48 protein-coding genes and 2 pseudogenes (2 of these 50 only partly in view) are annotated in these 57,671 nt (G+C 52.2%); 31 read left to right on the plus strand and 19 right to left on the minus strand.

What is annotated here, in order from left to right; translation table 11 throughout:
• The 11 genes from Q7F15_RS00305 to ulaA all read left to right on the plus strand — a co-directional run.
• On the plus strand, window positions 1-863 hold the 3' portion of the coding sequence (locus Q7F15_RS00305) for an NAD(P)-dependent oxidoreductase (protein ID WP_304415550.1). 34 nt of this gene lie to the left of the window's left edge; only the last 863 of its 897 coding nucleotides appear in the window; its start codon lies beyond the left edge, outside the window; the stop codon is at window positions 861-863.
• Window positions 864-871: 8 nt separating this feature from the next.
• On the plus strand, window positions 872-2,095 hold the full coding sequence (locus Q7F15_RS00310; RefSeq protein WP_304414859.1) for an MFS transporter: 1,224 nt from the start codon (window positions 872-874) through the stop codon (window positions 2,093-2,095).
• Window positions 2,096-2,321: 226 nt separating this feature from the next.
• Window positions 2,322-3,944: an MFS transporter gene (locus Q7F15_RS00315; RefSeq protein WP_304415551.1), complete on the plus strand. Its 1,623-nt coding sequence runs from the start codon at window positions 2,322-2,324 to the stop codon at window positions 3,942-3,944.
• A 137-nt stretch (window positions 3,945-4,081) separates the two neighbouring features.
• Window positions 4,082-4,537 carry a ferritin-like domain-containing protein gene (locus Q7F15_RS00320; RefSeq protein WP_304414860.1) on the plus strand — a complete coding sequence of 152 codons (456 nt, stop codon included), beginning with the start codon at window positions 4,082-4,084 and terminating at the stop codon, window positions 4,535-4,537.
• Between the two features lie 168 nt (window positions 4,538-4,705).
• Complete coding sequence (locus Q7F15_RS00325; protein ID WP_171563949.1) at window positions 4,706-5,635, plus strand: AraC family transcriptional regulator; 930 nt, start codon at window positions 4,706-4,708, stop codon at window positions 5,633-5,635.
• Complete coding sequence (locus tag Q7F15_RS00330) at window positions 5,622-6,074, plus strand: VOC family protein (protein ID WP_171563950.1); 453 nt, start codon at window positions 5,622-5,624, stop codon at window positions 6,072-6,074. The genes Q7F15_RS00325 and Q7F15_RS00330 overlap by 14 nt, the downstream gene beginning before the upstream one ends.
• A 165-nt stretch (window positions 6,075-6,239) precedes the next feature.
• Window positions 6,240-7,505 (plus strand): MFS transporter, encoded by a 1,266-nt coding sequence (locus Q7F15_RS00335; RefSeq protein ID WP_171563951.1) that lies wholly within the window; start codon window positions 6,240-6,242, stop codon window positions 7,503-7,505.
• Window positions 7,506-7,923: 418 nt separating this feature from the next.
• Window positions 7,924-9,426 (plus strand): malate:quinone oxidoreductase, encoded by a 1,503-nt coding sequence (locus Q7F15_RS00340; protein ID WP_171563952.1) that lies wholly within the window; start codon window positions 7,924-7,926, stop codon window positions 9,424-9,426.
• A 260-nt stretch (window positions 9,427-9,686) separates the two neighbouring features.
• On the plus strand, window positions 9,687-11,759 hold the full coding sequence (locus Q7F15_RS00345; RefSeq protein ID WP_304414861.1) for a BglG family transcription antiterminator: 2,073 nt from the start codon (window positions 9,687-9,689) through the stop codon (window positions 11,757-11,759).
• Window positions 11,756-12,031, plus strand: coding sequence for a PTS sugar transporter subunit IIB (locus tag Q7F15_RS00350; protein WP_029100524.1), 276 nt, complete (start codon window positions 11,756-11,758; stop codon window positions 12,029-12,031). Before Q7F15_RS00345 ends, Q7F15_RS00350 begins: the two co-directional genes overlap by 4 nt.
• Window positions 12,032-12,037: 6 nt before the next feature.
• Complete coding sequence (gene ulaA, locus Q7F15_RS00355) at window positions 12,038-13,300, plus strand: PTS ascorbate transporter subunit IIC (RefSeq protein ID WP_304414862.1); 1,263 nt, start codon at window positions 12,038-12,040, stop codon at window positions 13,298-13,300.
• A gap of 102 nt (window positions 13,301-13,402) precedes the next feature.
• Here the strand turns inward: ulaA and Q7F15_RS00360 are convergent, their stop codons facing one another.
• The 5 genes from Q7F15_RS00360 to Q7F15_RS00380 all read right to left on the minus strand — a co-directional run bounded on the left by Q7F15_RS00360 (window position 13,403) and on the right by Q7F15_RS00380 (window position 17,921).
• A complete protein-coding gene (locus Q7F15_RS00360; RefSeq protein WP_143864030.1) occupies window positions 13,403-14,215 on the minus strand; it encodes a MetQ/NlpA family ABC transporter substrate-binding protein in 813 nt (270 codons plus the stop codon).
• Between the two features lie 63 nt (window positions 14,216-14,278).
• Window positions 14,279-15,040, minus strand: a complete 762-nt coding sequence (locus Q7F15_RS00365; RefSeq protein ID WP_304414863.1) for a class II aldolase/adducin family protein — start codon at window positions 15,038-15,040, stop codon at window positions 14,279-14,281.
• Between the two features lie 42 nt (window positions 15,041-15,082).
• Complete coding sequence (locus Q7F15_RS00370; protein WP_304414864.1) at window positions 15,083-16,357, minus strand: nickel pincer cofactor-dependent isomerase, group 22; 1,275 nt, start codon at window positions 16,355-16,357, stop codon at window positions 15,083-15,085.
• A 90-nt stretch (window positions 16,358-16,447) separates the two neighbouring features.
• Complete coding sequence (locus Q7F15_RS00375) at window positions 16,448-17,623, minus strand: UxaA family hydrolase (RefSeq protein WP_304414865.1); 1,176 nt, start codon at window positions 17,621-17,623, stop codon at window positions 16,448-16,450.
• Complete coding sequence (locus Q7F15_RS00380) at window positions 17,610-17,921, minus strand: UxaA family hydrolase (RefSeq protein ID WP_035296410.1); 312 nt, start codon at window positions 17,919-17,921, stop codon at window positions 17,610-17,612. The genes Q7F15_RS00375 and Q7F15_RS00380 overlap by 14 nt, the downstream gene beginning before the upstream one ends.
• Before the next feature lie 344 nt (window positions 17,922-18,265).
• Between Q7F15_RS00380 and Q7F15_RS00385 the strand changes: the two are divergent.
• A pseudogene (locus Q7F15_RS00385) lies at window positions 18,266-19,365 on the plus strand (IS256 family transposase).
• Between the two features lie 890 nt (window positions 19,366-20,255).
• Here Q7F15_RS00385 and Q7F15_RS00390 read toward each other — a convergent pair.
• On the minus strand, window positions 20,256-21,527 hold the full coding sequence (locus Q7F15_RS00390; protein WP_304414866.1) for a helix-turn-helix transcriptional regulator: 1,272 nt from the start codon (window positions 21,525-21,527) through the stop codon (window positions 20,256-20,258).
• 209 nt (window positions 21,528-21,736) lie between these two features.
• Between Q7F15_RS00390 and Q7F15_RS00395 the strand changes: the two genes are divergently transcribed.
• The 9 genes and pseudogenes from Q7F15_RS00395 (at window position 21,737) to Q7F15_RS00430 (ending at window position 29,341) form a co-directional block, all read left to right on the plus strand.
• Window positions 21,737-22,387: a hypothetical protein gene (locus Q7F15_RS00395; RefSeq protein WP_304414867.1), complete on the plus strand. Its 651-nt coding sequence runs from the start codon at window positions 21,737-21,739 to the stop codon at window positions 22,385-22,387.
• Window positions 22,388-22,400: 13 nt separating this feature from the next.
• Entirely contained in the window at window positions 22,401-23,132 is a 732-nt protein-coding gene (locus tag Q7F15_RS00400) for a hypothetical protein (RefSeq protein WP_304414868.1), read from the plus strand.
• 260 nt (window positions 23,133-23,392) lie between these two features.
• Window positions 23,393-23,476, plus strand: a complete 84-nt coding sequence (locus Q7F15_RS00405; protein ID WP_083989854.1) for a thioredoxin domain-containing protein — start codon at window positions 23,393-23,395, stop codon at window positions 23,474-23,476.
• A 407-nt stretch (window positions 23,477-23,883) separates the two neighbouring features.
• Window positions 23,884-24,135, plus strand: a pseudogene (locus Q7F15_RS20515) (PCYCGC motif-containing (lipo)protein); the annotation flags it as partial.
• Between the two features lie 30 nt (window positions 24,136-24,165).
• Window positions 24,166-24,660, plus strand: coding sequence for a hypothetical protein (locus Q7F15_RS00410; RefSeq protein ID WP_304414869.1), 495 nt, complete (start codon window positions 24,166-24,168; stop codon window positions 24,658-24,660).
• A gap of 361 nt (window positions 24,661-25,021) precedes the next feature.
• Window positions 25,022-25,924 (plus strand): sigma-E factor regulatory protein RseB domain-containing protein, encoded by a 903-nt coding sequence (locus tag Q7F15_RS00415; protein ID WP_304414870.1) that lies wholly within the window; start codon window positions 25,022-25,024, stop codon window positions 25,922-25,924.
• A gap of 511 nt (window positions 25,925-26,435) precedes the next feature.
• Window positions 26,436-27,470: a FecCD family ABC transporter permease gene (locus Q7F15_RS00420; protein ID WP_304414871.1), complete on the plus strand. Its 1,035-nt coding sequence runs from the start codon at window positions 26,436-26,438 to the stop codon at window positions 27,468-27,470.
• A gap of 5 nt (window positions 27,471-27,475) precedes the next feature.
• Window positions 27,476-28,495: a FecCD family ABC transporter permease gene (locus Q7F15_RS00425; RefSeq protein ID WP_414625781.1), complete on the plus strand. Its 1,020-nt coding sequence runs from the start codon at window positions 27,476-27,478 to the stop codon at window positions 28,493-28,495.
• Window positions 28,496-28,516: 21 nt separating this feature from the next.
• Entirely contained in the window at window positions 28,517-29,341 is an 825-nt protein-coding gene (locus Q7F15_RS00430; protein ID WP_044897668.1) for an ABC transporter ATP-binding protein, read from the plus strand.
• A gap of 167 nt (window positions 29,342-29,508) precedes the next feature.
• On the opposite strand, the gene Q7F15_RS00435 is transcribed toward Q7F15_RS00430, so the two are convergent.
• Together Q7F15_RS00435 and Q7F15_RS00440 are read right to left on the minus strand one after the other, a co-directional pair.
• Window positions 29,509-30,486 (minus strand): ABC transporter substrate-binding protein, encoded by a 978-nt coding sequence (locus tag Q7F15_RS00435; protein ID WP_304414872.1) that lies wholly within the window; start codon window positions 30,484-30,486, stop codon window positions 29,509-29,511.
• 14 nt (window positions 30,487-30,500) lie between these two features.
• Window positions 30,501-31,085: a nitroreductase family protein gene (locus Q7F15_RS00440; RefSeq protein WP_035290211.1), complete on the minus strand. Its 585-nt coding sequence runs from the start codon at window positions 31,083-31,085 to the stop codon at window positions 30,501-30,503.
• A 483-nt stretch (window positions 31,086-31,568) separates the two neighbouring features.
• On the opposite strand from Q7F15_RS00440, the gene Q7F15_RS00445 reads away from it, so the two are divergent.
• Together Q7F15_RS00445 and Q7F15_RS00450 are read left to right on the plus strand one after the other, a co-directional pair.
• Window positions 31,569-33,320 (plus strand): ABC transporter ATP-binding protein, encoded by a 1,752-nt coding sequence (locus Q7F15_RS00445; protein ID WP_304414873.1) that lies wholly within the window; start codon window positions 31,569-31,571, stop codon window positions 33,318-33,320.
• A 13-nt stretch (window positions 33,321-33,333) separates the two neighbouring features.
• Window positions 33,334-35,442 (plus strand): ABC transporter ATP-binding protein, encoded by a 2,109-nt coding sequence (locus Q7F15_RS00450; protein WP_304415552.1) that lies wholly within the window; start codon window positions 33,334-33,336, stop codon window positions 35,440-35,442.
• A 42-nt stretch (window positions 35,443-35,484) separates the two neighbouring features.
• On the opposite strand, the gene Q7F15_RS00455 is transcribed toward Q7F15_RS00450, so the two are convergent.
• Window positions 35,485-35,664, minus strand: a complete 180-nt coding sequence (locus Q7F15_RS00455) for a small acid-soluble spore protein H (RefSeq protein ID WP_171563961.1) — start codon at window positions 35,662-35,664, stop codon at window positions 35,485-35,487.
• Window positions 35,665-35,832: 168 nt separating this feature from the next.
• Here Q7F15_RS00455 and Q7F15_RS00460 point away from each other — a divergent pair, with 168 nt between their 5' ends.
• The gene (locus Q7F15_RS00460; protein ID WP_304414874.1) at window positions 35,833-37,194 is read left to right on the plus strand and encodes an MATE family efflux transporter; all 1,362 of its coding nucleotides are present in this window, start codon (window positions 35,833-35,835) and stop codon (window positions 37,192-37,194) included.
• Between the two features lie 62 nt (window positions 37,195-37,256).
• Here Q7F15_RS00460 and lplT read toward each other — a convergent pair whose 3' ends face one another.
• The 4 genes from lplT to Q7F15_RS00480 form a co-directional block, all read right to left on the minus strand.
• Window positions 37,257-38,474 (minus strand): lysophospholipid transporter LplT, encoded by a 1,218-nt coding sequence (gene lplT, locus Q7F15_RS00465; protein WP_304414875.1) that lies wholly within the window; start codon window positions 38,472-38,474, stop codon window positions 37,257-37,259.
• Window positions 38,471-40,585, minus strand: coding sequence for an AMP-binding protein (locus Q7F15_RS00470; protein ID WP_304414876.1), 2,115 nt, complete (start codon window positions 40,583-40,585; stop codon window positions 38,471-38,473). The genes lplT and Q7F15_RS00470 overlap by 4 nt, the downstream gene beginning before the upstream one ends.
• A 128-nt stretch (window positions 40,586-40,713) precedes the next feature.
• The gene (locus Q7F15_RS00475) at window positions 40,714-41,352 is read right to left on the minus strand and encodes a response regulator (RefSeq protein ID WP_171563965.1); all 639 of its coding nucleotides are present in this window, start codon (window positions 41,350-41,352) and stop codon (window positions 40,714-40,716) included.
• 13 nt (window positions 41,353-41,365) lie between these two features.
• On the minus strand, window positions 41,366-42,754 hold the full coding sequence (locus tag Q7F15_RS00480; protein ID WP_304414877.1) for a sensor histidine kinase: 1,389 nt from the start codon (window positions 42,752-42,754) through the stop codon (window positions 41,366-41,368).
• A gap of 155 nt (window positions 42,755-42,909) precedes the next feature.
• On the opposite strand from Q7F15_RS00480, the gene fumC reads away from it, so the two are divergent.
• On the plus strand, window positions 42,910-44,298 hold the full coding sequence (fumC, locus tag Q7F15_RS00485; RefSeq protein WP_171563967.1) for a class II fumarate hydratase: 1,389 nt from the start codon (window positions 42,910-42,912) through the stop codon (window positions 44,296-44,298).
• Between the two features lie 31 nt (window positions 44,299-44,329).
• Here fumC and Q7F15_RS00490 read toward each other — a convergent pair whose 3' ends face one another.
• Window positions 44,330-46,510, minus strand: a complete 2,181-nt coding sequence (locus Q7F15_RS00490; protein WP_304414878.1) for a histidine kinase dimerization/phospho-acceptor domain-containing protein — start codon at window positions 46,508-46,510, stop codon at window positions 44,330-44,332.
• On the minus strand, window positions 46,488-47,180 hold the full coding sequence (locus Q7F15_RS00495) for a response regulator transcription factor (protein ID WP_171563969.1): 693 nt from the start codon (window positions 47,178-47,180) through the stop codon (window positions 46,488-46,490). Before Q7F15_RS00495 ends, Q7F15_RS00490 begins: the two co-directional genes overlap by 23 nt.
• 299 nt (window positions 47,181-47,479) lie before the next feature.
• Here Q7F15_RS00495 and Q7F15_RS00500 point away from each other — a divergent pair, with 299 nt between their 5' ends.
• Window positions 47,480-48,346 carry a transporter substrate-binding domain-containing protein gene (locus Q7F15_RS00500; protein WP_304414879.1) on the plus strand — a complete coding sequence of 289 codons (867 nt, stop codon included), beginning with the start codon at window positions 47,480-47,482 and terminating at the stop codon, window positions 48,344-48,346.
• Between the two features lie 132 nt (window positions 48,347-48,478).
• Here Q7F15_RS00500 and Q7F15_RS00505 read toward each other — a convergent pair whose 3' ends face one another.
• The 4 genes from Q7F15_RS00505 to glpQ all read right to left on the minus strand — a co-directional run bounded on the left by Q7F15_RS00505 (window position 48,479) and on the right by glpQ (window position 51,629).
• A complete protein-coding gene (locus Q7F15_RS00505) occupies window positions 48,479-48,883 on the minus strand; it encodes a class I SAM-dependent methyltransferase (RefSeq protein WP_304414880.1) in 405 nt (134 codons plus the stop codon).
• Window positions 48,841-49,341 carry a putative RNA methyltransferase gene (locus Q7F15_RS00510; RefSeq protein WP_304414881.1) on the minus strand — a complete coding sequence of 167 codons (501 nt, stop codon included), beginning with the start codon at window positions 49,339-49,341 and terminating at the stop codon, window positions 48,841-48,843. Before Q7F15_RS00510 ends, Q7F15_RS00505 begins: the two co-directional genes overlap by 43 nt.
• On the minus strand, window positions 49,338-50,213 hold the full coding sequence (gene erm / locus Q7F15_RS00515; RefSeq protein WP_304414882.1) for a 23S ribosomal RNA methyltransferase Erm: 876 nt from the start codon (window positions 50,211-50,213) through the stop codon (window positions 49,338-49,340). Before erm ends, Q7F15_RS00510 begins: the two co-directional genes overlap by 4 nt.
• A 309-nt stretch (window positions 50,214-50,522) precedes the next feature.
• Window positions 50,523-51,629 carry a glycerophosphodiester phosphodiesterase gene (gene glpQ, locus Q7F15_RS00520; RefSeq protein WP_171563973.1) on the minus strand — a complete coding sequence of 369 codons (1,107 nt, stop codon included), beginning with the start codon at window positions 51,627-51,629 and terminating at the stop codon, window positions 50,523-50,525.
• Between the two features lie 337 nt (window positions 51,630-51,966).
• Here glpQ and Q7F15_RS00525 point away from each other — a divergent pair, with 337 nt between their 5' ends.
• The 5 genes in view from Q7F15_RS00525 to ptsP are tightly spaced (at most 60 nt apart) and all read left to right on the plus strand, a layout consistent with a single transcriptional unit that may run on beyond the window.
• A complete protein-coding gene (locus Q7F15_RS00525) occupies window positions 51,967-53,361 on the plus strand; it encodes a PTS mannitol transporter subunit IIBC (RefSeq protein WP_304414883.1) in 1,395 nt (464 codons plus the stop codon).
• 60 nt (window positions 53,362-53,421) lie between these two features.
• Window positions 53,422-55,530 (plus strand): BglG family transcription antiterminator, encoded by a 2,109-nt coding sequence (locus Q7F15_RS00530; RefSeq protein ID WP_212133134.1) that lies wholly within the window; start codon window positions 53,422-53,424, stop codon window positions 55,528-55,530.
• A 2-nt stretch (window positions 55,531-55,532) separates the two neighbouring features.
• Window positions 55,533-55,970 carry a PTS mannitol transporter subunit IIA gene (locus tag Q7F15_RS00535; RefSeq protein ID WP_171564192.1) on the plus strand — a complete coding sequence of 146 codons (438 nt, stop codon included), beginning with the start codon at window positions 55,533-55,535 and terminating at the stop codon, window positions 55,968-55,970.
• A 2-nt stretch (window positions 55,971-55,972) separates the two neighbouring features.
• Window positions 55,973-57,133, plus strand: a complete 1,161-nt coding sequence (locus tag Q7F15_RS00540) for a mannitol-1-phosphate 5-dehydrogenase (protein ID WP_171563976.1) — start codon at window positions 55,973-55,975, stop codon at window positions 57,131-57,133.
• An 18-nt stretch (window positions 57,134-57,151) separates the two neighbouring features.
• Window positions 57,152-57,671 carry the start of a phosphoenolpyruvate--protein phosphotransferase gene (gene ptsP, locus Q7F15_RS00545; protein ID WP_304414884.1) on the plus strand. It continues 1,208 nt past the right edge of the window, so only the first 520 of its 1,728 coding nucleotides appear in the window; it begins with the start codon at window positions 57,152-57,154; its stop codon lies beyond the right edge, outside the window.

Raw genomic sequence — 57,671 nt, forward strand, 5'->3', positions numbered from 1 at the left:
AAATGAAATTACATCGAAAAACGATCACCGTACTTGGCACCGGCATCATTGGTGCACCAGTGGCTCGTAATTTACAGAAGCATGGTTTTTCCGTGCGTGTATGGAATCGGACACGTGGCAAGGCAGAGGCGCTTGCATCAGCCGGTGTGGATGTATTTGAATCGCCACGGGAAGCTGTGCAGGATGCGGATATTATCATTACGCTGCTTAAGGATGGAGCGTCCGTGCTGGATGTGATGGAAAGCGCTGCTTCCGGTTTGTCCAAAGGAGCTATCTGGATTCAGATGAGTACGGTCGGCATCAAAGCGATCGATGAATTGGCGGTCTTCGCCGAGCAGCGCGGGCTCAGGTTGTTTGACGCCCCCATTCAGGGCACCCGTCAACCAGCGGAACAGGGACAACTTGTCATCATGGCATCCGGACCAACTGAAGATCGGGATACCGTACAGCCGGTGTTTGACGCGATCGGCAAACGGACAGTGTGGGTGTCAGAGCGGATTGGAGCGGCCAGCCGTCTCAAGCTGGCATTGAACAGCTGGGCGTTTGCGTTGACGCATGGTGTCGCTGAAAGCTTGGCAATAGCCAAGGGGCTTGGCGTCGATCCGGCGTTGGTAGTGGATGTCGTGAAAGGCGGACCTATGGACAGCGCATTTTTTCAGTCTAAAGCTGCTTTAATACTTGCAGATGATTACCCTGTCAGTTTTTCGATTGCGAATGCGCTCAAAGACGCCCAACTGGTTATGGAAGCTGTTGAGCAGGCTGGCATCACTGCGGATGTTGCCGCTGCCTGGCTAGAGAGATTCCGACGCGCGTTCGAAGCGGGCCATTCAGAGAAGGATATGGCTGCATCCGGATTGGTGTGAGTAGAGCTATGAACAATGTCAAAAATAATGAATGTACTGGCATTGACTTTCAGGATGCACCTGCTGCAGATCAGCTTCCCGTTTTGCGACTTCTGGCGTTTACAATGGCCGGTTTTATCGCCATATTGACCGAAACGATGCCGGCGGGGTTGCTGCCGCAAATCGGCAGGGACTTTGGCATCTCAGAGGCGTTGTCGGGTCAACTCGTGTCGCTCTATGCTTTTGGCTCGGTGGTGGCGGCAATTCCGATTATAGCCGCGACACGCAGCTGGCGCAGAAAACATGCATTGTTACTGGCAGTCGGAGGCTTGTTTCTTTTCAACGCTGTAACTGCATTGGCCACTGACTATTTCGTGACATTAGGAGCTCGATTCGTTACGGGCATGGCCGCAGCGTTGACCTGGGGACTGCTTGCCGGTTACGCGCGAAGAATGGTGCCGTATCATCTACAGGGGCGTGCATTGGCGATTGTGGGAGTCGGTCAGCCTATCGCCTTATCTCTAGGCGTGCCGCTTGGTACCTGGCTTGGAACGTTACTCGATTGGCGGGTTATCTTTGGAATGATTTCAATGCTTACGCTTGCCCTGTTCGTATGGATACTTGCTGCAGTGCCCGATTATCCAGGGCAAGCGTACCAACAACGGCAGCCCATTCGCAAAGTTTTCATGCTTCCTGGGATCCGCTCGGTATTGTTTGTCGTTTTTGTATGGATTTTGGCTCACAACATCCTCTATACCTACATTGCGCCATTTATGGCTCACGTCGGGCTCGTGGATCGTTTGGACCTCATCCTGCTAATCTTTGGCTGCTCATCTATAATCGGGATTTGGATTATCGGCCTGCTTATAGACGTACGGCTTCGTTTCCTGACACTTATTAGCCTTGCTGGGTTCGCATTGGTATCAACCATAATGGGGATTGCTGGCGAAGCACATGCGATAACCTATCTAGGCGTATCTATTTGGGGCTTGACTTTCGGGGGCGCACCGACGTTACTGCAGACGGCCATAGCGGATGCAGCAGGGGAGGGAGCTGATGTGGCGCAATCCATGCTGGTGACCATCTTTAACCTTGCAGTGGCCGGAGGTGGCGTCATTGGCGGTCTCCTGCTGGATCACACAGGAGCGGGATCAATTCCTTGGGCCGTTGCACTGCTTAGCCTGATCACCTTGTTCACGGTATGGAAAGGCAAGACTTACGCTTTTAAGCCTGAACGCCGTTCATTCGGATAGCTTCAAATTGATGAATGTTTCCCTTCTCGCCAAGGGGTTAGAGGGCAAGGGATTTGAGGGCTGCGACAGGTTTAGCCGCAAGCAACCTGTGGCAGCCATTGTTTTTATCGTTTCACGGTAATGTGATATGGATGGAAAGAAATAGAATAAATATCAGCCTTTCCGGACAAGCTGAATGTAGTCTGTCACCAAAATCAAAACAACATGAAATCATTAGTAGGTGATCCTGTTGGCAAAACAATCCTCCCAATATTGGGCGCTGATTTTATTTTCAATCGGCGTATTTATGGCACAGCTTGATAACGGGATTATCAGTTCAGCGCTTACCACCATTAATCGTCATTTCGATGTGAGCGATAACTGGGGCGCCTGGGGGATTACCATTTACACGCTGGGTTTAGCGATCAGCTTGCCGATTGTGGGCAAACTTTCCGACAGGTATGGCAGAAAAAAACTATTTATTATCGAAATCGCCTTGTTCGGCATTGGTTCGTTGTTGGTAGCGCTTAGCCCCTCGTTTAGCTTTTATTTGGCTGCACGCTTCATTCAAGCTCTTGGCGGCGGCGGCATCTTCATTATCGGCAACTCGCATATTTTAAGCACGGTTGAGCCGGCGAAGCAGGCCAAATATTTGGGACTGTTAGGCGCGATGAACGGGGTGGCCGCTATATTGGGACCGAACATCGGTTCATTCTTGCTTGACGTAACAGGGAATTGGCATATTTTATTTCTCATTAACGTGCCGATTGCCATTGGATTGTTCATTTTGGCAATCATGCGGCTGGTGGAATCGTCTGATCCCAGTCCTGGTCGTTTGGATCTGGTGGGAACCGTCATTTTATCGTTTGCCATCTTGTCGCTTATGTATGGCTTGACAAACATCGAAATCGATTTCTGGACAAGCCTTGCCCAACCGGAAGTGTTCGGTTTTCTCGGTGCCGGAATCGGATTGTTTGTCGTTTTGTTCATGTATGAGGCCACATTCGCGCGCAAGCAAAATGGCGATCCGATCTTACCCTTGTATTTGATCAGACAGCCTCGTTTCTTGCTGGTCCTTGTCATTGGTGCATTATCTGGCGGGATTTTGGCAGCGATGATTTTCATCCCTGGTTTCACAGAAAATGTACTGGGCATTCCGGCGGAAAAATCGGGTTACTGGATGACGCCCCTGGCGCTGGCATCAGGTGTAGGTGCCGGATTGGGGGGTGCACTCGTATCGAAACGAGGTCCTGTATTTACGGTGATCATCTCTGGACTCCTCGCATCGGTCGGGTTTGCCTTGTTTCCTTTCTGGATTGAAACGAAATGGCAGTTTGTCATATCCAGCATGGTTGCCGGTATCGGAATCGGTGTCATCTTAGGCGCACCGTTAAACATTCTGGCGACAGAAGGGTTACGATCCAATAAAGGTTCGGCCCTTGCGTCCTTATCACTGCTTCGCCAGGTTGGCATGACCATAGCGCCAACCGTTTACGCAGGCTTTATTGCCCGCGGCTACAACAATATGGGGGAACTGTTCAAGACGGATTTTCCCGATATCCTGCAAGACAACATCGCCAAGGCCAACTTGTCACAGCAGGCACTTGGCGAGTTGGCGCAAATTGGACAGCGGATGGCTTCCGAAGCGGATTCATTCGACGCCAATCAATTGAATGAAATCATTCGCTCCATCCAAGATCCAGCATTAAAGGAAGTGATCCTGGCCAGTGTGTCGGAAGTGACAAAAAGGGCTGCAGAAATCGGTTACGGTGGGCTGTACGGGTCTGCGGCAGTGTTAAGTGTGCTCGTCATCCTCGTTTCGCTTATCTTGGCACCCTTGCGCAAAAAGGTTTCCGCATCAAGTCAATAAAACTACGATGGTACGCAGGCACTGCATATCAGCCTGAAAAGAGGCACCGCGATTGGATGCCTCTTCTTTTTTGTTTCTTTTCGAGGAGGCAGTTGAGCAGCTGTTGGACATACTATTCCCAAAAAGGGGGATAACGTATGGACGAGAAACAGCGACAACGCGTCATCCGGGAATTGAACAGGTTTTTGCGAGGAAGGTATATGGGCATCCATCAATACGAGTACCTGATTTCACATGCCAAGGAGCCGAAAGTAAGGGAGCTGCTGCAAGAGTTCCAGCAACATGCCAAACTGGGCGCGCAGAAAATTGCCAAACGCATTCAGGATTTGGGCGGTCAGGCAGTAGATGGTGTGGGCGTTATGGGCGAGTTGAGGGAATGGATGCAAACATTTCGGGAGCCACCGCAGAATTCAAGGGACATTCTGCATGACGCGCTGCTCGGTGAGAACAAATACGGCATTCACTTCTCGCACAGAATGGTAGCCGGTGACCTGGATGAGGAAAGCAAGCGAATTGTGGATACGGTGCTGGAGGAAGACCAAAAGCGCGTCGATCAGCTGAAGAAACAGCTGCAGTTGTTACCAACTCCCTGACGTCAACATAAGCGGAGCAACCCCTATCACCGCGACGAGATTGCCAAATGAACGAGGACTTCCACAAAGGAGGCGCCTTCTAAGGGGCGGCTCTTTTTTCTGCTTTCATTTGTCAAAAAATTTTGGATAGAATGAAGAAGAGTGGGACGTGAGGAGGATGGAGAGAAAATGCATGAACACCTGGTGAAATGGTTTACTCCATCGCAAGGACTGCCGGTATCCGGCCGGAGTTCCGTCCAGTACCGGGAGTATTCGCCGAGTCCGTCTTTACGGCCGCATATTGCCTGCTACTGGAGTGTGACAACACGTGCTGAAGATGACACAGGTGAATTCGACGACATTCTCGTCATCCCTGACGGATGTTTTGACTTCGTGTTTACCGTATCCCGTCATCGTACGGTTTCCGGACATCTGTCCGGGGTGATGGAGTCCGCCTTCACCATCTATCCGGGTCCTGACACCGCATGGTTTGGGGTCCGCTTTCGTCCGGGAGGAGCCGTGCCATTTCTTCGCTCGCCGCTGTCCCTGTATCGCGGCGGGAGCTCCCCGTCCCTGACCGAACTGTTCGGAGACGGTGCGCTGCGTCTGTTGGATCGGCTGGCGGACGCGGAGGACCTGCCGACACGGATTCGGGTGTTGGACGCGGCTTTGCAGCAGCGGCTTTCGGTTTCCCCTGACGAACCGTTCGATCCGCTGGTCGCCAACGTGTTGCATGAGATGTACCGCCATTCCGGGAATGTTCGGATTCATGAACTGGCCGCCCGCGAAGCGGTGAGCCCCCGGCAATTGTTGCGGCGGTTTGAAATGTGGACAGGCTGCAGCCCCAAACAGTTTTGTCGCGTCGTACGGTTTCAACGAGCCGTTGATTTGATCGCCAAAAGCACAGGCCAGATCCAGGGGGCTGACTTGGCGTATCAATGCGGGTATGCCGATCAGGCGCACTTTGTCCGGGATTTCCGCGCACTCGCGGGCATGTCTCCCGGACATTACATCAGGCGAGCGAGCATGTCCGATTTGTTCAATACGGACAGGTCATTTCCGGCCTATCATCGTATTGAAACGAGTGAGGAGGCTGAGTTTGCCAATGAAACTGGATAACGTACGATTGCTGGTAACCCGTTTTGATGAGTGCTTTACCTTTTATCACGAAAAGCTGGGTTTCCCGGTCCTGTGGGGCGAATTGGGCGGGGGATATGCCAGTTTTGGCACGGCGGAAAGCCAATTCGCGATCTTCTCTCGCAGCGAAATGGCTGAGGCTGTAGGTACAGACCATCTCCCGGCCGCTTCGGATGCCCAGGATCAATTTGCGTTGATTGTGAGGGTGAACGATCTTGACGCAACCGCAGCCCGCTTAAAAGCGGAAGGCATCTCCATGATTACAGACGTTCAGGACCGTCCAGGCTGGGGGATTCGCACCGCACACCTGCGGGACCCGGATGGAAACCTGATTGAACTGATAGAATCGCTTCCCGCTGAATCGTGGGATGAAGGGCTTCGGAAAGCTGACGGAAAATACCAAAAACAGCAAACGTCATAAGGCGGTTGGGCTCAAATCCGGGAGGGTTTCGAAAGCCGAGACCGTCAGGAAAGAGGTGTCTCGCAGGGGGGGCACCTCTTTCCAATGTCATAGGGATTTGGGTAGTATAAATGTATAAGGAAAAAATAGGAATAATATCCGCCAATTAGTAAGGAGACTCCTTTCATGAGTGCAGTTAAACAAGGGCATCTATTTAAAAATAAATGGTTTGCGATATATTTTATCGCCTCATTTTTTTCCAAGATCGGAAGTCAAATCTACCTGTTTGCGTTGCCCTGGCTGTTGTTTGAAATGACCGGTTCCGTAGGTTGGATGAGTACGATGTGGGCAGTTGAAATGCTGCCTTTTGTCCTGGTCGGTCCATTCTTGGGGGTTTTCGTTGATCGATGGGATCGTCGAAAAGTATTAATCTGGTCCGATTTTGCCAGGATGATTTTGGTCTGTTTGATTCCCTTGTTGTATAAGGTGGGATTGCTGAATGTTATTTGGCTCTTTGTAATTGGGTTTTGTCTGTCGATCTTCATGATTATGTTTGATCTGGTGTCAGACTTTTCAGTCATTCCGCAATTGGTAGCAAGAGAACAACTTACCGCTGCAAACTCCTTGTATCGGTCAATGGACAATATCACGACCATGTTGGGACCGGTTATCGCAGGCGCGCTCGTGGGATTGGTCGGAACGGTCGAGTCGCTGTATATTGATGGTCTCTCGTATTTATTCACATTGATTGTCGTGACCATCCTGCCCATCACGTTGCAGAACGAAAAAGCCAGGACACGCATGACATGGCAAACCGTTTTCCTTGACATAAAGGAAGGGATCACGTTTTTATTCCGCTCGGAGATTCTTTGGGTGTTGGCCTTCATTGGAGGGCTCAGCAATTTGGCTGTCGGAGCACTGCACACGGTGATGAGATTTTATTTGGCAAACGAACTGCATAACGCTTTGTTGGTGGGAACGATGTATTCGGTTATTGGCATTATGACGACAATCGGGTCTGTTTGCGCGCCGCTGTTATTAAAACGCATGCCGATCGGCCGAGCGATTATCCACGTCTCGAATGCAATGTTTATCGGCGGCTGCATCATGGTAATCCCGACAGGATGGTTCATGCCTTTGATCGGCTACGGCATTATTACCATGGCTGCAACGATTCGCGTCGTCTATACTTTTACGATCCGTCAGTTGGAAATACCAAATGAATTTATGGGACGGATTAATGCTGCATTTCGCATGATTTTAACGGTATCTTTCCCGTTATCGGCCTTGCTGCTTGGCGGGTTGGCCGATGCATACGGGACGAGGATCGCGTTCATGTGCACTGCCTTTATCTTGCTAATCGTGTCCATTTGTCTTGCACGTTCCAACGTTCGTGCGTATGAGATCAAAAGCAGTGAGGAAAGGAACACGACCTTAGAGAACACAATCTAAAGGTATAACTGGATGACAAATGGTTCTGTACTTGTCCAGCTTAAATGGGGGATGATTGCATTCAAAAAACACCGGAAGCAACATATTCATGGGTCAGGATGCATCACTGTTTATTCTTGATGCTCAAAAGTAGTTGGCAGGCAAAACAACATTCGCAAACAAACATACTCGCCTTACCCCTTGTCAGAAGCCGGGGTAAGGCTAGTTTTTTTGGGTGTTTTCAGCCTCTCGCAAGCAACTACCCATCATTACCAGCCCCCAAATGGAGAATCCCCATCAGTTTATAGTAGATATTTGCAACCATAGGTATCATAATAGAGTATGATGGTCGAATTTTGACGGTGTGTTCCGAGGTGGGGGGCCTTCCTTTTGTAATGTCTATGCAGGAGCGCCTACTCTTTTAAAAGGAAGGGGTATCATGAGCAATATCCAGAAGAAAACAGACGTTATCTTGATTGGTGCCGGAATCATGAGCGCGACTTTGGGAACATTGCTGAAAGAGTTAGCACCGGATTGGGAGATCAAAGTGTTTGAGAAACTCCCGGTCGCAGGTAATGAGAGCTCGAATGAATGGAATAATGCAGGGACGGGCCATGCTGCTCTTTGTGAGCTTAACTATACACCGGAAAAATCGGACGGGTCTGTCGATATTACCAAAGCGATTAAAATCAACGAACAATTTCATCTTTCCAAACAGTTTTGGTCTTATCTCGTCAAACGTAATCTGATTCGGAATCCGAAAGATTTTATCATGCCCATTCCCCATATGAGTTTCGTACAAGGGGAAAAAAATGTCGCGTTCTTGAAAAAACGTTTTGAAGCGCTGTCGAACATCCCGCTGTTTGAAGGAATGGAGTTTTCCGATGACCCGGCTACATTGCAGGAATGGTTCCCGCTGATCATGGAAGGCCGTACCGTGAATGAACCGATCGCGGCCACGAAAATTGACTCAGGAACGGATGTCAACTTTGGTGCGTTGACGCGCATGCTGTTTGAGCACTTGCAGAAGCAGCACGTCGAGATTCACTACAAGCATCACGTAAAGGATATTACACGTGCGAGCGACGGTTCGTGGAGTGTGAAGGTGCACGATCTCGACAGCGGTCAGATCGAAACCCATACGGCAAAATTCGTGTTTATCGGGGCAGGGGGCGGAAGCCTGCCGCTGCTGCAAAAAACGGGGATTCCGGAGGCAAAACACATTGGCGGTTTCCCGGTAAGCGGACTGTTCATGGTATGTAAAAATCCGGACGTGATCGCAAAGCACCATGCAAAAGTATACGGCAAAGCCAAGGTTGGCGCTCCACCGATGTCTGTTCCGCATCTGGATACCAGATATATTGAGAATCAAAAAACGCTGCTGTTTGGACCGTTTGCCGGCTTCTCACCCAAGTTTTTGAAAACGGGTTCTTATTTTGATCTGATCCGATCCGTAAAACCGGACAACGTCCTGACGATGCTGGCAGCAGGCGTAAAAGAAATGGCACTGACCAAGTATCTGATCCAGCAGGTTCTGTTGTCGAATGAACAGCGCATGGAAGAACTGCGCGAGTTTATTCCGACTGCCAACAGCGCAGATTGGGATATCGTGGTAGCGGGTCAACGTGTGCAGGTGATCAAGGACACCAAGGAAGGCGGCAAAGGCACCCTTCAATTCGGTACGGAAGTGGTTACGGCTGCTGACGGCTCGGTAGCTGCGCTGCTCGGGGCTTCTCCGGGTGCTTCTACGGTTGTTCATGTGATGCTGGAGGTATTGGAAAAATGCTTCCCGCAGCAAATGAATGAGTGGAGACGGAAAATAACCGAAATGATTCCGTCTTATGGGGTGTCGCTTGCAGATAACCCGCAACTGCTGCAAGAAATTCAAAAGTCGACCGAGCAGACGCTGGGTCTGGTCGAAAAAGAACTGGTCTACAGCTGAAAGTAGACGCAACAGACAAGCCATTGCCTATCTTCGAACTTTTAATCTGCTAAATTTCGCGCGGATTAAAGGTTCTTTTTTTGTCGTCCGCAGCGACAGGCGGGCTTTTTTGTTTTGAGTACAATTTTTGCACAATCTCATGGGGTAAATTCGGTCTAACTGTGCAGGCAGAATTGATGTAAAGTAAAGCCATAGAGACGATGCCAGTCAATCTCCTGTGCAGCAATTTGTGCATGATTTTGTGCTAAAAGGTGGCCGCCATGTTAGACAAAAGAACAATGCAAATGTTGCAGCTTCTTGTGCAGTCTCATCATTACCTGTCCGTCAAAGAACTGATGGAGCATTTCTCGATTTCACGAAGAACGTTGTACTACGATATCCATAAAATCAATGATTGGCTCAAAGAAGCAGGTCTGCCGCAAGTCCAGTACATCTATGCGAAAGGCTATTATCTGGACGAGAGCAGCAGACAGGCAGCGGCCCGGATCATCGGGGAAAAGAAGCCGAATGGCTATGCCCTGCGTTCAGGAGAAAGGCAAGTTTATTTGCTGCTGTATGTACTTCTGGCGAACAAACGCATTACCACTCACGAGTGCATGGAGAAAACAGGCGTCAGCCGCAATACGATTCTAAACGATCTCAAGAAGGTCAAAGAGGAAGTGGAAAAGCACGGCTTGAGCCTCTCGTACTCCTATGCGAACGGGTATGAAATTACCGGCGATGAATTGACGATCCGCAATGTGTTGAGTCATTATGTCCATTCCCTGCTGCATGATGGTCAGGAGCTGCTTTTGCAAGATCTCCATGAGGATGATACAGACGTCCCGATTCCCGACATCATCCTGCAATGGTTGAACGATTGCGAAAAGCATTTGCAGGTTCAATTTGCCGAGGATACGACGAAGTCATTAAGCTATCTCTTTACGTATTATGTAAAGCGGATAATGGGCGGGAATGCGATTGCTTTTCCGCAAAGACAGATCAAGCGCATTGTGGAGACCAGGCATTATCAAGTCATCCAAACACTGGAACGTGTCTTGCCGCTACAGCTCCCGCAGGATGAAAAATGTTATCTGGCCACATTGTTGTTAAGTGCAAAAGTGAATGAATTCGGGCAATCAGCGGAAACGAATGAAATTCCCGCTTTAAAACAGGCGATTGCGGATATGGTTGATCTGTTTGAAATGCGAGCCTGTGTTGTATTTGATCAGCGCGTTCAGTTGGAACGCAATTTGTATATTCATCTGCAGCCAGCCTATTATCGGTTCCTTTACGACATGGACGTGACCAACCCGTTGAAAGAGGTGATTCAACGCCAATACCGTGATATCTATGAACTCACGAAAAAAAGCATTTCCCCCTTGGAGCAGTTGGTCGGCAAATCGATTAGCGATGACGAGATTGCCTATATAACGGTTCATTTTGGGGGATGGATGCGCCGGCAAGGAATCACCGCAACCACCCTGAGGCGGGTATTGCTGGTATGCGCAAACGGGGTTGGCACGTCGCGCATACTGGTTCAGCAACTGGATGGTTTATTCTCCAACATCGATCTGCTTGGGCCGATCACCCTTAGGCAATATGAGCACTTTCAAGAAGACGTGGATTTGGTTGTGTCCACAACAAAAATCGCGAACCCGCGTCATCGGATCATTTTGGTGAACCCGATTTTAACAGATCGAGACAAGGTTCAGTTACTCAATGAAATGGAAGCGGTTTCCCATAGTGCGCCCTCCCATATAACGGCGCAAACGATCGTCGATATTGTGAAAAAATATGCGGTCGTGGAAAACGAAGAACAGTTGGCAGAGGAAATCAGGCAAGTACTGCACCAGCAGAAACAGATCATGAGGGAGAGAAAGCCGATGCTCGACGAGTTGTTGCAAGAAGAATGTATTCAGCTAAAGGACTCCGTGAGCGATTGGAAGGAAGCGATTCGTCTGGCAGCCGAGCCGCTCCTGAAAAGTCAGTCCATCACAGAGGCGTATGTGCAAGCGATGATTGCCAATGTAGAAGAAAATGGTCCCTATATCGTGATCGCGCCCAAGGTGGCGCTGCCGCATGCGAGACCGGAGCAAGGGGTAAATCGAATCGGAATGAGTTTGCTTCGGTTGAAACAGCCGGTTTCATTTTCGGAAACGCAGGTGCGTGAAGCACAGCTCATCATCGTACTGGCCGCTGTCGATAATGAAACCCATCTACAAGCATTGGCCCAACTGTCGATGATGCTGTCGGAAGAAGACAATATCGACAGGATCATTGGCGCCCATGACAAGGAAACCATTCTTCACTATATCTCAATGTATTCCAATAACAGGGGGAATGAAGCATGAAAAAGATTTTGGTTGTATGCGGAAATGGATTGGGCAGTAGCTTTATCGTGGAGATGAACGTAAAGAAAATCCTGGGGGAAATGGGTATTCAGGCGGATGTATCCCATACCGATCTGGCCACCAGCAAAACCGAGCAGGCTGATGTGTATCTGGGCTCAAAAGATATTGTCGGTCAATTGGAAGATGGCAAACGCTACGTGATTGGCTTGCAAAACATTTTAAACCAGACAGAGATCAAGGAAGCATTACAACAATATTTCACGAAGGAATGATGACCGATGCTCAACGTAATCATGAAAGACATCCTGGGCACACCGTCAATATTGGTAGGATTGTTTGCCCTGGTCGGTTTGCTGCTGCAAAGAAAAGGCGTGGCAGACGTCGTATCGGGAACCTTGAAAACCATCATGGGCTTTCTGATCCTGGGAGCAGGTGCAGGGATCTTGGTCGGCGCATTGGGATCTTTCGGGAGCATGTTCGACAAAGCATTTCAAATCCAAGGGGTCATTCCAAACAATGAAGCCATTGTAGCGCTCGCGCAGCAAACATTTGGCGCGGAAACGGCGTTGATCATGCTGTTTGGGATGATCGTCAACATCTTGCTGGCCAGATTTACTCCCTTTAAATACATTTTCTTAACCGGTCATCATACCATGTTTATGGCGTGCCTGATTGCCGTCATTTTATCCACTGGCGGTGTCAAAGGCTTCCCGATGGTTGTCATTGGATCGCTGATTCTTGGAGCCTTGATGGTCCTGTCTCCTGCCATGCTGCAGCCTTTTATAAGAAAAGTCACGGGCACCAATGACATTGCGATGGGGCACTTTGGCTCCATCGGTTACCTGGTAGCAGGCTATATCGGAAAAGTCGTGGGGAACCCGGAAAAATCGACAGAAGATATCAAAGTGCCAAAATCGCTCGGTTTTTTACGGGATACGTCGGTTTCCGTCTCGTTAACCATGACGATCCTGTTTGTCATCGTTGCCCTGGTGGCGGGACCAAGCTTTGTAGAAGAGAAATTAAGCGCAGGCCAAAATTATCTGGTGTATGCGGTATTGCAAGCGATTACGTTTGCAGCAGGTGTGTACATTGTCTTGGCAGGGGTACGGATTTTGCTCGCGGAAATTGTGCCTGCATTTAAAGGGATCGCGGATAAAGTGGTGCCAAATGCCATCCCGGCACTGGATTGCCCGACGGTCTTTCCGTTCGCATCCAATGCGGTTGTCATCGGATTTTTCGCAAGCTTTGCAGCGGGGCTTGTCTCCATGTTCCTTCTGCCCCTTTTCGGATTGAAAGTCATTGTCCCAGGTCTTGTCCCGCACTTCTTTACAGGGGCTGCAGCCGGCGTGTTTGGAAATGCGACAGGCGGACGCCGCGGCGCCATTGCCGGGGCATTCGTCAACGGCCTCTTAATCAGCTTTTTGCCGGCGATGCTGCTGCCGGTGCTGGGCTCTCTCGGGTTTGAAGGCACCACGTTTGGTGATGCGGACTTCGGGATTGTCGGGATTCTTCTGGGGAAAGTAGTGGCCCTGTTTAACTAATAGGATTACGTGCACCCCTTCCAACCGTATGGAAGGCAACGTACGGTTGGAAGGGGTCTCATTACGCCTGTTTCTGGGTACAGCTCTGTCACACCCTGCGTGTTACCAGGAAGTGATAATCACGCCGTCATAGGTTTCCTCGATGAACTTCTTCACTTCGTCGGAACGGTACAATTCCACCAGCTTGTGATAGAGCGGATTGTCCTTGTCCTTCTCATTCGTCGCAATATAGTTGACGTATCGGGACGAATTCTCCATGAAGATGGCATCCCGTTTCGGTTTGTACCCTTCCTTCAAGGCGAAATTGGAGTTAACGGTCGACGCGTCAAGGCTGTTCAGTGTACGCGCCAGCAGCGCCGCATCCAGCAGCTTGAACTGGAAGTTTTTGGGATTTTCCGCTATATCCGCCGGCGTCGCCTTGTCCACATCCACGCCCGGTTTTAATTTGATCAGACCGGCCTGCTCGTACACATGAAGGGCGCGCGACATGTTCACCGGGTCGTTTTGCAGACCGAGCGTGGCTCCTTCGGGAAGATCTTCGAGCTTTTTGTATTTTTTCGAGTAAATGCCCATCAGGAAGGTGACCGTTTTTCCAATCGGGACAATCTTCGTGTTATGATCCTTGTTGTATTGGTCCATAAACGGAATCGTCTGATAGCTGTTGACGTCGAGCTGTCCCGACGTAAGCGCCCGGTTTGGCGTGATATAGTCATTAAAGACAACCGTCTCCACATGAATTCCCTGTTTGGCGGCCAACTCTTTTACTTTGTTAATGATTTCTTCATGCGGCCCTGCGGTTACGCCCACCTTGATGGTCGTCTCTTGTCCCTGCGATGCTTCCTGCTTTCCGCCGCAGCCCACAAGCGAGGCCAGCAGAACGGCAGCCAGGATAATCCCCGACACCTTTTTCTTCATGTCTCCCTCTCCTCTCCGATCCGATGCCTTGCTGTTTCTTCTCTGCTTCGTTTCACGAACAGGTTATTCCAGCAAATCCGGTTGTTCTTTCACGATGCTGTTCCAGTACGGTTGAAAGCTGAACCAGCCGATATCTTCACTGCCGATTTGATTTCGCGTAAGCTGTGCGATGTGGCTGGGAATGAGAACGGGTTTGCCTGCCGCCTCGGCCAACAATTGAACCTTGCACGAACGATCCATCGTGATAAACCACCACGCGGCGGAATCCACCGTTTTCCCGACGGTCAGCAGGCCGTGATTTTGCAGGATAATCGCTTTCTTGTTGCCCAGGGCTTTCGCAATTTTTTCTCCATCGCTTTTTTCCAGCACTTCTCCGGTATAGCTGTTAAAGATGGCGTGATCGTTGTAAAAATAGCAGGAATCTTGCGTAATCGGATCGAGCAGTCGCCCTAGTGTCGACCACGCTTCGCCGTAAATCGTGTGGGCGTGAGCAGCGGCAACGACATCCGGTCTGGCGGCATGAACGGCCGAATGAATGGCAAACGCCGCCTGGTTCAGAACGCCTTTCCCTTCGATGATCTCCCCTTTGTGATTCACGAGGAGCAAATCCGACACTTTTATCGAGTTGAAGTGCAGTCCCATGGGGTTTACCCAGAAATGATCCGGATATTCCGGGTCACGGGCGGTAATGTGCCCGGATACGCCATAGTCATAGCCCATCTGGGCAAATACGCGAAACGCTCCCGCAAGCCGCTCTTTCCGATAGCGGCGTTCTTCTTCCACCGATGTAAAGACAGGGGCTCCCGGTCGTTTAAAATGGTCCATGTTCGATCCACTCTCCTTCATGATTTCTATGGAAATGAATGATTACCAGGTGAGATTCCCGTTTTCATCAAAGGTAAACGGGCGCCGTTCGTTGGTGATCGTGAAACGGGGATCATGCTTCAACGATTCGGCTATGTTTGCCGAGACCCAAAATTCTGAGAGATGAAGCGTGTCCTGAATACGCACCACACGCGCCTGGTCCGGTGGGGTTAACGTCGCTGCCTTTAACCCTACCGCCAGCAGTTCCTTGTCATTCTCGAGAATCATGGGGATTTTGCAGCTGTCAAACACCCCGGCTGTAATGACGTTGGCGTAGGTCACCTGCAAATCGATTTTTTCAAAGCATCGCCTGGTCGTTACATCCGCCATGCCAATGCCCGATGCGTTGCCATGCGTCTCCTTGGTCAAATCAAGAACCGCAATCCGTTTGATCTGCGGGACGTCCTCAAACGCCACACCCGCCGGTGAGCGTCCGGTGACATTGGGATCCATCCCTTCTCCGCTGATGTCTTTTCCGATCTGATCCACGATCAACAGGTCGATCGGGTCGATATTGATCTTTGCCAGCAGTTGTTTGGCGCGCATGAGAAGTTTGGGCTCTTCGGTGGCAATCCGTTCCTTGGGGACAATGTGAACACTTTCCACTTCATCGTAGCTGTTTTCAATGATGGATACCGCGAAGCCCACAGGGGCATGGTCTGCGATAAACTGCCCGATTTTCGGAATGAGCGTGGCAAACGCCGGAAAGCCCGCCTTATGGATCGTGGCTGCCCCTTTATGCTTACCCAGACCAATCGCCAGCATTTTATAAATGCCGCTTTCGACACGTCCCTTAAAATCGGTATGCGGCTTCACCCGACAGATGGGGATGATCAGATCGCTCTCATAGGCCGGCCTGCTTATATAAACAGGAACGTCATCGACAACCCCCAATTCCAGCGTTTCCATGGAGGCTTCAATGGGAATGCCCATGGTCTCCTCCGTAATCCCGTAATGACGGAGGACACCTTTCTGCCCCTCCGGTGTCGCGCCGCCGTGACTGCCCATGGAGGGAACGATAAACGGTTTCGCTCCCATTTCACGCAGAATGTCGACGACAGTGCGCACGATGAAATCCAGGTGGCGGATCCCTCTGCTGCCTACTGCCAGTGCGATGTTCATATCCGGTTTGATCATGCGTTTGATGGCCGGATCGCAGATGCGATCCCGGAGAATTTGTCTGATTTCCGCCTGATCGATCCGGGTCGAATCAAAATGCTGATGCACTTTCACCATGATCGGACTGTCAAAATCCAATCCGCCTTCCAAAATGGCCATGGTCATCAACTTCCCTACCGTATTTGTTGGTGCTGTTCAGAAAATGTGCGAGTAAACTACGAAACATGTCTCTGCAGCGATAACCGGCATTTAGAAGGTTGAACCGATACGCCAAATGCCAAAGTCGTCCTGCCCGAGAATTTCCGCCTTGGTCATCTTGCCTGAGGCGACCTGATAGATCTCTTGCATAATGCGCTCGCCGACCTGTTCGATCGATTCCAGGCCTTCGATAATGGTTCCCGCGTTGAGGTCCACGTTATCCCGCATGGTTTCATACAGGCGGGTATTGGTCGAAATTTTAATAACCGGCGCAATCGGCGACCCTGTCGGAGTTCCGCGACCGCTCGTAAAGAGGACAATCTGTGCTCCGCCGGCGACCATGCCTGTGAGCTGCTCAATGTCCTGACCGGGCGTATCCATCCACACGAGACCTTTGCGGGTCGGAGTCTCCGCGTAATTGACCAGCTCCTGCAGCGGTCGGCTGCCAGCCTTGCTCGCAGCGCCGAGCGACTTTTCTTCCAAGGTGCTGAGACCGCCTTTGATATTGCCGGGGCTCGGATTTCCCTTGCGAATATCCACCCCCATTTTGATCGCCCGGTTTTCCATTGCGTTTATCACTTCATATACGCGCTTGGCTACCTGATCATTCACTGCCCGTTCGGCGAGCAGGTGCTCCGCCCCGATCAACTCTGTCGTTTCGGCGATGATGGCCGTTCCGCCCAAATCGACGATCCGGTCGCTGACATAGCCAACAGCGGGATTGGCGGAAAGCCCCGAGCAGGCATCCGATCCGCCGCACTCTGTCCCCACGATCAATTCGCTCATCGGACAGGGTTCCCGAAGCTGCGCCGACGCATCCTGCACCATCTGCGTAGCGATCTTCGCACCTTGCGCGATCGCCATCAAGGTGCCGCCGTGATCCTGAATGGACACCACTTCAACAGGTTTGCCGGTCTTCGCAATCTCCTCGGCGACGCTGCGTGCCTGATGCGTCTCGCATCCGAGTCCCAACACGACGACGCCATACACATTGGGGTTTGCCCCCATGCCCACATAGGTCCGAAAGGTTTGCTCGTAGTCGGCACCCAACTGTGCACACCCATGCTGATGGATGAACGTAACCGTTCCCCTGACGAGATCGGTAATGCGCTTTGCGGCCTGCGTCGCACACGTAATGGTCGGAAGAATCAATACGTGATTGCGTATGCCAACCCGTCCGTCTGAACGGCGATACCCCCAAAAGTGATCCGGATTACTTGATGCCACGTAAATCCCCCCTGGCTCTTTTGCCTTCGATATTGTGGACATGTACATGTTCGCCTGGCGAAATATCGCGTGTGGCAATGCCAATCACTTCTCCGTATTTGCGAACGTCGCTGTCCTTGGCGATGGGAACGACCGCAAACTTATGGCCAAAATCAATGGGGTCGTTCAGCGTAACGGAAAACGTCCGCCCCTGGCAGGTGACGCTCACGACAGAGCCTGCCGGAATGGGCTCAAGGGCAACCGCGACGTGGTCGTGCGGGTTCAACATGACGGTTTTGTAGGGCTGCGTTTGGCTCATGATCGTTCCCCCTTTCTGGCTGTACTTGCATGCCCGTCTTTCGCTCTTGGGAGGGTCCACACACCATCTTGCTTGTTGAGATGGATTCCAAGCGCTCAGTTTTCATGTATTTTCACAATTTTAAAAACTACTAATCGAATTTATCATACCTAATTACTCGGAATTTATCAATGTATGTTCGAGCTTCATATGTAGGATGAGTTCATGTGATTGAACGGGTTGGAAAAAAGTTGAGCCCATATAATTGTGTAAAAACGGAGTCTCTTTAAAATAAGAGAGCCATTTCAAAAACCCTTGGTTAGAATGAAGTTTGCGGACACCATTCTAAGAGAGGAGTTTTTGTTATGGCTCAACACCAGATTACTGTAGATTCACAACTTTTGCAGCAACTTTTCTCGGAAATTCGCAGGATTCGGAGGTGGCCAGCTGTTGGAATCGGTATTGAATCAGGTATTGCAGGCCCAGGCTGCGGAACAGCTGTCTGCGGAACCGTACGAACGTACAGATGAACGTCAAGGATATCGAAACGGTACAGATCCTCATCTACTGATCACGCGGGTGGGAACAATCACCAAGTTTCGCAAATCACGGAGGAACTGTGCGGAACCGGAGTTCCCTAAGTCTACTGTTTCCGATCTGTGTAAACGCCTGGATCCGATTGTAACGGCTTGGAACAACCGAAAACTACGAGAGAGATTCTATCTATTTCTCATTGTAGATGCCCTTGTTTTAAAGGTGCGTGAAGAGGGGCGTGTACGCTCTCGTGGCGTGATGTTGGCCTACGGGGTGAAAAGGAAGGCTACCGAGAAGTCCTTGGACTGATGTATGGAGATAGTGAAACAGAGACCAGTTGGAGCGAGTTTTTTAGCTGGCTGAAAGAGCGAGGCTTACGAGGCGTAGAACTGATTGTGTCCGATCAACATGGTGGGCTCGTACGAGCTATTCGTACCCATTTTCAAGGGGTGACGTGGCAACGGTGTCAGACTCATTTTATGCGAAATATCCTCGATGCCACGCCCAAGCAGCTGCAGGAGGAATTGTATCCCCGTGTTCGTTCGATTTTGGAAGCCCCTGATCTTGAGACGGCCCGGTTATTGTTGCAACAAACAGTGGAAATATACGAGGCCAAAGCTGCAAAGGCGATTTCCGTTTTGTAGAATGGTTTTGATGATGCCACAGCTGTTCTTCTGCTCTCTGAAAAGTACCGTAAACGACTTCGGACAACAAATGGCATGGAGCGACTCAACGAAGAAATTCGCCGACGAGAACGTGTCATTCGCATATTTCTAACCGTGAATCGGTTATTCGCCTGATCGGAGCTTTGCTTATGGAGATAGACGAAAAATGGGCAAGCGGTAAGAAGTATTTCGATATGGAAGAGTATTTGGAATGGCGAGAAACGCAGGCAACAAAAGCGGTGTCTAAAGTGACGCGCATTGGCTAATTTATTTCTCTAACCGAGGGAAATTTACACACAAATATGGACTTGATCCAAAAATATCGCTCCGTATCAGGAAACACTAAGTAACAAACCTACTATATAAAAGTATGCGATTTAAATGAACGAGGCTATCCTTCAGGTGGGGCAAACGTGGAGCTGGCGTTATTGGATTTCCGGGGTCATTAAGGAACTGGTTCTGGATGATCTGGACTTTGGCGTATACGCATTGTGCTGTATTATCGGTTGCAGCATGCTAATCCGACTCACAAGGATTATTTTCACGCACAGTCGATCGTCAAATCTGATTATCCCTCGTTCAATATGATAGACGCAGCCTTGTCCATGCTAATGGTGAATCGCTAGCTTACTCTGGAATCTTCAGTGTAAATCCATTGGGTGGTCGTAAAGGAAGTAAGGCAATCTTCTCTCTCGATGGAATCCCACCGATTTGCTGAAAAGGATTAAACGAATTCACGAAATGGGGGATAAAATTCCGCTTCACAATATGGACGCTTGTAAGCTAATCGAGGAGGAGTATGATATCTGCTCCTGGCATTCCGTGTTATAGATTATCCAAGAGAACATCTAACTGGTTATGATCATCTTTATCGTAATAACAGCGATAAAGCAGCTTACCTTTTTTGACATAGGATGGATCAAGAAAAATGGCCGTATGAGGTCGCCAATCTCGCTAGGAGTGCTACCTATGCGGTTTTTTCTTTGGGGAATCATTGATACATCTTTACCTTCTATTATGAAATGCTATTGGTTGATTATCTTCACAGTATTAGGAATTGGGTCTGGTTTTGGATCAGGATAATCTTCTGCAAACACTATAGAGGGAAAGAGGCTGCTAACAAGTAAGAAACAAGTTAGGCTAAGGACTAGTCTTTTCATAAATCAATCACAACTCCTGTCATTTTTTTTAGTGAATCGTAGGCTAATTCCATGAAGAAATTTGCTTTTTTATAAATAAATTTTCTTGCATACATCTTAGATAGCATTTCAGCATATTTATTAAGATGATAATAGTCGCTTACTTCAATTAAATAGGGAATAGCTTCATTCTCCAAATAATTTCCGAATTCTTCTGAATCATTTTGAGATAATATTGTAAAGTAGAGAGTAGTAAATTTAATTTTATATAAGCAGAGGTTAAGTTTTTGAGAAATGCCTAATCCTTCTTGGCACCAATGTAAGGCGGAATTTAAATCTCCCACGGTGTTATATTCTTTAGAAAGGAAGTAAATAGTATTAACTAGCCTCGTCTTATTCTCATCAGTTACACGTAAAGAAATACTTTCATGAAAAAAAGACAAAGCTTTCTCATGATTTTGGAGTATCGATTGAAGGTAGCCCATGTTATGTAAAATGATTGCTTCTAGGTGTTGACTACCATAAGTCTTTGCCACTTTTAATGCACTGGTAAGATAAGACTCTGCATCTTGGAAATTTTTAAGTCTAATACTATTTATGCCCAACAAAATCTTACAATCAGTGCTTCTTAGATAGTTAGAGTCTTGATCAAAAATCACAAGGGCTTTCTTTGCATAACTTATACTATGGAATATTTGGTACATTCTAGTCATAGTAAGAGCAATATGATAGTACAATTCTGGGCGAATAATATTATATTGTTCACCGATTTTTTCTGATTTCTTTAGATAATCTAGAGACAATTGAAAATCGTTGAGATAGTAATAATATAGTCCAACAAACTGATGGTACTCATAACTTTGCTCACTGGAAAATAAATTAGAATACTGAATAAGCTGATCCAGTTCTTGTTTTGCGAGATTTAATTTTTTCTCGAAGAGATAATGAGCAAAATTATATAATGAAAACCTCTTGTAGTATTCGAGATTTTTATACTCTGGATTTACCCCCTTTAATTTGCTACGTTTTTCATCCGCTCTTTCCATCTCTCTAGACAGTAAGTTAGTGTGCCACTCCTTAAACGTGTTTTCGATGATTGTGTTTTCCTCAATCACATGATTTAAGGAAATATTTAATCTTCTACAGAGAAGATCTAGAATTGTTTCAGTGGCTTCAATCTGATTATTTTCAATTTTACTCAGATAAGAAATCGAACAGATGCCTTTGGAAAGGGTCTCCTGTGTGATTTTACCTTTTCTTCGGTAATAAGAAATTATTTCCCCAATCATATCAATTTTCCTCTTCTAAAATTTGATAAAACTCCCCTTTTTCCTACATATTATTATATACAAATATGATCATTTTTCTCAATACAAACCTTAATTGAAAAATGTTAACATTTTCTTGTAACTAGTCCTTTAATTAAACGAAATGGGGGAGTAAATGAATTAGGCATTAAGGATACCCATTAAAAATATGTAAATTTAGGAGGGGTAAAATGCTTAAGAAAAAGTTTTATCTGATCACCATGTGTCTTCTCTTCGTCATGTTATTTCAAGGGGGAGCTTCTGCATCTCATCCTTATGATCCGAAGCGACATATTGAAAGCACTCACTATAACTCAGTCGATGAATATTTTTGCATACAAGAGGCTGTATCCAGTATTGACATTGCCGACGCTTACGATCGATTTAAGGAAGTCTTGTATTCCAGAAACTATGATGGTCTTGGCAATGATCGTATCTACTTTCTTAAGGCGGGGAGTGGAGACAAAAATTGTTCCGAACTTTCTTCATCTGAATTAGAGGACGTAAAGATCAGATATTATATTAAAGACGATACTTCCAGTAACTGTGGATCATCTTCTTACTCTTGCGTTGCTAGGGCAGGTAGTGTATTTGTCGATGGACATTATCATTACGACTACGGTATGGTTTACCTAAGAACCAAAGACTACACCAGCGACCATACAATTAATCATGAAACGGGTCATATCCTTGGATTAATTGACGGCGGTCCTAATGCACCTTATCCTTCCTCTTGCGGACAAAGTATTATGCACTCCAAAGCATATGGCTGCTCTACAAACTATGCAAATCCAACAGCAGATGATTTAGAATCCATTGAAAACGAAATTACTGGAGATTAAGGGAGGGATTTTTTTGAAATTTAAAAAAAGCGCAGTTTATTTCGGGATTGTAGCAACGGTAATAATGGGTGGTATCTTCAGTATAACAAGCAATATGTCTGTAATAGCACATGGTGATGAACACCATAGTCTCTTTACAAATGACGTTTTGGGGACAAGCAATAGGGACGTCGTTACTATCTGCGTAGAAAATAAGACCTCCGAAAAGTCAAATGGTATTTCCACTGAAAAACTATCAAAGAAAATAGAAAAACAACTTGAAAAAATTGAATCAGATGACAAGCGCTTCAAAGCTGCTGGTTATAGTGACGTACAAATAGAAGTAAAAGAAGGGTGCTCATTTGATCCTTTCCTGCTTGAAGATGATGTAGTCCATCCTATTTACGCTGCTGGAGATCAGGCACGCGTTGTTGAAACACCAAGTACTGAAAACCTTGGTATATTTGTTGTAGATGAGGAAATTATTGAAAAGAACTTTAAAGGAGCATACAGCAGATGGTCTCCTGAAGAGTTTGCGTGTGAAGGTCATGAATGCAATGAAGTAACAAAGGGCCTTTACTTCTCGCCTAAGGAGGCTAAAGAATTCATCAAAGATCTGTCAAAAGACCCTACTCTCTACAAAGAACTGCTGCATGGGTTAAGTCTCGAACCGGTTGCACCTCCAGTTGATGAGGAACAACAAGAAAAGGATCGCAAAAAGAAAGAGCAGGATGTTATTGAAATAAAAGAAAAACGTAAAAATTAATACATGATATAGGGGCGAAGTTATTCGCCCCTATTATTGATAAAGGGGGATATTCAGAAAATGAAAAAGAATTTCCTTTTTGTCCTTGGAATTTTTATTTTGATGTTGATTATGATTAATATGTCGGTATCCTCATCAACGATCTATGGTAAGGAAGCGTCTAAACTTCATCCAGAAACACGAAAGCAACTTAATGATCCAAATTACCAGAGAATCGTTTTACCTGAAGAACTTGAAAACGAAATAGAGAGTAAAAAAGGATATTCGTTTATTTTTTTTCCCCAACTTGTGGTCATTGTAAAAGGACAACACCTGTTATTGGTAAAATAAATAATGAAATGTAAATTGATATGAAGCAGTACAATTTACTTGAATTCAAAGATGGCTGAAAATACAATATTACAGCAACACCTACAATCGTTTACTTTGAAGATGGAAAGGAAATAGCCAAATTAGTAGGTGGAATAACCAGAATAACCCCAACGGGTTCCACACGCGGAATAATGAACAGGCATTTAAAGAATTCTTAACCAAATACACAAAGTAATTAAACATGAAAGTTACTACAACAGCAAAGCGAATTGTTGGGAACATTTTGGTGTACGTTAGCATATTATTAGTTTCTGGATGTCAGTCACCAGGATATGACCAAGCAGTAACTTCACAAGGGATTCATTTAACGGAAGAGAATGAAGTTCCTTCGTTCTTAAATCAATATAACGAATCTGTAAAATAATTATATGAAGCTGTAAGGTCATATCAAGAACTATTAAAGAAAGTCCCGTGCTATTGTGGATGCATTGATGAGGAGCTTAAGTCTCATGAGTCCCATCAGTCTCATGAATCGCTTTACCATTGCTTTAATCAAAAACAAGAATCAGACAAGATCTACTGGACCGATCATGGAGCTAACTGTGGAATAAGTCTACAAGAATTGGAGGATGTAACTAAAAAAAGACTTTTATTAATGAATCATACAAATTTTGAATATAGAATCAGGTAGTCTAATAATAGCGGATATAAGGGGGAAAATATGAGGAAATTCATTTGTGGCATGTTACTATTATCTATTTGTATGTTAACTGCATGCAGCAAAGGAACTGTTAACGGAACAGGAGATAAAACTGAGCAAAATACATTAAGTTCAAGTATTCAAGAGTCTGTACTAAACTTAATCTCCTCTATAGATATTTCAATAAAAACGATGACAAAAGGTACCAAGTCTAACGAGGTTGTTGTTTTTGCGAACTTTCCATCTAGGGAGATGGATCTTGAGAGAAAATTGACAGCTTTACGTATTGTTAATCAAGTTATCAGAGATAATCCTTCTGTTACTACTATTACTTTATGGGATGATGAAATTTCAGCAAAAGAGTTTGCTGAAGATGGTGCGCAAGATGTAGAATGGGAAGGATTTAACCACCGTGTAGCATTCGCAAACAAAGATGAACGTGGAACAAGGGTCTTTTACGCTATAGGAAGAGATGATTTTGAAGATATTTCATTTGGTATGGCTCCAGTTGAGTAAAAAATACTGCTTTTTATGATATGACAAGAAAAAGAAAAAATAGTAAAATTTGAACATAGCATTTGTATTCGCAGTATCTTTTCAGGCAATCCTGCCAGTCTGCCGAACGTATTCGGTTAACAAGAATCGACCAGTTGGTCGCATGAAGGGTTATTCCGCCATGCTTCTAGCTGGTCGTTTTGTTGTGACCGGAGAAATGTTGAAGGAGGGGAGGGAAAAAAACAGATAATCATGAAATCATTAAGTTGGAAAGATTTGGAGGTCACAGCATGGAAAAGAAAGATAAAGTTAAGGATGTTTGAAGATAAGTCTAATGAAGTTTGGAAGAACTCCTTTATTAATGTAGAGGAGGTTAAGTAGTATGAAAAAATCAGTCTATTTTTTGGGCGTGCTAATGATCATCTGTTACGGCTGTACAAATATAACTGTTCAAGACAATACGGGAGAAAACGCTATACAATCGAACACACCAGATTCGCACCAAGTGGAACACGCAACGAAAACGAAAGAACAACCCGCCGTCTATGAACCTCCGACGAAACAGGAAAACTACGATCATCTGACACAAACAGAAGTGCTCACGAAACTCCTGAATACCGTGGACAACTTTGATACGGCAGTGGGAAAGTTTGAACTCCTGCGAAACGGATATACCACGCTGGTTGAATATAAGATTGCGCCGACAAGCGGCTACAGTAAAAGTACGCATGTTGATAAAAATTCCGGGAAATCGCGCATTCAACATATCTACTATCAGGACGGCAGCGTTTGGCTTGTGGATGAGGAAAGGAAAGCAACCCGACGGATGAGGTACAATGCCGATCGTCATGCGGGAACACTTGAGCCGAAGCAGGCTTTTGGCAAGGATTCGCTGGGAAACAACGTGACCCGTTACCGTGAACGTCCACCAATCGGTGCTGCGCAGACTTCGTTGTTTCCTTATGAAATTGCATCCAACTTTACAAGGGATTTGGACAAATGGGAAATTGAAAAACAAGATGAACAACTGCTGGACCATAATACCATCGTATTGAAAGGAATTCTGAATGAGGCTGCATCCAGAAAACAAGGTGCAAGCACGTTTCGTTTCTGGGTTGATAAAGATTCCGGGATTCTTGTGCAGTTTGAACTATACAATGCAAAGGGTGAAGTTGTCGACTACCTCCACCCCATTGAACTCAATGTGAATGTCCCGATTGATCGAAAAGAACTGGAATCGAATGTAGAGAGCTTGTTACAAAAATACCCCGTTGAAAACGAATAGACAAACTGCTTCGTTTCCCGACAACGCCTTGCCATTGAAACCGAATGCGCAGCTCTTCCTTTATTACTCAGAGGGGGTACCAGGGAATGCGACTGCAAAACAAGGCCGTCATTCATTTTACGATCATATCATAATGTGACAGCCGAGATCGGGTTTGCCCTGTTTCGAACGGATGAAGGTACCTATGTATACAAAACGTCGGATGGAGGGTTCACCTGGGAGCTGATTCCCTCACGAATAACGGAATCGTGAGACGATGGCGGATGGATTTGCCATTCGTGCGGATCGCAATGTCCGCGTATGGCAAAAAGCGAAATCCCCCCAGCAGTACGTTGACTGCACACGTGCGAGATCCCCTCAAGGGGGTCTCGCTGTTTTGTTTGCGGGGAGAAAGGTTCTAGCAAGAAACGGCTAGATTATTGACAGGTGCAAATGAAAACCATTATCATTAACCTGTCTAACGTAGCAGTGACAATCATGATTACTGAATGAATGGAAGTGGGTTGCACAAATGTCAGCAGCGTCCAAACCAAAAACTCACATGCAAACCCGGCCCGTCCTTGCTTTGTTCATTCTCCTCGGCGGGTTGATACTGCTTGCGCTTGGTTTGACCCTTTCGATTTCAGTCGGTGCAGCCGACATTCACCTGCTGACGGTATGGGAAGCGGTCTTTCATTTTCAGCCGGATTTGACACAGCACCAAATCATTCAAGAATTGCGATTGCCTCGGGCGCTGTGCGGAGCGATGGTTGGCGCCGGTTTTGCCGTGGCGGGAGCGATCATGCAGGGGATGACCCGCAACCCGTTGGCAGACCCCGGCCTTCTCGGTGTGAATGCCGGTTCGGGCTTTGCGTTGGCGCTTTGTTTTGCGTTGTGGCCCGGCCTGCCTTTTCCGTACGTCATCCTGTTCTCCTTCCTCGGCGCCGGGCTGGGGGCGGGGCTGGTGTATGGAATCGGTTCATTGGCCAAAGGAGGATTGACTACGGTCAGGCTGGCATTGGCTGGCGCAGCCGTTAGCGCCCTGCTCGTGGCACTTAGCGAGGGCGTGGCGATCTACTACCAGGTGGGGCAGGAGCTGGCCTTCTGGTACGCAGGTGGCGTTGCGGGAACCACGTGGCTTCACATCAGGATCATGTTCCCGTGGATTGTGGCTGGGTTGATCGCGGCGCTGATGCTTTCCCGTTCCATCACGGTGCTTAGTCTGGGAGAAGAAATGGCCGCCGGTTTGGGACAGCGAACGGGTCGTGTCAAGCTCGCCGGTGCCGTGATCGTTCTGATCCTGGCGGGGGCGGCGGTGTCAACTGTCGGCATGATCGGCTTTATCGGATTGGTCATCCCTCATGTGGCACGTTTTTTGGTAGGCGTAGACTACCGGTGGATCATTCCGTGCTCCGCGGTGCTGGGCAGTTTGCTCATGGTGTTTGCCGATATCGGAGCGAGAATGATCAATCCGCCTTACGAAACGCCGGTAGGCGCCCTGATTTCCCTGATCGGCGTGCCCTTTTTCCTCTACCTTGCCCGTAGGGAAAGGAGGGAATTGGGATGAAATCCATGCAGGCAGGAACCATGGAACACCGGCGAAAAATCCGCGCAGCCCAGGTCATGGCTGTGCTGGGCGCATTGATTCTCGCGGCGTTTCTTATCAGCATGAATACGGGTTTTATCAAACTTTCGCCGTGGGATGTCATGAAGACGCTGGTGGGCGCAGGCACCGAGAAACAGGAGCTTGTCTTGTTTGACTTTCGGCTTCCTCGTATCGTTCTTTCCGTCCTGGTGGGAGCGGGGTTGGCTGTCTCCGGGGCGATATTGCAAGGCGTTTCCCGGAATGCACTGGCTGATCCGGGCTTGTTGGGAATCAGCGCAGGGGCAGGCCTCGCGGTGATCCTGTTTATTTCCTTTTATCCGATGACGGAAGGCGCTCCTGTTTACCTGCTGCCGTTATGTGCGTTTGCAGGCGCTTCCCTGACCGCCGCCGTCATTTACTCCCTGGCCTTCCGAAAAGGACAGGGCGTTGCGCCGACACGGCTCATTCTGGTGGGGATTGCGGTTTCCGCGGGCATTAGCGCCGCCATGATCGTCCTCACGATCAAACTGAATCCCGAAAAATTCCAATTTGTTTCCGTTTGGCTGGCCGGCAGCATCTGGGGAGCGAACTGGCACTTTGTCATGGCTTTGCTGCCCTGGCTCATGATCCTGCTTCCCTATGTCATGGTGAAGGCACGGGTATTGGATATTCTTCGCTTGGGAGAACCGCTCGCGATTGGCCTCGGAACTTCCACGGAACGGGAACGGATCAGACTGCTTGCCGCAGCGGTTGGTTTAGCGGGCGCAAGTGTGGCGGTTGGAGGTGGCATCGGCTTTGTCGGTCTCATTGGGCCTCATCTGGCGAGGCGGCTGGTCGGTCCCCATCACCAGTATCTGATCCCCGCTTCCGCACTGGCGGGAGGGCTGCTCCTGATCGTTGCGGACACACTGGCCCGCTGGATCCTGCAGCCTTCGGAGATTCCCGTCGGCATTGTCGTGGCCATTATTGGCGCACCGTACTTCATCTATTTGCTGATGAAGACCTGATGAATGGAGGCGTAAGTATTTATGGGACGTCTGTACGCAAAGCAGGTAGATATCGCCTATGGTGATCGCATCATTGTGGAACAGTTGAATCTGACCATTCCTACGGGGAAAATCACGGCTCTTGTCGGTGCCAACGGTTCCGGGAAGTCTACGATTCTCAAGACGCTGGCGCGGATTATGAAGCCGAAAGACGGGGCCGTTTTCCTGGACGGGAAAGCCATTCACAGCCAGTCGACCAAGGAAGTAGCGAAGCAGCTTGCCATTTTGCCGCAAAATCCAACGGCCCCCGACGGGCTTACTGTCTCCGAGCTGGTCGGCTACGGGCGGTTTCCTCACCAGAGAGGATTCGGTTCGTTGACGCAGGAGGACAAGCGAATCATTCAGTGGGCGATTGAGGTCACAGGCATCGTGGAATTTCGTGACCGCCCGGTTGAACAACTGTCCGGTGGGCAGCGGCAGCGGGCATGGATCGCCATGGCGCTGGCCCAGCAAACCGATTTCTTGTTTCTCGATGAGCCCACGACGTTCCTGGACATGGCTCACCAACTGGAAGTTCTCGAACTGCTGCACAAGCTGAATCAAGAGGAACAGCGCACGATTGTCATGGTGGTTCATGACCTGAACCATGCGGCGCGTTACGCCCAGCACATGATCGCGATCAAAAAGGGCAAGGTCGTTTGCGAAGGCGCTCCCGATCAGGTGATGACGCATGACGTGCTGCGTGAAGTATTCGGGATTGAAGCGGATATTGTTGCCGACCCCCGAACGGGGGTGCCGCTGTGCCTGCCGTATGGGTTGGCGCATGCATCGGTTGAACGAGCGCATTCGCATGAAAAAGGGGCATGACCCCGATGCCATCAAACGAACACGGTACATTCGACGGAAAAAGGTTGGATGTACCGTGTTTTTCTTATAGGAAAGGGCATGCGTTCCTCGCCAGGGAAAGCGTAAGGCACAGAAAAACCCTTCCACGCGTTCGGTGGAAGGGCACAAGGCACAATATGCAAAGGCTGTTACTTGGTTAGTTTTTCAACCGCTTCATCGATGATCAGGTTGTTGGCAATCGGGCCGAATCCTTGGAACCACAAGTCGTAATCAACCGGATACACCTGGTTTTTTTGAACAGCCGTGAGTTTGTTCCAGAGAGGCGTTTTTTGGATCTCCGCCAGTTTTTCAGGACTTTCCGTCAACAGAAAAATGTGATCGGGATTGATTTCCGGCAGGACCTCCAGGGACAGCGGTTGGAAGGTTGCGCTGTTATCCGGGAAATGCGCAGGTTTATGTAACCCCAGGTCATTGTACAGCACATCGAAGTTTTTCGCGCCGTAATAACGAAGCTCCTTGGCCGTTACACGCAAGAACATAACGGTTTCATTGCCGATCGCTTTGGCGATTTTTTCCCGTGCGTCTTTGGCTTTCTGCTCATAGGCTGCAATGACTTGTTTGGCCTCGTCTTCTTTTCCTACGATTTCAGCCGTCTTGATGAACGTTTGCCGCCAATCCTTCACGCCGTCTTTGGTTTCAGCGGGCTTGATGATGACGGTTGGCGCAATTTTGGACAACTGTTCGTAGACTTTGGCAAAAGCATCGCTAGCCACGATCAAGTCGGGCTGGGCATCCACGACCGCTTCCAGATTCGTAGAATTGACCAGCCAGCCCAAATTGACGGTGTTGGTCATGCGATCCTTCAAATACCAGGAAAACTCTTTACTTTTCGGTCCGCCGCTAACGGCCGCGTAGGGTGTTTCGTTCACGGACAGAAGAAAATCGATCATCGAAGGAAACAGGACTGCAATTTTTTCAGGTTTGGCCTTGATCACCGTTTCTCCCATCTCATGCTGGATGGTTCGGGATTCTTCCTGGGCTGGCGCTTTCGGTTCGGTTGTCGCAGCGGGGGCTGCTGTCTCCGAAACGCCGCTGCAGGCCGTCAGGAGAATGATGAGCGCGCAAAGAAGCAGGGCAATCCATGGTTGACGTGAATAAAGCAACATTAGGGTCCTCCGTGTTATGGCTTCAGATTTTCAAACAGGGTGAGTTTCTCTTCAGCGGGCGTACGCGGTTTTGGTTCCGGAATCTGTTCGCTGTCGAAAAATCCCAGATGCAGAAACCCGACGATTTTCTCTCCGGGTTTTACACCCAGCAGTTGGCGAACCTTGGGGTCCCAGTTGTGGTTGTTGGTTTTCCACACGACGCCAAGTTTCCGTTCCCATGCCAGCAGCTGAAAGTTCTGGATCATGGCGGCTGATGCCGCAAAGTCTTCTTCCCATTGTTTCGGTCGAGGATCTTCCGACATGATGACAATCAAAAAGGCGGAAGCCTGCGCGTGAAAATAGGTGCGCATCTTGTCCTGCTGATCGTTCGGAAAGGCCTGAAGAAGATACTCGATGAAGCGTTCCTTTTCGTCTGTGGACACGAACAGAAAACGCCAAGGCTGCCTCAACCCGTGAGTGGGGGCCCAGACGGCGTCATTGAGAAGATCGATGATCAGTTCCTTGGTAACAGGCTCATTCGTAAAGGAACGTATCGTTCGTCTTTCACGAATGATTTTGGCTATGGAAGTTGGTTCTTCCGCTCGCACGTGCTTCACCATTCCGCCACCACCTTTCATTGATAATGAAAATCATTATTACGAATCCATTATAATGGGGTTCATGCCAAGAAACAAGCAAGAAATGATAGGGGTTCTCGCATTCGCCTCAACTGCCGGGGCAGTGAACAGTGACGATGGCCGGTCACGGGAACACGGGAAAATCAATTGACAGATTCATCCATTCGTGATACCGTACCAGTATACGCAAAGGATGAAATTTTCTGGAAAGGGGGCTGTCTGTCATGATCAGGATTTGGATTCCGTTTGATGCCGGTCGCAACTCCATATCCCATGACGTGACCTCCCTCCTGACGCGAAGAGCAGTACGGTGCACACGAGCCCTTTTCGCTGCGTAAGCGTAAGCAGGCGCAGGTCACGCACCCTCGTGGCATGCGCTTTTCCTACGTTGACTCGCTGTGACAAAGCACACCGCTTCCGAGTGGTGTGCTTTTTTGTCTGGAAATGAATGAGGAGGGGAACAACATGCTGTCGGTCATACGAAAGCTCGGATGGTTTTTCAGGCAGGAGTGGAAACGGTATACGCTGGCCGTGTCGCTGCTCATTTTTGTCGGCATCCTGGAGGTGATGCCGCCGATGATGGTGGGCCGCTCGATTGACGCCATTCAGCACGGTACGCTGACGTGGGCAGGGATGACGCAGACGCTGCTCTTGCTGGTCGGCATCGCGGTGGTCGTGTACCTCATCACCTACGTGTGGATGTATCAGTTGTTTGGAGGGGCGTTCGTGGTGGAGCGGCTGATGCGGTCCCGGCTGATGCGCCATTTTCTCAAGATGAGCCCGCCCTTTTTTGAACGGAACCGCACGGGTGACCTGATGGCGCGGGCGACGAACGACCTGCAGGCGATTTCGCAAACGGCCGGGTTTGGGATTTTGACGTTCATTGACTCCACGGTTTGGATGGCGACGCTCCTGGTGACGATGATTGCGTTTGTCTCCTGGAAGCTGACGCTGGCGGCCATTTTGCCGCTGCCGATCATGGCGGTCCTGATCCGTTTTTACGGGAAATGGATGCATGCGCGGTTTACGGCGGCGCAGGACGCGTTCGGGGAGATGAATGACGGAGTGCTGGAGACGATCTCGGGCATTCGCGTGATCCGGGCCTACGTGCAGGAGCGGGCGGCGGAGAAGCATTTTGCCGACGTGACCCGGGACGTGCTGGAGAAGAATCTGGCCGTCGCCAGGATCGACTCCCTGTTCGAGCCCACGATCAAGATGTTTGTCGGGGCCAGTTACCTGATCGGGCTTGGGTACGGGGCCTCCCTGGTCTTTCACAACGAATTGACGATCGGCGGGCTGGTGTCCTTCAACGTGTACCTGGGCATGCTGATTTGGCCGATGTTCGCGATCGGCGAGATGATCAACGTGATGCAGCGGGGCAATGCCTCTCTGGACCGGGTCAATGAAACGCTCGGCTGTCCGCCTGACGTTCCCGAACCTGAGGAGACAATCGCGGTGGAACGTCCCGAGCGGATCGCATTCAAACACGTGACGTTTCGCTATCCGACGTCTGCCGTCAACAATTTGGAGGACGTGACCTTTACCCTGGAAAAAGGGCAGACGCTGGGGCTGGTGGGACGCACCGGCAGCGGCAAAACGACGCTCGTCAAGCAATTGCTGCGGGAATATCCGCCGGGAGAAGGGGCCGTCACCATCTCCGGCATCCCGATCGACCGGATCGACATGGACCGGCTGAAATCGTGGTACGGGTATGTGCCGCAGGAGCAGTTTCTGTTCTCAAGAACGGTGAGGAACAATATTGTATTTGGCAATGGCGGCGCGACAGCGGAGCAGTTGGACGACGCGATCGCGGCATCGGCCTTCCAAAAGGATTTGGCTTACCTCCCGCACGGGTTGGAAACGCTTGTCGGGGAAAAAGGCGTCGCGCTCTCGGGCGGACAGAAACAGCGGGTATCCATCGCGCGGGCGCTGATTGCCGATCCGCCCATTCTCATCCTGGACGATGCGATGTCGGCGGTGGACGCGCGGACGGAAGCGGAGATCATCGCCAACATCCGCCGGGCGCGTGCCGGCAAAACGACGATCATCACGGCGCACCGGCTCTCCGCCGTTCAACACGCCGATCTTATCCTGGTGCTCGACGAGGGACGGATTGTGGAGCGGGGCACGCACGAACAGCTTATGGAACAAGGCGGCTGGTACAAGGAACAGTTTGAACGCCAGCAAGTGGAAGCAAAACTGACCGGGAGCGGGTGAAACAAACGTGAGTATGGAGAAGGAACAGTTCGATTTGGAGATGGACCGGACCGCCGGCAGTCTGGACAAAACAGGCAGGCGGCTGATGCGATACGCACTGCATTTCAAAACCTCGCTGATCCTGGCGCTGCTCATGCTGGCCGTCGCCGTGGGCACGGACCTGGCCGGGCCGCTCATCGCCAAGCGGATGATCGATGTGCACATTTCCGGCATCGAGCAGCCCTGGTATGAGACGAAGGCGGAAGGGCCGTATGCGGTCGCGTACGGCGAAACGCTGTACAAACGGGCGGACCGCTTTGCCGCCGACGAGCCGCGCGGTGCGGAGGTCAGGGTGCTGCAGGTGAACCGGGATTACTATTTTGTCGAAAGCCCGCTTGCTTTTGACGGCGATCGATCCATCACGGAAAACGGGCGCTTGATGATCACAAAAGGGGAGCAGACGAAAACCTATGAAGCGCGCAGGCTGACTGCCGGGGAGATGTTCATGTTTTTCCGCCCGGAGATGAACGGGCTGCTTCACCTCTGCCAGATCTATTTCGGGTTGGTCGTCTTGTCAGCGCTGTTCAGCTACGGTCAGCGGTACCTGCTGCAGGCCACGGCCAACCGCATCATCCGCAAAATGCGGACGGACGTGTTTGCTCACATTCACCGGCTGCCGATCCGCTATTTTGACAATCTGCCGGCGGGGAAGGTCGTGTCGCGGATCACCAACGACACCGAGTCAATACGAGAGCTGTACGTGTCGGTATTGGCCAACTTTTTCACCGGTTCAATTTACATGATCGGGGTGTTTGCCGCGCTTTTCGTGCTGGATGTCCGGTTGGCGGCAATCTGCCTGTTCATCGTGCCCGTGCTGGCGGTGTGGATGTACGTCTACCGGCTGTTCGCCAAGCGGTACAACCGTGTCATTCGCTCCACCCTCAGCGAAATCAACGCCATGATCAACGAATCGATCCAGGGCATTGCGGTGATTAAGGCGTTTCGCCGGGAAAAACAGACAGAGCGGGAGTTTGAGGAGCACAATACCCGCCACTTCACGTACCGCAGCAAGCTGCTCAGCTTAAACGCCCTGACCGGCCACAATCTAGTCGGGTTGATTCGGACGATCGCCTTTGTGGCGCTGATCTGGTATTTTGGCGGCGTCTCCATCTCCGGAGTGGAGGGAGCGATCTCGCTTGGCGTGCTGTATGCGTTTGTCGATTATCTGAACCGGCTGTTTCAGCCGATTGTCGGCATTGTGAATCAGCTGCCCAACCTGGAGACCGCGCTTGTCTCCGCAGAGCGGGTATTCGTCTTGCTGGATGAGAAGGGCGAAGATGTCTCGGACGACAGGATGGAGCGGTTCAAGGGGAAAGTGACCTTCGAGGACGTCTGGTTTGCCTACAAGGATGACGAGTACGTGCTCAAGGGCATTTCATTTGAGGCGATGCCGGGACAGACGGTGGCGCTGGTCGGACATACGGGGTCCGGGAAAAGCTCCATCCTGAACCTGCTTTTTCGTTTTTACGACGCTAGCCGCGGACGCATTGCCATCGACGATCGGGACATTTGCGAGATACCCCGTCAGACCCTGCGGGAGCACATGGGTATCGTACTGCAGGACCCGTTCCTGTTTACGGGAACGATCGCGTCCAACGTGTCGCTTGGTGATCCTGCCATCTCCCGGGAGCGGGTGGAACAGGTGCTGAGCGAGATTGGAGCGGATCGCCTGCTCAAGCATTTGCCCAACGGCATCGACGAGCCCGTGGTGGAAAAAGGCAGCACCCTGTCGGCGGGACAGCGGCAGCTCATCTCGTTTGCCCGCGCGCTTGCATTTGATCCCGCCATCCTGATCCTGGACGAAGCCACCTCCAACATCGACACGGAGACAGAAGCGATTATTCAAGAGGCGCTGGACGTGGTGAAACAGGGGCGGACGACGTTTATCATCGCCCATCGGCTGTCGACGATCAAACATGCCGATCTGATTCTCGTCCTGGACCGGGGCGAAATCGTGGAGCGGGGAGACCACGAGACGCTGATGAAGCTGGGCGGCCGCTATTATCACATGTATCAGCTGCAGCAGGGAGAGCGGGTGTCATTGGGCGAGAAGACAGGGACACTGTCTCCGGGCACAGTGTAAAAAAACCTCCTTTATCAGGAGGTTTCTTGATCGTTTCTTGTCTTAGTGCTCGATCAGGCTATCCAACGGCACTGTCCGTTCTTTCTCCGGCTCACCCAGGGGATAGATGCGGGCCGTTTCGTTTTGCTCATCGACATGTTGGATGTAGACGGGAATGCCGTCGCAGGTCACGTTTGCCATGACGGGGGAAGCGGCAATTTCTTTTGCCCGTTGTACGTTCATCGTTTGCCCTCCTTGTCATTGTTTCCAGTGATATTGTGTGCTCGCGAAGTTATCCATATGCGGACGCAAACGAGATCACATGGTAGAATAGACGGAGCATCTCTTGGGTGAAAGCGGGACGAATCATTCACATTCGCTGTATTTGCCGTATTCGGAGGAGAACAAATCATGTATCAAACGCACACGCTCCAAGAAAAATTGCGTCAGTTCCTGTCCGTGCTGCTGCCGATTCTGGTCTCGCAGTTGGCCCTGTTTTCCATGACTTTTTTTGATACGATCATGTCCGGCCACGCCGGTCCCGTCGACCTGGCGGGCGTGGCGATCGGATCGAGCATCTGGGTCCCGATCCAGTCAGGGCTGACCGGCATCCTGCTGGCGGTGACGCCGATGGTGGCCCAACTGGTGGGGGCGATGCGGAAGGATCAGGTGCCGTTTACAGTCATACAGGCGCTCTATTTGTCCGTCGTGATCGGCGTCGCTGTCATCCTGTGCGGTGCGCTGGTTCTTGAGCCGATTTTGAACAGTATGAGCCTGGAGACGGACGTACGTGAGATTGCCAGGCGATACCTGATTGCGCTGTCGTTTGGCATCGTCCCCATGTTTGTCTACACGGTGCTGCGCTGTTTTATCGACGCGCTCGGCATGACGCGGGTGACGATGATCATTACGCTGATTTCCCTGCCAATCAACGTCGCGTTGAACTACCTGCTCATTTTCGGGAAGTTCGGTTTTCCCCGGCTCGGGGGCGTCGGTGCGGGGGTGGCATCGGCCATCACCTATTGGTGCATCACCCTGATCAGCTTGTACGTGGTGCATCGCGTCCAGCCGTTTACCGAATACAGGATGTTTTCGCGGATGTTCCGCGTGTCCTTGCCGGCGTGGAAAGAACTGCTCCGGCTGGGCGTGCCGATCGGCTTCTCGATCTTTTTCGAGGTGAGCATTTTTGCCGCCGTCACGCTGCTGATGAGCCAATTCAACACGGTCACGATCGCGGCGCACCAGGCGGCGATGAACTTCGCTTCGTTTATTTACATGGTGCCGCTGAGCATCTCCATGTCGCTCACGATCGTGGTCGGGTTTGAGGTGGGGGCCAAACGATTCCGGGACGCCCGCCAGTACAGCTTCCTGGGCATCGGCATCGCCCTGATGATGGCAAGTTTGTTCGCCGTCGGGCTGTTCCTGTTTAGCCAACAGGTGGCCGGTTTTTACACGACCGACCCGGACGTGCTTCAGCTTACACAGCATTTCTTGATGTACTCCATTTTGTTTCTCTTGTCGGACGCGGTGGCTGCACCGATCCAGGGCATTCTGCGCGGGTACAAGGACGTGACGGTCCCGTTCGTCGCCGCGCTTGTCTCCTACTGGGTGATTGGCCTGCCGCTGGGCTATCTCTTGGCCAACTACACCTCCCTGGCCGCGTTCGGGTATTGGATTGGCCTGATCGCCGGACTGGCCGCAGGCGCCGTGTTTTTGTTCGGCCGGCTGCTCCTGATGCAACGGCGGACGGTCAAAGCCGACGCAGCTGCTTGAGCGGCTGCGGCAGTTCAACACAGCAAGAAGCCGTGACACGAAGCGCGTCACGGCTTTTTTCATCACAGGCCCGGGCTGCTTTCCACCCGGCCGCGGGCAAACTGCCTGGTCTGTGCGTAGAGATAGAGCAAAAAGATCAGCAGCAGGCCCCCCTGTGCTACGATTGCAGCGGATACGCTGGCGCCGAAGTAGACGATGACGTAGTAGATGCCGGAGCCGACCAGCATCAGGATGTTTTCGACGAAATTTTGGATCGCAATCGTCTGCCCTGTACCGACGACCTTTTTGCCTTCTTCCTGCAGCACGGTGTTCATCGGGACGATAAACACCCCGCCCATGAAGCCGACCATTAGCAGGAACAGGATGGCGATCGCCGTGACGTGAAACCAGGGGAACAGCAGAATCAACAGGAACATGCCGAATCCGTAGACAACTGAACGGTAGAACCGGTTCAGCGGGATCAGCCGGGGCGCGAGAAACGCGCCAAAGATGATCCCGATCGAAGTGGTGGCCAGGATCAGCGAGACGGAAAAGCTCTCCGGATGGATGCCGAGCGCGGCGGGAATCCAGGCCAGCACCGCGACCCGCAGCACGGCTGAGCTCATCCAGAACGCGCCGGTGCCGATCAGGGAGAAGCTGGTCTTAGGCCGTCCCATCAACTGGCGAAAGTTGTGGAAGAACCGCCGCGCCTCCGTGCCGTAGCGAATCCGGGGATTGCCGTGGAGGCGCGGGATGAAAAACGTCAGCGCCACGGAACAGACGTACAGGACCATGCAGATCAGCGAGGAGATCAATGGGGGCGTCATTGAGGCGATCGCCCCTCCGCCGCCAATCCCGGTCAATATGGCGAAGATCGTGTACGCTTCGATTCGTGCGTTGGCGCGAAACAGCTCGTCTTCGCTATGCGTCAGCTCCGGCAGAATCCCGTACTTGGCCGGAGAGTAGACGACAGCGCCCACCCCGACCGTGAAGTAGCTGAGCATCAGCATCAGGATGCTGGCGTGGTCGGTCACCAGCAAGAGCAGGACGCCAAACGCCTTGATCAGGTTGCCGATCACCAGCACCACTGATTTGGGGTGCTTGTCGGCAAACGGTCCGACGACCGGGGCGAGGACGATGTACGGCAGGAAAAACGACATCGAGACAAGTGCGAGCATCGCGGGAGAAAAGCCGTTCTCCCGCAGCAGATTGGCGATCACGAACAAAATCATGTTGTCGGCAAATGCGGACAAAAACTGTGTGAAATACAGGGCTTGAAGCGGCTGCCATCTCGTCTTCACGACGCGTTCCTCCCTTGTTCGGCCAACTGTTTCAGCGCGACGTAATCGGTTTTGCCGCTGCCCAGGAGCGGCAGCTGTTTGATGACGTGCACGGCGGACGGCAGCAGCAGGGGAGAAAACTGCTTCTCCGCCAGGTACGCCCGCAGCCGGTCCGTGCGCACGGATTCGTCGGTCGTGTACAGCACGATTTTTTCGCCCCTGCGCGGGTCGCTGACGGCGATGGCGGCCAGCTCGGAGTGGCCGAAACACTGGGCGGCCAATTCTTCCACCAGGTTGAGCGAGACCATCTCGCCGGCGATTTTGGCGAAGCGTTTCAACCGCGACTGGATCGTGAGAAAGCCGTCGGCATCCTGTTCCACCAGATCGCCTGTCGGGTACCACTCGTCTGCCGGGACGAAGCCCTTGCCGTGGATCAGGTACCCTTTCATCACATTGGGCCCTTTGACCAGCAGATGACCGCCGCGGGCGATGCCCTCCACCGGCTCCAGACGGGATTGGATGCCAGGCAGCAGCCGTCCGACGGTGCCCGGCCTGTTGGCCAGCGGCGTATTGAGCGACAGGATCGGAGACGTCTCCGTCGCGCCGTAGCCTTCAAAAATCCGCACTCCGAATTTCTCCATCCACAATTGCCGTACATCCGGTTTCAGCTTCTCCGCACCGGCAAAGACGTAGCGGAGCGAATAGAAGTTGTAGGGATGGGCGGCTTTGCCGTACCCGGCCAGGAAGGTGGAAGTGCCGAACAGGATCGTCGCATTCTGGTCGTAGCACAGTTCGGAGATCACCTTGTAATGCAGCGGGCTGGGGTACAGGAAGACGGGGACCCCGGCGACGACTGGCAGCAGGGTGCCCGCCGTCAGCCCAAAGCTGTGAAACATCGGCAGCGCGTTGAAAATCTTGTCGCGGGCGGTGATGTCGATCACGCTGGTCACCTGTTTGATATTGGCGTACACATTGGTGTGTGTCAGGACAACGCCTTTCGGTTTGCTTTCGCTGCCGGAGGTGAACAGGATCAGTTCGTTGGCGCCTGCCTGCGACCGCTGGCGGGTCAGGTAGCGGTAAAGGGCAGTGAGCTTGTTGCCGGTGGTCGCGGAGGCTTTCACATCCTCCAGGTAGATGATCGCGACGCGCTCGGAAAGGCCCTGGATCAAATGCTCCAGTTTCCCTTTTTCGATAAACACGCGGGAGGTCAGGACGGTGTCGATGCCTGCCGTCTCGCAGCAGTCTACAAGCGACCGGATGCCGAGCGAGAAGTTCAGGATGGCGGGAGTGATCCCGACCCGGAACAGGGAGAGCAGGGTGACCAGATGACCGACCGAGTTGGGCAGGAGCACGCCGACGGACTGTTTGCCGGCCAGGAGCGTCTTCCACTTGTCGCCGAGCAGGTAGCTGGCGACCAGCAAGGTGCGATAGCTGACGGAGGTGGTCAGATCCTTGGCGATCACCTGCCGGGCACCGTGGATGCGGGATGCCTCCAGCGCCTCGTCGAACAGGTTGATGTCCTGCTTCATCCGCGCCTGGAACAGCTCAGTCTGCAGCGTGCGCAGGATAAAGTCGCTGGCCGCTGCCTTTTGCTCGCGCATCGATTCGTGTTCGTTTTTGTGCAAGGTGAACGGCGTGCCGACAGTAATGGTCACTTTGGGGAACCAGGCGATCCGCACTTTGCCTTTCAGATAGGAGAAGACCGACCGTTCCAGCCCCTGGATGATGACGGGATAGACGGGAGCACCGGTGCGCATGGCCAGGTAGCCGACGCCGCTGTAGATTTTCATCAGGCCGCCGGTGGTGGTAATCCGGCCTTCGGGGAAAATCACCAGCGATTCCCCGTTTTTGAGCACCCGCAGCATGTGACGGATCGAGTAGGGATTAAGCGGGTCGACTGTGACATGCTTGCGGAATCGAAGGAAAAATGAGAATCTTTTGGCAATTTCTGTGTTGGCGACAAATGTGGTTCTGGACGGCAAGACAAAGGCCAGCAGAACCGCGTCCAGGAGCGAGACGTGGTTGGGGATGATAATGCATGGCCGCGAGACGTCCAGTTTGTCGAGGCCCCGGAAGCGGGGGCGGAACCAGAGAACCAGGATCCACTTGACCAAATGATACATGAGTGCCATTTCGGACCACACCTTTACGAAAAAATAAGTGCTGTTAGCTTTCATTCTAAGGAGTGGCCCCGGCAAAAAAAGTACCAACTTTCATTGGTACCTGGTCATAACACCTGCTGGGGCATTGTGGAAACGCCTCAGATCATCTTTTTCTGTTTCGCTTTGGCGGCCGCTTCCTTGCTGGTTTTGACGCCCATTTTTTTTAAAATCCGGTTGATGTGATTTTTGATCGTCCGTCTGGTAATGTGCAGGGTTTGTTCAATCTGGGACTGGGTGCGGCCCTGGTCGATCAGCCGCAGGATGTCTTTCTCCGCCGGGGAGAGCAGCTTTTGGGCCTCATCCTGTTTCAAGCGCAGAAACTCGCTGCGCAATGCGGCGGCAGCGGTGGGGTGGATCGCCGATTGGCGGTGGTGGGCCGCCCGGATGGCATCGGGGATCTCGTCAAAGTTTGCCTTGCTGATGTAATTGACGGCTCCTGCGGAAAAGGACTCCACAATCACGTCCTGCGCCGTCAGGGACGTCAGCATGATGATGCAGCAGTCTTCCCGCATGTCGGCGAAGGCAAGTGCGGTGTCGATGCCGTCGAGATTGTTGTCGCTCAAATTGATGTCCATCAGGACCACGTCGGCTTCGCAGTTTTTAAAGTGCTCGATCGCCTCTTCCCTGGACCCGGCTTCGCCGACGACAGTGATGTCGTCCTGCCGGTTGAGATAATCAGCCAGGCCTGTTCGCCAGGCCGGGTCGTCTTCCACGAGAAACACGCGAATTTTTTCCATGGTTGTTTACCCCCTAGTGAGCCTCCGCTCTTCCGGCTCGCGCGACACGTCTGCGCGGGAAGAACAAAAACACGGTCGTACCTTGGTCCTTGACGCTGTATATCTCCATCATGCCCTGGTGCTTCTGCATTACGTTGTAGCAGTAGGACAGCCCCAGGCCGAAGTTTTGTCCGGTCTTCTTGGTGGAAAAAAACGGGTCAAACACGTAGGGCAGGTGCTCCTGGGCAATTCCCACGCCCGTGTCGGCCACCGCGATGACCAAATGTTTGTTGGACAAGAACAATTGCAGCGTGAGTGTGCCGCCCGCTTTCATCGCCTCCAGGGCATTCATGCAGAGGTTGGTGAGAATCTCCCGAAGCTGTACGCGATCACAAGTGAGCCGCAGTGTTTCGTCCAGCTCGGTGACGATCTGGACGTGCTGCTCGTCGGCACCAGGCTTTAGCGTGTGCAGCACCTGGGCAATCACTTCGCTGGGGTTCACCGTTTCCTCGCGCAGCACGATGTCCTGCAGTTGTCCCTGAATCCGGTTGGCCATATTTAATATATGCTGGGCCGATTGGGACAAAATCCGCGCGTCTTCCATCAGAGCCGGCTGGTTGGTCTCGGCGGCGCGGGTTTGGATTCGGTCGGCGTAGAGCAGAATTTTGCCCACTTCGTTCTTGATCGTGTGGTTGACAATCTGCGCCCCGGAGGTCATCGCCCGCAGCGTGCTGTCCAGGCGGCGCTTCTCCACGCGCAGCTTCACGCCGAGAAACCCGTACTTTACGCTGATGAACAGTATCAGAAAAAACTGAATTCCAACGACCAGGGTGTTGTACCGCCAGGCGTCGTACAGGTTTTGCGTCCGCATCACGTAGATCAGGATGAACACGAGCAGCAGGGGAATGATGACGAGTATGTTGGTAAACAGACGGCTCTTTTTGACGAGCGGGTCTTTTTCCTTTAGGTACAGCAGCACGAGCATCAGACTCGCTGCGATGAAATAGGGAAAGACCCAGGCGACCATGATCCAGTAGTTAAACGCCAGCACCGGGTAGATCGGCGTGATCGCCCACATGACCAGCGGGGGCACGAGGGCGGCGTACTGTATCAGCCGCTTCGTCTTGCGCGTGAACCAATCACCGGAGTGGACGGCAAACATGAGGTACGTGTACGGCAGCCCCACCTGACAGAGAAAGGAGGCACTTCGGCTGGTGAACAGCAGCAAAGCTGCCAGTGCCGGATAGCGGGCCGCATAGTCCTGCAACAGGGGATACAGCGTCTCGTCGATCACGGCGGAGAAAAAGCCGCCTCCCCCGACAAACGCTGTAGCGCTCCCCCAGCGGGCGTAAGTGCTTTTCGGATCGGTGAAGAGGACAAATAACCCGAAGGCCCAGATGGCCAGCAAAATCAAGATCATCATTGCGAAAGTCTCCTGTCATTCGTCTATGCTTATTATACTGTAATGAAGTAGCGGGGGAGACGGAAGTTTTCGGGCAGGCATGAAGAACAGCAACATGTGAAAAAAGGCGCGTTGGACATCATATACTGTGCATATTCCATGAAGGAGGAAGCGGCATGGCGTACAGAATCGAAAGGGATACCCTGGGAGAAATGAGAGTGCCTGCGGACAAACTGTGGGGGGCGCAGACGCAGCGCAGTTACCAGAACTTCCGAATCGGCACGGAACGGATGCCCCGGGAAATAATTCGGATGTTGGCCGTCTTGAAGAAAAGCGCTGCTTTGGTCAATCAGCGGCTGGGCAAACTGGACATCGAAAAGGCGAAGGCCATCGCGGCGGCGGCCGATGAGGTGCTGCAGGGGAGATGGGACGAGCATTTTCCCCTGGTGGTGTGGCAGACCGGCAGCGGCACGCAGTCCAACATGAACGTAAACGAAGTGATTGCCAACCGGGCCAACCAGCTGCTGGAGCAGCAGGGAAGTGCACTGCGGGTCCATCCCAATGACGATGTCAACATGTCGCAAAGCTCCAATGACACGTTTCCGACGGCGATGCACGTCGCCGCGCTGATTGCTGTCGAAGACCAGGTGCTGCCCGCCCTGGCCGCCCTTAAGGAAACGCTGCGCCAAAAGAGCGAGGCGTACCGGGACGTGATCAAGATTGGCCGCACCCATCTGCAGGATGCTACTCCGCTGACGTTGGGACAGGAGATCAGCGGCTGGCACCGCATGCTGGAAAAAAGCGAACGGATGATCACGGAGAGCGCGGAGTACCTCCGGGAGCTGGCGATCGGCGGTACGGCCGTCGGCACCGGCATCAACGCTCATCCCAGGTTCGGCGAAATGGTGGCGGAAGAGATCAGCAGGCTGACGGGGAAGCGATTTGTCTCTGCGGTCAACAAGTTCCACGCCTTGACCAGCCACGATGAGCTGGTTCATGTCCACGGCGCATTCAAGGCACTTGCCGCCGATTTGATGAAAATTGCCAATGACGTCAGATGGCTGGCCAGCGGTCCGCGCTCCGGCATCGGCGAGATCACGATTCCGGCCAATGAGCCGGGCAGTTCCATCATGCCCGGCAAAGTGAATCCGACGCAGAGCGAAGCGCTCACGATGGTCGTCTGCCAGGTGATGGGCAACGATGCGGCGATAGGGTTTGCCGCCAGCCAGGGGAACTTTGAACTGAACGTGTTCAAGCCGATGATCATATACAATTTCCTGCAATCGGCCCGGCTGCTGGCTGACGCCATGCGTTCGTTTTGCGACAACTGCGCAGTCGGCATCAAACCGAACCGGCCGGTGATCGAACGGAATCTGGAACGCTCGCTCATGCTGGTCACCGCGCTGAATCCGCACATCGGCTACGAAAAGGCGGCGACAATCGCAAAGCTGGCTCATCAGGAAGGGATCACGCTGCGGGAGGCGGCGGTCAAAAGCGGGCTGTTGTCGGCGGAGGAGTTCGACCGGATCGTTCGGCCGGAGAACATGATTCATCCGAAAGAATAGCAAGCAGGGGGCATTCCAGGTGCCCCCTTCGTTACGCCTTTTGAAACTCGACGATCACTTTGAACAGATCGCCGTCCAGCTCGATGGCCAGCCGCCCTCCCTGCAGTTCCATGATGCTTTTGGCGATGGCCAGTCCCAGACCGGAGCCCTCCGTGTGGCGCGATTGGTCGCCTCGTTTGAAGCGTTCAAACAGTTCGTCCGGGTCAAAATCAATCTCGTAGGCGGAGATGTTTTTCATCGTCAGCACGACGCTGTTCTCCTGTTCGGTCAGCGAAATGTAGACCCTGGTGTGGGGCAGCGTGTACTTCAGGACGTTGGTGATGAGATTTTCAAAGACTCGCCAGGTTTTTTTCCCGTCGGCCAGCGCGTGGATGTGCGGCTTTTCCGTCTGGACCCGGAACGTCAACGAGGATTCGGTAATGGCATCGTTAAACTCCGCCAGGGCCTGATTGAGCAGGGCAGCCACATTGACGCGCTCCATATGCAGCTCGACGGACCCGCTTGCCATTTTGGATGCTTCAAAGAGGTCGTCGATCAGCACCTTCAGCCTGTGGGTTTTGCGTTCCAGCACATCGATGTAGCTGCTGACCTCTTCCGGCGACAGATCGGGGCGTTTCAGCAGATTCACGTAGTTGATGATGGAAGTGAGCGGCGTTTTCAAATCGTGCGAAACGTTGCTGATCAGCTCCGTTTTGAGGCGCTCGCTCTTCATCTGACTTTCCAGGGCGTGGCGCAGTCCCAGCTTGATGTTGTTCAGGCAGCGGGCCAGATGGGCGAGATTCCCTTTGCCGCGCTCTGCGATGAGAGAATCCAGATTGCCGGCGGCCATTTCGTCCGCTCCCCGGAGAATGTTGTTCAGCAGGGCGACCCGGCTGAGGATGTACGGCAGCACGAATAGAAGGCACAGCAGCGTACAGCTTGCCCCCATCAAAAACAGCCGCTTCGATCCATAATAAAGGCTAGTCAGAACAAAACCCATGCCCGTCCCCAGGCCGATCGTCAGCACAAAGATGAGGCTGGCCTTGAAAAATACGGGTCGATTGGCGAAGCTCTCAGCCAGTAGCGTGCGGAATTTGCGATACAAGCTGGACTCCCACTGCTGCCGAAGGAGCGTGTGGTCGTTGATCAAACGCCATGCCTCGCTTGCGTTGAGCCCCAGATAGGCGATGCATGCCGCTGTAAAGGAAAGCGTTGTCACATGTTTCAGGCCGATGGGAAAATAGAAGAACGATTCGTCCCTTACCCAGCTCAGTGTGACCAGCCCGACCGCGAGAACTGTCGCGACTCTTGCATCGAGGGGAACCCGCCGCAACAAGGAGGCGCATCTGTCGACAAGCGGGAAATCCCACGGACTGCGCTTCCGCAGATAAACGAAGAGTCCAACTGCCGCGATAACACTTACGACCAACAGGATACATTCGTTCAGCAGTCGCTCCCGTATGCCGAGCGCATAGGTGTAATCGTCTTGAAAACGTGAGTACCCCGAGGCTGCCTGGGGGATAATGAAATACCCTTCGAGATTGTTGGTGAGAAAGAATTCATTCGCCTGCTGTATCGACCAATTTTTCGGCGAAGCCAGCGGGAAATGAATCGAGTAAGCCGCCTTTTTCTGCAGGTCCCGGATGATGTTGAGGTCGGAGGAATGGTTGGTGTAGACTTTGCCCGTATTCCGATCCTTGATGTAGTATTTGATCGTGTCGCCTTGTGCGGCCAACGCGTTTTTCGCCTGTTCATATGCTCGATCCCGGGCCGCTTCCCATGACTTGATCTGCTCATCCATCTGCTGTTGAAGTTCCTGCTTCACTCGGGCCAGTTCCTGATCGCGCGCCTGCGCGAGTCTGCCGGCTTCGGCGTGATTGCCGCTGCGCTCTGCCTCCATGATGTCGGCTGCATATCGTTCTGCAATTTCCGCTTCTTTCTCCCGGAGATCGGCCGCAAACGTCTCGCGGATTTGCTCCGGCGTTTTGGTGCCCGCCTCTTCCGTTTCGATCAGATAGGGATCATTCTTCTCCTTGAAATGAACCATGATGGCCAGGTGAACGACCTCCGCCAGTTCCTGGTGAAAAGACGGGTTGCGAAAGTAGTAATCCTTGTCCAGGTATTCGCGGTGCCGAATCACATCTGCGGTCGCCAGCAAGGCCAGAGCCGACAGGTGGACAAGCAGGACCAGCGCGATGACCGGCCCGTATTTATTTTTCAATCTTGTAGCCAATGCCCCACACCACCTTGAGATATTGAGGTTCTTTCGGGTTGATCTCGATTTTTTCGCGAATTCTTCTCACGTGCACGGCTACCGTGTTATCCGCGTTCAGGCACGGCTCCTTCCACACTTTTTCGTAAATCTCTTCGATCGAAAAGACCCTGCCCCGATTCTCCATCAATAGCTCCAAAATCTTGTATTCCGTAGGGGTAAGCCTTGTTTCCTCGCCGTCCACGTACACGGTTTTTTCCCGCTTGTTCAAGACGAGTCCCCGCACCCGGATTTCATCTTCACTGGCGATGTAGTTGCCCAGTTGGGTGTAACGCCTCAACTGCGATTTCACCCGGGCGACAAGCTCAAGCGGATTGAACGGTTTGGTCACGTAATCGTCGGCACCGACGGTCAGCCCCAGAATCTTGTCGGTGTCTTCCGATTTGGCCGACAGCATGATGATCGGGATGTTTTTGCTCTCCCGAATGGCAAACGTCGTTTTGATCCCGTCCATCTCCGGCATCATGATGTCCAGGATGATCAGATGAACCTCTTCCTGCTCCAAAACCGCCAGGGCCTCCTGCCCGTTTCCTGCTTTCAGCACACGGATGTCTTCGTTTTTCAGATAGATTTCGATTGCGTCCCGGATTTCCGCTTCGTCGTCCACGACCAGGACATTGTACGTTGGCATGATCATCACCCGTCTTGCTTGGTTAAATGTGTCGTGTACCTGAGCCACTTCTATCTTACCGAGAATGTTTTACAAATCACCTTGGGAAATCCTTACAAAATTCTTACGAAATGGTCCCAACCTTCCGCGTCGGCGGGGAGGCTGGCCTTCATTTTTCAATTTGTGTTAATCTTTTCGCATATTTTAACACGGAAAAAAGTAACAAAACATGTAGGGAGGGGAGAGCCCCTGCTTGACAGCCCGCAAAGCAAGATCGACAAGAGAAACTGACAAAACGGCTACAAGGGAGGAGAACGACAATGAAAAAATGGAAAAGCATGCTGATTGCAGGAACAGTGGCGGTTTCCCTGGCGGGAACGGGCTTGGCCGCTTATGTGACCGCCGCAGGTGCCCAACAGGCCCAACCGGCGGCGACCGTCGCGGATAGCGCCGCAAAGCAGGAAGCCAAGAAAAAATTCGAATCCCGGCTGGATGAAATCATCGCGAGAGGGTACATCCGCATCGGAACCACCGGAGATTACAAGCCGTTTACATATCTCAACCCGAAAACAGGCCAATACGAAGGGTACGACATCGACGCGATGAAAGAGTTCGCCAAAAGCCTGGGCGTGGAAGCCCGCTTTGTGCAAACTTCCTGGCCGACATTGATGAACGATCTGCTCGCCGACAAGTTTGACATTGCCGTGGGCGGCGTGACCCGCAACACCGACAGACAGAAAACTGCCCACTTGAGCGAGGGGTACGTGCAGTTCGGCAAAGTGCCGCTCATCCGCGCGGAAGACAAGGACAAGTACAAAACCATCGAGGACATCAACAAACCGAGCGTCCGCATCGGCGTCAACCCGGGTGGAACCAACGAAACGTTCGTGCGTGAATATCTGCCGAATGCAAATGTAACCGTGGTGCAAAACAACCTCGACATCCCGGGTCTGGTGGCCAACGGCACCTACGACGTCATGATCACCGACACCTTTGAAGCGATTGTGTACGCGAAAAACGATCCGCGTCTGTACGCCGCCCGCGTGAACGATCCGTTCACCAAAAGCGAAAAAGCTTACATGATCCGGCGCGGCGACTTCATCTTCGCCAGCTACCTGGACGTATGGCTCGACGAAATGAAGCTGCAGGGCAAATTTGACGAGCTGTACAAAAAATGGGTCGAGTAGCACCCGGCTCCCATTACCATGACACGAAGAAAAGAGGGCATGTTCCATCGCGAGGAACATGCCCTCTTTTGTATGAAAAAACGGCCCGGATGATCGTGCCATCCGGGCCGTTTCTTTATCACATGCCTAGGGTTATTGTTTTTTACCCACCAGCACCGCGATATCGACGGTCACATAGGAAATGCCTGCATGAAGCGCCTTTTCCAGATTTTCTTCCGCCGTGCCCCAGGAGAGGGGCGTCATGTGAATCAGGTGCGTCAGGCTTGTTTGATCCAGCCGTTTGCCGCAGCGAATGTGAAAGGTCTGAACCAGGGGGAAGTGCGACCGGAAATGGCTGACCACATGGTCGTTGGAATAGGCATGCCGGTCTGTCTGCTCGTAGAACAGCGCTCGCAATTCCTGGAGGTAGTCGGGGCCGGGAACCACCTTGATCAGGAGACCGTCATCGCGAAGCATCCGGGTAAATTCCGTATAGTTGGACGGGGAGAGGATGTTCAGGATGACGTCGAACTGCTTGTCCGCGAAGGGACTACGCACCAGATCAGGCCGGGATACTCCTTCGCAGCGAGATGTATCCCGTCTTTGGAAAGATCCATGCCGACCCCCACGATCGCTCGTTCCGCTGTCATACCCAGGCTTGTTGTCAAACCAGCCAGGTGGGAGCCTTCCCCGCACCCGACGTCCAGTATGCGGAGGGTGCGGGTGTCTTTGGTTTCACGGCTGACGATGTCCCGGATCTGCTCGATTACTTCGTCAAAGAAACCGTTTCGGCACATCGCCTGTCTGGATTCGAACACTGCTTTGCCGTATTTCGACGGTCTTGCCGTTCGTGACAGCAAGTGAATATATCCGTGTTTGGAGAGGTCAAAGCAGTGACGGTTCGTACAGATCAAACTGTTGGACTCGTTCATATTCATGCCGGCGCTGCACAGGGGACACCTGAACATCTCACTGTGCTGCCGAAAGAGGCGGGCAGCCCGCTCGATTTTTTTCATGTGGTCCACCCCGCTTTAGGTACCCTCGGCCAGCGGTGCGGGTCCACATAATGTCGCATGGCATCATACGTGAGGGCCCACTGCGTTTCATTCAACGAGCAGATCGGCTCGTTCCGATCGATTCCCAGATTTCTCGTCAAACGCGTGATTTGGGGAACCGTGAATATGCCGCTCAAGGCCTCGCGCACGGGCATGTACGGAGAGCGCAGGGCATGCAGGGCCAGCCCCATAAAGCGGCGATGTTCCCCGATCGCCACAGGCGGCCTGCTTTTTCTGCTGATCAGCAAAATGGCCGCATTCACCCGAGGCGGAGGTGAAAAATGAACGGAAGAAACGGTTTGCACGAAGGTGATATCAAACCACATGCGCCAACCCAGAATCCGCGGGTTGGTGATCGGATCAGCCGTAAACCGGCGAGCCGCCCCGTATTCGACGATCAGCACGGCACGTTGGAACGGCATTGCCGGCTGATCCATCAGTTTTCCGAGAATGGGAGTCGTAATGGAAAAGGGGATGTTGGAAACCACCACGAACGGCTCCCTGGGCAGCGTACACTTCAGCACATCGTTTTCAATGATCCGTATATGGTCGGCTTCACCGCATTTCCTCCGCAGCTTTTCTGCGAATGCCGGGTCGTTCTCAATTGCCAGTACCCGCAACCCTTCTTGTGCCAGCGGCATCGTAATGGCACCGGTTCCGGCGCCGATGTCCAGCACAAGGGAGTGCGGCTTGGTTTCAGCGAGCTGGATCATGCGGCGAACCAGTCGCTTGCTGCAAATCAAATGTTGGTCGGAACTGTTGGGACCGTATTTGCCTGTCCCTTGCGTTCCTCGGCTCCCGTTTTTTTGCGATATTCGGCTGTTTTTGGACACAAAAAAGCACCTCATTCATTCGTAATCGGGAATGAATAAAGGTACAGCACAAATAAACCCGACCCATTGTCAAATGTTGGCCGAGCCTACATGTTCTGTACCTTCCATTACCGAATCCGAATGAAATAGATGCCTGTGTAACGCAACATGTATGAGTGTCCTCCATCTTGGTTTTATCAGCCGCCAGGACAATTTGATTATACCAGTGCACGGGTGTGCCGTTCAATCGTTGCCCGATTTTTCCGATACGGGCGGTCAGGGGGAAGCGCCACGGGAATCGCAACGCTCCCCGCTTTTCGTTGGGCCTGGTCAGTTTTGACTGTACCCGTTTGCCCGGAATTCAGCCCTGCGTAAAAACTGGACGGCCCGGTCAGGGAAGTCGGTAAAGACGCCGTCGACATCGGCAGTAAAGTAGAACAGGTCGAGCAGTTCTTCAAAGCTGGCCGCAAAGGCGGGGATTTGCCCGTCGTCCAGGCGGAACGTGTAGGGATGCACCTCCAGTCCGGCGGCGTGGGCTTCTTTGACCAGATTGGTGATGTTCAGGCGATCCCTCGTTGAATCTTCCCGGATGACCATCGGCCACCACGGCCCGACGCCGTCCGCGTACTCGGCGATCTTCTTCATTGCCCCTGGTTGAAACATCCAGTCGTAATCATAAGGGACGGCCTTGCCGTTTTGATAAACCATCGTTTCGTTCCAGTCGTTCACGGCCATCAACTGCACCAGCTTTACGTCCATCTGCAGCTTGGGGAGGAGTTCGTCGTGAATGCGCTTGGTTTCATTCGGGTCAAAACACTGCACGTAGACCTTGTCGTCGCGGCTGTCGTATCCGTACGATTTCAGCACCTTCAGCACGGCGAGACTGATGTCCTTGCCTTCATGCCGGTGGAACCACGGGGCTTTGATTTCCGGGTAAATACCGACGTTTCTGCCCGTGCTCTTGTTCAATCCCTGGATCAGCTCGATTTCTTCTTCCAGCGTACTGATCTGAAACGAGGATTTCCACATCGGAAAGCGCCCTTCGTAATTGGGAACCTGTGCACCGTTTTTGAGGTCGAAGCCTTCCGTCACACGCAGACGCTTGATTTCGTCCAGCGTAAAATCAATGACGTAATACCGTCCGTCCGCCCGCTTTCTGTCCGGATAGACCTCAGCCACGTTGGTCACCCTGTCCAGATAGTGGTCGTGCAGGATGACGAGCCTGTCATCCTTTGTCATGACGACGTCCTGTTCGATGTAATCAGCCCCCATGGCATATGCCATCGCCTTCGCTTCCAGCGTGTGCTCCGGCAGATAGCCGCTGGCGCCGCGATGGGCGATCACCAGCTTTTGTTCCTGGGCATGGCTGGTGCTGGTGTACCCCAGTCCGCAGCTCAACGTAAGAAGCAGCACGAGAGACGACAATACCTTTTTCATTCGCATTCCCCCTGTTTCAGTGTGTTGCCGGCAGCGGAGCATAAAAAAGATTCACATACTCCAACAAGCGTTTGACACGCAAGGGAATATTGTGAATCTCCGTCATCTCCGCCACAAATATTCAAAATATTTTGTTATTTAAAATATACAGGCGCAATCCTATGTTGTCAACCAGAAAATGCCAAGTCAGACTATTAACTTTTGTCAACAACTTAATGGACAAATGCCCACTTTCATTTTGTTGAGACCGGAATGTAAACGCTTTATATTTGTATTAGGAGTCGTACAATTAAATTTTGTCAACAATATAGAGAAAAAAGAAGGGGGATGCAGCAAGATGGAGAGCGGACTTCGCGTCTCTGTGCAGAAGTTTGGGCGTTTTTTAAGCGGCATGGTCATGCCCAACATTGGCGCGTTTATCGCCTGGGGCTTGATTACGGCGCTGTTTATTCCGACGGGCTGGCTGCCCAATGAACATATGGCCAAACTGGTTGGCCCGATGATTACCTATCTGCTGCCGCTGTTGATCGGTTACACGGGCGGCAAGATGATTCACGACGTGCGCGGTGGCGTCGTTGGTGCGGTCGCTACCATGGGTGTCGTCGTGGGTGCCGACATCCCGATGTTTCTGGGTGCCATGATCATGGGGCCGCTTGGCGGCTGGGTCATGAAAAAGCTGGACCAGTTGATCGAAGGGAAAGTGCGCTCCGGCTTTGAGATGCTGGTCAACAACTTCTCTGCCGGTATCGTCGGCGGGTTGTTGACGCTGCTGGCGTTCAACGCGATCGGGCCGGTCGTGGCCAGCTTGAGCAAAGCGCTTGCTTCCGGCGTACAAGCGATTGTGGATGCCGGACTGCTGCCCTTGGCCAGCATCCTGATCGAACCGGCCAAGATCCTGTTCCTGAACAACGCGATTAACCACGGCATTCTCAGCCCGATCGGACTGGATCAGGCGGCGAAGGCCGGACAGTCGATTTTCTTCCTGCTGGAGACCAACCCGGGACCGGGGCTTGGCATCCTGCTGGCCTACTGGCTGGTGGGCAGGGGCACGGCGAAACAATCGGCACCCGGTGCGGCGATCATCCACTTCCTGGGCGGCATTCACGAGATTTACTTCCCGTACATCCTGATGAATCCGCGCCTGGTGCTGGCCGTCATCGGCGGCGGAATGACCGGAGTCTTTACCTTTACACTGTTAAATGCGGGCCTTGTGGCGCCGCCATCGCCGGGCAGCGTATTCGCACTGAGCGCCATGGCACCCAAGGGCGGGCTGCTGCCGGTCCTGACCGGGGTCGTCGCGGCAACCGTCGTCTCCTTCCTCATCGCAGCGTTCCTGCTGAAAATGGGCGGGCAAGCTGAGAGTGAAGAAGAGCTGGAAAAAGCGACGGAAAAAATGCATCAGCTCAAAGGCAAAAAGCAAGAGGAAGCTCAAGCCGACACGGCGGTGGCGGAGAAAAAAGAAATCAAGAAAGTCGTCTTTTCCTGCGATGCCGGCATGGGTTCCAGCGCGATGGGGGCAGCGTCCCTGCGCAAGAAGTTCAAAGATGCAGGCATCGACATCACTGTTATCAATACGGCGATCAACGACATCCCGGACGACGCAGACATTGTCATCACGCACAAATCACTGACGGAACGGGCCAAGTTGAAGGCACCAAATGCAGAACACATTTCCATCGACAACTTCCTGAACAGTCCGGAGTACGAGAAATTGGTCAAACGTTTAGGGTAAACGGAATCAACGCTAGTGCAAACTAGCGTTTTCCGGCTTTTTACAAAAGGGGATGGAACGATGAGTGTTTCCTCGAGACAACGGACGATCCTCGAGATGCTGCTGCAGGGCGGACCGGGGCTCACCGTGGGCGCGATCGCCGAGCGGATCGGGGTCAGCGCCCGGACGATCCACCGGGAACTGGACGCTCTGGAAGAGACGGTCCGCGAGCACGGCCTGCAGCTGGTGAGGAAGTCGGGGTTGGGCGTGGAGCTGCAAGGTTCGCCGGAGCAAAAGGAAGCGCTGCGCCTGGCGCTGTTTGACCTGACGACGACCGAGTACACCGCGGAAGAGCGGAAAGTGATCATTTTGTGCACGCTGCTGGAGGCGACAGAGCCGGTCAAGCTGATCTCTCTTGCGCTCGACCTGAAAGTGACGACGGCCACGATCAGTCATGATCTGGACGATCTGGAGGACGTGCTGGACAAATACGGTCTGTCGCTGGTGCGCAAGCGGGGCTATGGCGTGGAAATCCGGGGCTCCGAGTCGGCCAAGCGGCAGGCGATCAGCCGGCTGATCCTGGACCATTTGAATGAACACGAACTGATCGGGCTGATCAAGGAAAACATCCAGAACAAATCGCTGCGCGACATCGACTCCATCTCGGAGCGCCTGTTGGGGCTCGTCGACAAGGAAAAGCTGATCAAGGTGGAAAACGCCTTGAAGCGCCTGGATGACGACCTGCCGTACCCACTGGCGGACAGCGCCTACATCGGTCTGGTGATTCACCTCGCGCTCGCCGTCGAGCGGATCGAAAAGGGAGAGAACATCCACTTTGACGAACACACCTTGCACGAATTGCAGGGCACGCCGGAGTATGAGGCAGCGCAGAGAATCATGGAGCGGATGACGCACATCTTCCAGATGGACATTCCTGCCGCAGAAATCGGGTACATCACCATGCATCTGAGGGGAGCCAAACTGCGCAGCTCCCATGAGGACATCTACTGGCCGGGAAATGTGGAGCTGATGGCCAAGACACAGCGGTTTATCCGGCTCTGCGAAGATCGGCTCCAGATTCCTCTGCGGTATGACTCCTCCCTGTTTCACGGTCTGCTGACGCACATGGAGCCGGCGCTGTACCGGCTCAAGCGCCAGATGGAAATCCGCAATCCGATACTGGAGCAGATCCGGGACAATTACCCGGAATTGTTCCAGGTTGTCCGGGAGGCAGTCTCGAAGGTGTTTCCCGAGCTGCATGTACCGGATGAAGAGATCGGTTATCTGGTGATGCACATTGGCGCGGCCGTGGAACGGACGTCACAGACGCATCGGCGCTATCGGGCGCTGGTCGTCTGCTCCAGCGGGATCGGCTCTTCCAAGATTCTGGCCACCCGGATCAAAAAAGAGATTCCGGAGATCGTCAGCCTGCAGAATCTTTCGTTGTTCGAGGTGGGGCGCATCCCCAAAAGTGAATATGACGTCATCATTTCCACCATCCCCTTGCCGATGGACCCAAGCGAGTACGTGGTGGTCAGCCCGCTGCTGCCAAAGGAGGACATCCAGAAGATCGCCTACCATCTGCACAACCTTAGTCGCTCGCGCGCATCGCGCGCCGCAGTGGCCGTTCGTGCGGACGGGGAAGGACCAAAGCAGCGCTTGAATGCGATGCACCAGTACGCCGGACATGCCGTTCAACTCCTCGACGGGTTTCAACTGCGGCGGCTGGAAGATCACAGCGATGACATCCGGGTGCTTCTGGATCAAATTTGCGGTGATTTGGTCCAGCTTGGCGTGATCCGGGAAGCCGAGCCGGTCGTCCGGCAGCTCCTGCAGCGGGAAAGACTGGGCGGTTTGGGCATTCCGGGCACGACGCTGGCGCTGTTTCACGGCAAATACGAACAGGTCGTCCGGCCGTCGTTTACCGTGCATGTGCTTTGCCAGCCGATCCTGCTGAAGGCGATGGACGAGCGGGAGATGCCGATCCATACCCTGCTGATGCTCCTGGGGCCAAGGGATGTGGCAAAAGAAGGGTTGGAAGTGCTGAGCGAGGTCAGCTCTCTTTTGATCGAGGACGAGATGATCGACGCGCTGGAAGCGGGCGACCGGCAGCGGATCGCCGACTGTCTGGCAGAAGGACTCTATCAGTTTTGTCGAAAAAAAACAGGAATGGAGAGAACGCAATCATGAGTATGGCAACCAAAGTAGTATCCAAAGAAAAAATCATGCTGAATGCAAAAGTGGCTGACAAGACGGAAGCCATCCGCCTGGCTGGCGAGCTGCTGGTGAAGGCGGGTCACGTCACGCCGGACTATGTGGACAAGATGCTCGAGCGGGAAGAGATTGTGACCACCTATATCGGAAGCGGCGTGGCCATCCCGCACGGCACCAACGAATCCAAAGAGTCCATTCGCTCGACCGGCATCTCCGTCGTGCAGATTCCGGACGGCGTCGATTTTGGGGAAGGAAACACGGCGTATCTGCTGATCGGGATTGCCGCAGTCGGTGACGAACACCTGGAGCTTCTGTCCAACATCGCGGTAATTTGCTCCGACGAGGCCAATGTCAACCGTGTTGTTCACGCGAAAACGGCAGAAGAGATTATCACGCTGTTTGAAGAGGGGATGTAATCATGCTGGCTGTTCATTTTGGAGCGGGGAACATCGGAAGAGGCTTTATCGGTCAACTGCTGCACCAGGCTGGGTACGAGGTCTGCTTCATTGATGTCAATCAGGAGCTGGTCGATGAGATCAACAGCCGCAAAGCGTACTCGGTGCAACTGGCGATGGAAGGAACACCGGTTTCCGTCGTGGAAGGTGTCCGCGCCATTCACGGCCAGGATACGGAGGCTGTCGCCGAGGCGATCGCAAAGGCCGATCTGGTCACCACGGCTGTGGGGCCCAATGTGCTGCCCCATATCGCTCCTGCCATCGCGGCGGGCATTACCCGGCGGATCGCACAATCCGATCGGCCGCTGAACGTCATCGCGTGCGAAAACATGATCGGCGGCAGTGAGCAGCTGAAAACCCACGTGTTCGCAAAGCTGGATGATATAGCCCGGGAAAAGGCACAGGAGCTGGTCGGCTTCCCCAACGCGGCCGTCGACCGCATCGTGCCGCTGCAAAAACACGAAGACAAGCTGCTGGTGACAGTGGAGCCGTTTTTCGAATGGGCTGTCGATCAATCGCGCATCATCGGGGACATCCCGCAAATCGAAGGTGTCACGTATGTAAATGACTTGACCCCCTACATTGAGAGAAAGTTGTATACTGTAAATACGGGGCATGCAGTAATTGCCTATCTGGGCTTTCAAATGGGGTATGCCGCCATTGATGAAGCGATTCGGGACGACGAGATTCTTCGCGCGACGCGGCAGGCCCTGCAGGAGACAGGAGCGCTTCTGGTCGCCAAACACGGCTTTGACAAGGGTCAGCATGAGGCGTACGTGGAAAAGATTCTTGGCCGTTTTGCCAACCCGTACATCACCGACCAGGTGACGCGCGTGGGACGTTCGCCCATTCGCAAACTGGCGCCGCAAGACCGGCTGGTTGGTCCGGCAATGCAGTGCTTCGATTACGGAATCGTGCCGGAGCACCTGGGGCTGGGGATCGCAGCCGCGCTGCTGTTTGATTTCCGGGAAGATCCCGAGGCGGTCCAATTGACGGAAGAGATCAAGCAGTTCGGACTGGAACACGTTCTCAAGACGTATACCGGCATTCGCGTGAATCACGCCCTCTTTTCCATCGTGATGAACCACGCCCGGGAGTTGCAGGCCAGAAGAAAGACAAACTAAGAGAGGAGGAGAGGGCAAGTGTCCAAAACAATTGTAGGCGTTGCCGCATCGTCCGGTGTGGCGATTGGCAAGGCGTTTGTGCTCACCAATCCCCACCTGCAAATCGAAACGGTCTCGATCGAGGACCCGTCGAGCGAAATCAAACGGTTGACGGATGCTCTGGAACAGGCGAAGGCAGAACTGCAGGAGATCAGCGAGCGCGCAGAAAGGGAAATGGGGCCGGACAAGGCGGCCATTTTCCAAGCCCATCTCCTGGTCCTGGAAGATCCAGAACTGGTGGAGACGGTGAAGGGAAAAATTGCTGCGGAAAAAGTAAATGCGGAGAGCGCGCTGCATGAGACGGCGCAGATGTTCATCGAGCTGTTTGAGCAGATGGACAACGAGTACATGAAAGAGCGGGCGGCGGATATTCGCGACGTGACCAAGCGAGTACTCAGCCATTTGCTGGGCGTGAAGTTTGCGGCGCCGAGCGATCTGGCGGAAGAGGTAATTATCGTGGCGGAGGACCTGACGCCGTCGGATACCGCCCAATTGGATC

This window comes from Brevibacillus aydinogluensis (assembly GCF_961514395.1).
Lineage (GTDB): Bacteria > Bacillota > Bacilli > Brevibacillales > Brevibacillaceae > Brevibacillus > Brevibacillus aydinogluensis.

What these genes read in the sequence shown, in the direction of transcription:
- Q7F15_RS00380 (WP_035296410.1), bottom strand. Translation starts at nt 17,921, where the DNA reads ATGAGCCAAACGCAGCCCTACAAAACCGTCATGTTGAACCCGCACGAC.
- Q7F15_RS00535 (WP_171564192.1), top strand. Translation starts at nt 55,533, where the DNA reads ATGGCAACCAAAGTAGTATCCAAAGAAAAAATCATGCTGAATGCAAAA.
- Q7F15_RS00425 (WP_414625781.1), top strand. Translation starts at nt 27,476, where the DNA reads ATGCAGGCAGGAACCATGGAACACCGGCGAAAAATCCGCGCAGCCCAG.
- Q7F15_RS00415 (WP_304414870.1), top strand. Translation starts at nt 25,022, where the DNA reads ATGAAAAAATCAGTCTATTTTTTGGGCGTGCTAATGATCATCTGTTAC.
- Q7F15_RS00430 (WP_044897668.1), top strand. Translation starts at nt 28,517, where the DNA reads ATGGGACGTCTGTACGCAAAGCAGGTAGATATCGCCTATGGTGATCGC.
- Q7F15_RS00350 (WP_029100524.1), top strand. Translation starts at nt 11,756, where the DNA reads ATGAAAAAGATTTTGGTTGTATGCGGAAATGGATTGGGCAGTAGCTTT.
- Q7F15_RS00495 (WP_171563969.1), bottom strand. Translation starts at nt 47,180, where the DNA reads ATGCCAACGTACAATGTCCTGGTCGTGGACGACGAAGCGGAAATCCGG.
- fumC (WP_171563967.1), top strand. Translation starts at nt 42,910, where the DNA reads ATGGCGTACAGAATCGAAAGGGATACCCTGGGAGAAATGAGAGTGCCT.
- Q7F15_RS00480 (WP_304414877.1), bottom strand. Translation starts at nt 42,754, where the DNA reads ATGATGATCTTGATTTTGCTGGCCATCTGGGCCTTCGGGTTATTTGTC.
- Q7F15_RS00455 (WP_171563961.1), bottom strand. Translation starts at nt 35,664, where the DNA reads ATGAACGTACAACGGGCAAAAGAAATTGCCGCTTCCCCCGTCATGGCA.
- Q7F15_RS00390 (WP_304414866.1), bottom strand. Translation starts at nt 21,527, where the DNA reads ATGATTGGGGAAATAATTTCTTATTACCGAAGAAAAGGTAAAATCACA.
- Q7F15_RS00435 (WP_304414872.1), bottom strand. Translation starts at nt 30,486, where the DNA reads ATGTTGCTTTATTCACGTCAACCATGGATTGCCCTGCTTCTTTGCGCG.
- Q7F15_RS00500 (WP_304414879.1), top strand. Translation starts at nt 47,480, where the DNA reads ATGAAAAAATGGAAAAGCATGCTGATTGCAGGAACAGTGGCGGTTTCC.
- Q7F15_RS00410 (WP_304414869.1), top strand. Translation starts at nt 24,166, where the DNA reads ATGAGGAAATTCATTTGTGGCATGTTACTATTATCTATTTGTATGTTA.
- Q7F15_RS00325 (WP_171563949.1), top strand. Translation starts at nt 4,706, where the DNA reads ATGCATGAACACCTGGTGAAATGGTTTACTCCATCGCAAGGACTGCCG.
- Q7F15_RS00450 (WP_304415552.1), top strand. Translation starts at nt 33,334, where the DNA reads ATGGAGAAGGAACAGTTCGATTTGGAGATGGACCGGACCGCCGGCAGT.
- Q7F15_RS00440 (WP_035290211.1), bottom strand. Translation starts at nt 31,085, where the DNA reads ATGGTGAAGCACGTGCGAGCGGAAGAACCAACTTCCATAGCCAAAATC.
- Q7F15_RS00330 (WP_171563950.1), top strand. Translation starts at nt 5,622, where the DNA reads ATGAAACTGGATAACGTACGATTGCTGGTAACCCGTTTTGATGAGTGC.
- Q7F15_RS00525 (WP_304414883.1), top strand. Translation starts at nt 51,967, where the DNA reads ATGGAGAGCGGACTTCGCGTCTCTGTGCAGAAGTTTGGGCGTTTTTTA.
- Q7F15_RS00370 (WP_304414864.1), bottom strand. Translation starts at nt 16,357, where the DNA reads ATGGCCATTTTGGAAGGCGGATTGGATTTTGACAGTCCGATCATGGTG.
- Q7F15_RS00420 (WP_304414871.1), top strand. Translation starts at nt 26,436, where the DNA reads ATGTCAGCAGCGTCCAAACCAAAAACTCACATGCAAACCCGGCCCGTC.
- Q7F15_RS00540 (WP_171563976.1), top strand. Translation starts at nt 55,973, where the DNA reads ATGCTGGCTGTTCATTTTGGAGCGGGGAACATCGGAAGAGGCTTTATC.
- Q7F15_RS00510 (WP_304414881.1), bottom strand. Translation starts at nt 49,341, where the DNA reads ATGAAAAAAATCGAGCGGGCTGCCCGCCTCTTTCGGCAGCACAGTGAG.
- Q7F15_RS00445 (WP_304414873.1), top strand. Translation starts at nt 31,569, where the DNA reads ATGCTGTCGGTCATACGAAAGCTCGGATGGTTTTTCAGGCAGGAGTGG.
- Q7F15_RS00475 (WP_171563965.1), bottom strand. Translation starts at nt 41,352, where the DNA reads ATGGAAAAAATTCGCGTGTTTCTCGTGGAAGACGACCCGGCCTGGCGA.
- Q7F15_RS00310 (WP_304414859.1), top strand. Translation starts at nt 872, where the DNA reads ATGAACAATGTCAAAAATAATGAATGTACTGGCATTGACTTTCAGGAT.
- Q7F15_RS00320 (WP_304414860.1), top strand. Translation starts at nt 4,082, where the DNA reads ATGGACGAGAAACAGCGACAACGCGTCATCCGGGAATTGAACAGGTTT.
- Q7F15_RS00460 (WP_304414874.1), top strand. Translation starts at nt 35,833, where the DNA reads ATGTATCAAACGCACACGCTCCAAGAAAAATTGCGTCAGTTCCTGTCC.
- Q7F15_RS00530 (WP_212133134.1), top strand. Translation starts at nt 53,422, where the DNA reads ATGAGTGTTTCCTCGAGACAACGGACGATCCTCGAGATGCTGCTGCAG.
- Q7F15_RS00365 (WP_304414863.1), bottom strand. Translation starts at nt 15,040, where the DNA reads ATGGACCATTTTAAACGACCGGGAGCCCCTGTCTTTACATCGGTGGAA.
- ulaA (WP_304414862.1), top strand. Translation starts at nt 12,038, where the DNA reads ATGCTCAACGTAATCATGAAAGACATCCTGGGCACACCGTCAATATTG.
- Q7F15_RS00470 (WP_304414876.1), bottom strand. Translation starts at nt 40,585, where the DNA reads ATGGCACTCATGTATCATTTGGTCAAGTGGATCCTGGTTCTCTGGTTC.
- glpQ (WP_171563973.1), bottom strand. Translation starts at nt 51,629, where the DNA reads ATGAAAAAGGTATTGTCGTCTCTCGTGCTGCTTCTTACGTTGAGCTGC.
- Q7F15_RS00360 (WP_143864030.1), bottom strand. Translation starts at nt 14,215, where the DNA reads ATGAAGAAAAAGGTGTCGGGGATTATCCTGGCTGCCGTTCTGCTGGCC.
- Q7F15_RS00345 (WP_304414861.1), top strand. Translation starts at nt 9,687, where the DNA reads ATGTTAGACAAAAGAACAATGCAAATGTTGCAGCTTCTTGTGCAGTCT.
- Q7F15_RS00395 (WP_304414867.1), top strand. Translation starts at nt 21,737, where the DNA reads ATGCTTAAGAAAAAGTTTTATCTGATCACCATGTGTCTTCTCTTCGTC.
- Q7F15_RS00335 (WP_171563951.1), top strand. Translation starts at nt 6,240, where the DNA reads ATGAGTGCAGTTAAACAAGGGCATCTATTTAAAAATAAATGGTTTGCG.
- Q7F15_RS00340 (WP_171563952.1), top strand. Translation starts at nt 7,924, where the DNA reads ATGAGCAATATCCAGAAGAAAACAGACGTTATCTTGATTGGTGCCGGA.